Here is a 57321-nt window from a genome sequence, read left to right as displayed (position 1 = left end):
AGGAGACGAATTCTCCGCGCCTGATGTCGAGGGAAGGAATCTCGACCACATTGGTGCGTCCGTCGTAGGACTTCCGGGCATTGGCGATGGCGAGGATATTGTCGTTCATGGGAGATCTCCCTGGAGCAATTCCATCAAGGTGCGCAGCGGTCTCGGGTCAGGAACCGCGTGAAACGAAGGGCACGCTCTAGGCTCCGGCGGGCGCCAGCCTGGCGCGGACGAGCCGCGCGGCCGCGGCCATGCCGACGCCGGCAAGGACAAGAGCGAAGAGGATCGACGAGGCGGCCGCGATCACGGGATCGGCGTCCATGGAGAAGCTGTTGAACATCTGCCGGGGCAGCGTCGCCGTGTCGCGGCCCGAGATGAACAGCGCAATCACCGATTCGTCGAAGGAGTTGATGAAGGTGAAGAAGGCCGCGACGAGGAAGGCCGGCCGCATCACCGGAAGCGTCACCGTCCGGAATGTCGTCAGCGGATCGGACCCGAGCGAGGCGGCGGCGCGCTCCAGATTGGCGTCGAAGCTCTGCAGCGCCGCGGTCAGGATGAGCGTCGCGATCGGGATGGTGATCGAGACATGGGCGAGGACCACGCCGGCATAGGTCTGCACGAGGCCGATCTCGCCGAAGAACATATAGTAGGCGAAGGCCAGCACGATGTGCGGCACCAGCAGGGGCATCAAGAGGAGCAAGCGGAACGCCCGCTTGCCGAAGAACTCCAGCCTGACCAGCGCGAAGGCGGCCGGGGTGGCGATCAGCAGCGTCAGCAGCGTCGTGCAGGACGCCGTGATCAGGCTGTTCATCAGCGGCCCGGTCCAGTTCGGCTCGGAAAAGAATGCTCTGTAGTAGCCGATCCAGTAGCCCGGCGGCGGGAACTGCAGCGAGGGCGCCGAACTGAACGACATCGGCACCACGATCAGTGTCGGCCAGAACAGGAAGTTGGCGGTGAGGAAGGCGAGGGCGCGGGCAAACATGCTATCGCCTCCAGATCTTCTCGATGTCGAAGAAGGCGTTGTAGACGCTGAAGAGCACGAGGGTGAAGACGAGCAGGATCATCGAGGAAGCCGATGCTCCGCCGAAATCGAGGAACTGCTCCATCTGCTCGGCGATCAGCCCTGATATCATCATGTCGCGCGGGCTGCCGATCAGGATCGGCGTGACATAGAAGCCCATGCAGGTGATGAAGACCAGCGTCACGCCGTTGATGATGCCGGGGGCGCTGAGCGGCAGGAAGACGGTGAGGAAGGCGCGCGCGGGCGTGGCGCCCAGGCTCCCGGCGGCCTGGAGATAGGCCCCATCGATGCGGCGCATGACGGCGTAGAGCATGAACACCATAAGCGGCGTCAGCATCTGGGTCATGGCAAGCGTCGATGCGAAGGAGGTGTAGAGCAGGCGCGGCGGCGGGTTCCAGCCGAAGGCCGCGAGTGCCGCCTGGGCCGGACCATTGTTGCTGAAGATCACCATCCAGGCATAGGTGCGCACGAGGAAGTTCGTCCAGAAACTTAGCGCAACGATCAGAAGCAGAATGTTGCCGAAGGCCGAGTTCCGCGTCGCCGCCACATAGGCGACCGGATAGGCGACGAAGAGTGCGCAGATGGTGACGGTGCCCGCGGTCAGGACCGTCTCGGCAAGGATGCCGAGCGCCCTGGGCGAGGAGAAGAACTTCACATAGTTGCCGAACCCCGGTGCCGGCTCGGTGAAGCTCATCCAGGCGATGAGCGTCAGCGGAATGATGAAGAAGAGGCCGAGAAAGATCAACGGCGGTGCATAGAGCAGGGCCGGCGAGAACAGGAGCCTTCCGGAGCCCCGCCCGTGGGGGCGGGCGTCCTGATGAGCCGCCTTGGCGGTCTCCGGAGCTGCTTTGGCGGTCTCCACCACCACGCGCTGGAAATCTCTCTCGGTCATATTCATTGGATCAGGCGCCGATCCACTCGTCGAAGCGGCGCTGTATCTCGTCGATCTGCGGCGAGATCTTCTCGACGTCGAAGAACACGACCTTATCCTTGTACAGCGGGGACGTGACGGCCTTGGCGGCCTCTTCGGCGGTCAGGAACTTGAACGCTTCGGGATTGACCGGTCCCGATCCGCTTTCGATGGCAAAGCGGGCGACGCGTTCGGGCTGCACGGCGAAACGCACGAAATCCCATCCGGCCTGCGATCGCGGGGTGCCTTTCGCCACGACCCAGAACGCGGTGTCGACGAGCGCCTGGTTCCACACGATCTCGGCCGGTGTGCCTTCGTCCATCGCTGTCCGGGCATAGTCCGGCCACATGCCGATCGCGTCGACCTCTCCGTCGCGGATGATCTGGGTCGACTGCGGGCCCTGGGTCCACCAGATCGCGATGTGCTCCTTGAGTTTGTCGAGCGACTTGAAGGCGCGATCGAGGTCGTAGGGGAAAAGGTCCTTTGGCGCGACTCCATCCGCCATCAGCGCGATGCCGAGTGCGCGGGCTGCATAGCGCTGGAGCGACCGGTCGCCCGGGAATTTCTGCAGGTCCCAGAACTCGGCCCAGTTCTGCGGGCCGCCATTGGGGTAGACGTCCTTGCGATAGACGATGGCGTTGCCGAAGGCGTGGGAGGCGATGCCGTTGGCGACAAGACCGCCTTCGAACAGGTCGTTCGCCGACACACGACCCTCTGCCTTCTCGATCAACTCCGCGTTGTTGGCACGTCCCAGATCGGCGACGCCGAGGGTGGTGACGTCGAATTCGTAGACGCCGGTGCGGACCTGGGCGGCAAGCTTCGCGAATGAAACCGGCGATACTGTACGAATTTCGACCCCCGTCTCGGCCGTGAAGGGATCGAACAGGTTCTTGCGGGCGGCCTTTTCCCAACCGCCGCCCCAGGTGTTGACATAAAGCACCTTCTCTTCGGCGTAGGCACGGTGAACGTAAGGCATTGCGACAGAGCCGATCGCCGCGGCCGATGCCGACTTGATGAACTGCCGGCGCGTGAAGCCGCGCCCCTTGTCATGCACGTAACCCATGGAACTCTCCCTGTTTCTATGGTTCCCCGCGCGGCCTATCCAAAATTCGCCGCGTAGACGCGAAGCCAGTTTTCGGCACTGAGCTTCGCGATCTCTTCCCTGCTGAAGCCGACGCGCCCGAGCGCGGCCGGGACTTCGGCGAGGTTGTAGACCTCCGGCAGCCACTCCGGCGGCTTGGAAGGCCCGGAATTCGTCTTGGAGCCCGCCCCATATTGCTCCGTGCGCGTCCAGCGGCCGTAACGCATCCAGTCGAGTTCGGCCTGGCCGACATGGTGGCTGTCGTCGGTGCCGAAGCCGACATGGTCGACGCCGACGATGTCGACGGTGCGGGCGACCATCTCCGCCCATCCGTCGACCGAAGCGCAGGCGCTTTCGGGCGTGATGTTGCGGTAGGTGGCGCAGCCGACCACGCCGCCCTTGGCGGCGAGCGCCTTCAATACCTCGTCGCTCTTGTTGCGCCTGTGCGGGAAGAGCGACGCGGCATTGGCGTGGGTTATGGCAATCGGCTGTTCGGATTCCTCGATCGCGTCGAGCGTGGTCCTGTCGCCGACATGCGAGCAGTCGACCAGGATGCCGTGGCGGTTCATCTCGCGCACGACCTCGCGGCCGAAGCGCGACAGCCCGGTGTCGACCGGCTCATAGCAGGAGCTGCCGACGTCGTTCTGGATATTGTAGGTGAGCTGCGTCACCCGCACACCGAGTGCGGCGAAGAGCTCGACATAGCGGATCCGTCCCTCGAAATGGCCGGAGTTCTGGAAGCCGAGCACGAACGCCACCTTGCCCTCCCGCCGAGCCTGGCGGATGTCGGCGGTGGTCCGGGCGATCTTCATCAGATCCGCATTGGCGCGCTCCAGATCGTACCATTCGGCGACCGAATCGAATCCCTCGACGGCGCCGCCCCAGAAACCGAGCGTCGGGGTCACGCAGCCGAAGCCGCCCGCCACCAGCTTCTCGATGACCTTGCGGTCGAAACGACCGCATTGCAGCGCGTCGATCAGCATCGTCCTGTCATGGGCGGTCATCGTCTGAACTCCAGGGCTTCGGCTGTCAGCATCGAGATGTCCTCATGTGCGAATTCTTCGTCGTGCTCGCCGACCACCGTTCCGTCCGGCTTGATCATGAAGGCGCCGGTGTGAGTGCGCGAAATCACCGTGTCCTCGGCGAGCGCGTTGCTCGACAGGTGGAACAGGTGAAACCAGAGATCCCGGCGGACCGGGATGCCTTGTCGGCGGATGCGGTCGAGTACGGTCTGGCGGGACGGATCGCGTGCACCGACTTCGATCCTCACCGAGCCGTCGTCACCTGCCGTGGCGGTTGCGGAAAGTTCGTGTTTCTCGGCGATCGCAGCGACGATGCGGAGTTCGGCCGGCTCGACCGCGTTGACGACGGTCACGGCGCCGGCGCCCTTGCGCCGGTATTCGTCGATGGCGAGGTCAAGCGCCGGCTCGGCGATGAGCCAGGCGTGGCGGCCTCCGGCGTCGATGCGGATGGCGTCGCCGGCTTCGATGATCGAGATCGGCGCCGATGGCGACGATGCGAGGAGCGCTATCTGGCGCTCGAGATCCTCACAGCCGGACGGGCCGAGCGCGGCGGAATAGACGCCGCAGTCCATGACCGAGAAGATCATGCCGGGCTCCACGCCTTTCCACTGCACGAGGCGTTCGAGCACCATGCGGCTTTCGCGCAGAGTTGCGTTCATCGGGTCGAGGAAGGGAGCGTTCATAGGACAGGCTCGGCCGGATGGAACCAGTGGGGATCGATTGAGCCGGTGGCGACCTCCGCTGGAAGCGGTGCGCCCTGCATGAGCACGCCGCGCAGCACGCGGCCCATCGCATCCTGCGTCTTGTCGAGGCCGTGGATGGCGCCGTTGAGCAGCCGGGTCATGTGGGCGGGAATGAAATCCTCGCTCATGATGTCGGCATGGGGGGAATGATAGGGCAGGCCTCTCAGCGCCTGGACCCGCGCCACGATGCGGCGGTGTTGCGGGCGTGTGAGCAGGAAGCGGGCCACACTGCTTCGCGGCCCGGTCTCGGCGAGGTCGCGGTCGAGGGCAACCACGAGGCGCGGCAGGTCGAGCCCGAGGTTGAAGGCGTCGGGTGCTTCTTCGCGCAAGCCCCGCCTCGGTTCCTCGGCATTGGCGGATTTGTACCAGACATAGCGCCTGGACCGTTCCGACGTCAGGTCCATGCCGAAGGCCCAGCCATAGTCGGCGTGGATGATCTCGCGCAGCCGGGCAACCGACATTTCCGGCTTGCCGATCAGTTCCTCATCGACGGCGAGCGTGTCGACGAGCTGGTCGGCATAGTCCGGCACGAGCTCGATAAGGGCCGAATTGAAGGTTTCGACCGCATCGGCGACATAGCGGCCCTCGAGCGATGCGGCGAAGTCGGCCAGCGGCAGGATCGGCCCGGGCAGGCCGGCGTCGGAACGCTCCTTGAACAGGACGAGCTCCTTGCGGATCCCCCTGAGGTCGTCGGCGATAGTCCGGCTCGGGGTGAAGTCGGTATATTGCGTGCGATCCTGTTCGCGGTAGACGATCGCCTTGTCGATCAGCCGCAGCAGCAGTTCGACCTTGCCGTCGCCCCTGACGACGTCGGACAGCTTCGCCTGGGCGAGCGCCTGCTCATGCGCCCTCAGCCAGCGGTCGACGAGGCGCGGATGGTTGTTCACATAGAACATCAGGCCGAGTGCCGAGCCGTTGCCGACGCCGAGATAGCGCGCCATCTGTTCGTCGAGTTCGACCGCGGTGGACCCGCCCTCGGCGCGCGCCAGGTGATGGGCGAGGTCCAGCGCGAAGACCCGCATCATATAGGCGGTCAGCATCTGGGCGCTCAGCGAAGGCCGCAGCGGATGGCCCGGCGCAAAGGCGAGGAAGCTTTTGGTTCCGAAGGTCCCGTTGCCGTCGAGGCCGGTGTTGCGCATGATGTAGGTGGCTTCGGCGAGCTCGGCCGTATCGGGCTGGCGGCCGGCCGCCAACGCCGCGACCGTGGAATCGAAGACCCGGCCGCTGCGGTTGGAGCGGCACCAGATCAGCGTCTCCGGCGCGGCGCGGCCGTGATAGAGAAGCGGCATCTCCTGCCCGACCAGCTCTATGTCGCGCTCGGTCACTTCCCCTTCGATCAGGGACCCCATCATGTCCCAGGCCGTGCCGATGATGCGACCGGTACGGCCTTTGGCGGTCGGCTCGAAGGAGTGGACCACGAAGGAGAACACGCAGCTTCCCGCCTCGATCCGGTAGAGCGCGATGCCGCGCGCCTTGTGGTCGAGGTCGAAACGCTGCCGGGTGATCGTCCAGCGTCCCCTGGCTGCCCTGGCGATGATCGAGCGGGTCGCGCTGACGCGCGAGGGCTGCAGCGCGGCAAGCCGTTCGGGCCGCATCAGCACCGACGGCTCGCGCATCAGCGATTGCGGCCGGTAGGCGCCGCTCTCGTCGAGTTTGTGATCAATGATGGCGTTCATTCTCGGAGTGCTTTCGCTCGTCTTTTCCAAGGTCTTGTTCTGAAGCGATCGGGCTCAGCGTTCCTTGCCCTGCAGCAGCGCAGTCAGCCGCCTGGCGGTTCTCACCAGCGGTTCGACAAGTGCCGGTGCGTTGATGCGACTCACCGGCCCGACCAGCGACAGAGCAGCGATGCAGGCGTTGCGGTGGTCGAAGACCGGGGCCGCCACGGCGCGCACATCGCCCGTATTGTCGGAGAAGGCGTAGCCGTCGGCCCGCACCTTCTCGCAGGTCGCCTCGTCGGGCACCTTGTCGGCCTGGGCGCGGATCATCCTGGCGCTGTGTTCGTCGGCGAAGGCGAACAGCACCTTGCCCGAGGCGGAGTTGTGCAGTGGAAACCCTGTGCCGACCGGCTGGCGGGCGCGCAGCAGGCCGCCTTCCTCGGCACGCTGGACGATATAGGGCTGACCGCCCTGCAGGACCGCGAGCGACGCGGTTTCCCTGGCCTCGGCGGCGAGTTCCTTGAGCAGCGGTACAGTGCGTTCGCCGAGATTGGCCTGCTCAAGCGCCGCCCCGCCAATGCCGACGGCCTTCAGGCTGAGCCGGTAGCGGCTCTCCTCGATCTGCTCCACCCAGCCGGCTTCGACCAGGGTCAGCAGGCGCTGATAGGCGGTCGGCCGGGAGATGGCGAGGTGATCGGCCAGCTCGAACAGCTTTACCCCCCGCGGGAACGTCGCCAGCGCATCGAGGACCTCCATCGTCTTCAGCACCGTCGACAGCGGCCGAACGCCGTTCGTCTGAGTCTCGGATATTCTATTTGAATATTCAGTATCCATATACAATATCCTGCAAATAATTTGATCCACGTCAACGCGAAAACCGCCGTCTTCTGCCTCGCGACGACGGCCTTCTTGCGTAAGCGTCTGTTTCGTCTGTCTTTCCGGCGTTCTGCCACGTGGCTTACTGGAGGCACATGACCGGCTGGGGTCGACCCGGAGTGCGGTACATTGCAAAATACATATTATATGATAATAAAAGTTGGTTGGCGGAGAACGGTACCTGGCGCCGGAAGGTCTGGGGTCCGGTCATAGGGAGGAGTACGGCTATGGCAATCACGCCCAGGTTCGATCTGGAGGGGAAGACGGTGCTCGTCACCGGCGCGTCGCGCGGCATCGGGCGCGCCTGTGCGCTGGCTTGCGCCGGATCGGGCGCCGACGTCATCGTCGGAGTCCGTGGGCTCGCCGACGGCGCGGCACTCGCCGCCGAGATCGAGGGGTTGGGCCGGCGCGCCGTTGCGGTCGAGTTGGACCTTGCCGATCTCGCGACCGTGCGCGGTGCCGTTGGGGCCGCCGTTGCCGCCTTCGGCCGCATCGACGTGCTCGTCAACAATGTCGGAGTCGGTCCCGAGAACCTGGCCGAGAACGTGACCGAGGAGGATTTCGACTTCACCGTCGGGATCAACCTCAAGGGCACCTTCTTCACGACCCAGGCCGTCGGCCGGCTGATGATTGCCCGGAGATCAGGGCGCATCGTGAATATCAGTTCGCAGGCCGGAACGGTGACGCTGAAGGGCGAGGCGATCTACTGCATGACCAAGGCGGCCATAAACCATCTGACACGCTGCCTCGCCGCCGAATGGGCGCAATACGGCATCGCCGTCAACAGCGTGGCGCCCACCTTTATCTGGACCGATGGAACGCGCCCCAGCCTGTCCGATCCGACGTTCCACGCTGCTGTGCTTGGCCATATACCGCTCGGCCGGATCGGCGACCCCATCGACGTTGCCGGCACGGTCGTCTTCCTGGCTTCGCCGGCCGCGTCGCTGATCACCGGTGCCAACATACTGGTCGACGGCGGCTGGTCGGTGGCATGACGCGAGCCCTGCCTCCCTTCCGTAGACAGGACCGGCATGCTCCGCGCGAGAAGGAGGAGCCCCGAGGTCGCCCCTCTGCAACTCCCGCGATGACGCGAGGATCAGACTCCTCGCGGGAGAGGAGGAACGCCTCAATCGTTGTGGATATGGTCCTTCATATAGGCGACCGTGTCGCCGAGCAGTCGATGCATCGCGGCGCGCGCGCCTTCGGCATCGCCGGCCTTGATCGCCTCCATCACCTTGCGGTGCTGCGGCAGGAAGATGACGAAGGATTCGCGCGAGAAGCGGTGGCTGATGAACAGGCCGACACCGATCAGGTTGCCCATCTGCAGAAGCAGCGGGTTGTGTCCGGCGGCCAGGATGCCGCGGTGGAAGCGCAGATCCGCCTCGATGCCGGGGACGGTCGCCTGGCTCGCTTCGACCATCGCAGCGAACGCCGCCTCTATCTCCTCGAGATCCTCAGGCGTGGCCCTGACGGCCGCCAGGGCAGCCGCTTCGGGTTCGATCATCTTGCGGATCTCGAAAAGCTCGCCGAAGAATTGCACCGGCGGCATTGCGCTATAGCGCCAACTGAGGACCTCGCCGTCCAGCAGGTTCCAATGCACCGGCGGCAGGGCGCGGATGCCGGTCCGCGTCTTGGATTCGAGCAGGCCCTTGGCCGCCAGCGTCTTCACCGCCTCGCGGATGACCGAGCGGCTGACGCCGTATTCGCGTTCGAGATCGGCCTCCTTCGGGAAGGGCTCGTCGGGCCGGAGATCGCCGCGGACGATGCGGATGCCCAGTTCCTCGACCACCTGGGCAAACAGGTTGCGCTTGCGGCCGGAGCCGATCCGAAGCGAGGGGGCGGATTTGTCGTTCATACACTTGATTTCTAGGGCTGCTTGGCCTCGCTTGACAAGCGTCCATGATAATTTATCATATAAAAATATAATAGAATAATTTGGTGGCCGACAGACGATCGAGCGCTTCCATGACCGCAGCGGCATCCAAGCCAGGACCTGACGAACCCATCCTTGCGATGCGCGGCATCCTCAAGAGATTCCCCGGGGTCGTGGCGCTCCAGTACGTCGATCTCGACGTCCGCCGCGGGGAGGTGCTGGGGCTGATTGGCGAGAACGGCGCCGGCAAGTCGACGCTGATGAAGATCCTGTCCGGTGCCTATCAGGCCGATGCCGGCGAAATCGTCATGGGCGGCGAACGGATCGCGCGCCCGACGCCGCAGCGGATGCTGGAGCTCGGCATCTCGGTTATCTATCAGGAGATGATGCTGGCGCCCCATCTGACGGTCGCCGAGAATCTCTGCCTCGGACGTTTGCCGACGAACCGCTACGGCCTGGTCGACTGGACGGCAACCCGCCGCAACAGTCTGGAAACAATGGCCCGCCTCGGCTTCAACGTCGACCCCGACGCTCGCCTCGACAGCCTGAGCGTGGCGCAGCGCCAGATGGTGGAGATCGCCAGCGCGTTGTCGCGCCATGCGCGGCTGGTCATCCTCGACGAACCCTCGGCGGTGCTGGGCGGCGCCGAGCTCGACCGGCTGTTCGAGGTCATAAGGAAGCTCGCAAGGGAGGGTGTCGGCTTCGTCTATATTTCCCACCGGCTGCAGGAGGTGTTTCGCATCTGCGATCGCGTGACCGTGCTACGCGACGGCGCCGTCGTCGGCACGCATGCCGTAGCGGATGTGGACGCTGCGACGCTCATCCGCATGATGGTCGGGCGCCAGCTCGCCGATATCTATCCCTTGCGCGACCGCCGGCCCGGTCGCGAGGTGCTGAGCGTCCGAGGCCTGAACCGGCCGCGGGTCCTCCGTGGAATCGATCTCGATATCAGCTCGGGCGAGATCCTCGGCATTTGCGGCATGGCCGGCTCGGGTCGCACCGAGCTGCTGAGGGCGCTCGTCGGTGCCGATCCGGCGGTCTGCGCGTCCTGGCGCCTTGGCGATGGCGAACGCCGGCCGTCCGGGCCGCGTGAAGCGATCGCCAACGGCATGGTGCTCCTGCCCGAAGACCGCAAGACCGAGGGCTGCTTCCTGCCGCAGAGCGTCGCCTTCAACATCACCATCTCCCGGCTGGGCGCCCTGACGCGGAACGGGCTTCTGAGCGAGGACAGCGAACGCGACGCGGTGGCGGCTCTCATTCGTCGCCTCGGCATCCGCACGCCGGGACCGGCTGCCCGGATCCGCGATCTCAGCGGCGGCAACCAGCAGAAATGCCTGATCGCCCGCAGTCTCAACGCCGACTGCGCCATCCTGCTGATCGACGAGCCGACGCGCGGCGTCGATGTCGGCGCCAAACGCGAAATTTATCAGCTTCTGGCTGATCTGGCCGATGGGCATGGCGCGGCGATCGTCATCGTTTCCTCCGAACTGCCCGAGATTCTCGGCCTTTGCGACCGCATCGTCGTCATGCGCGACGGTCGGATCGCCGGCCGTTTCGATCGCGGCGCGGCGACCGAGGAGAGCCTGTTGGCCGCCGCGCTTGGCGCCGACGCGGCGCAGGCTGCTTGAGGGGCGAGGAATGCATCCGCAGCGAAAGTCACCGCACCATGGCTGAGAGCGAGCGACAGATGGCCGGCAATGCCTCCATGCCTCTCTTCGCCCTCATGCGCCGGCTGCGCGGCAGGACGGCGCTGCGCGCCTCCGGCCTGCTGTGGGTGCTGATCCTGATGTGTGTCGCGGCCGCGCTGATCTCGGACGCCTTCCTCAACCCGTTCAACCTCATCAACGTCGCCCGCCAGGTCGCCCTGTTCGGCATCGTCTCGGTCGGCATGACCTTCGTCATCCTGACGGCGGGCATCGATCTGTCGGTCGGCTCGATCATCGCGGTGAGCGCCGTCGTCTCGGCCCTGCTGCTCAATGTCGGGACGCCTGTGCCTCTCGTCATTCTGGCCGGTCTCGGCGTAGGGATCACGCTCGGGGCGATCAACGGCGCCGGTATCACGCTCGGCCGCCTTCCGCCCTTCATCATGACGCTCGGAATGATGGTCATGGGCCGCGGCCTCGCCATGACGATCTCGGACGGGCACCCCATCCATTTCCCCAACGCGTCCGCCGACTTCGCCTGGCTCGGCCAGGGTTATCTGCTGTGGCTGCCTGTGCCTGTGTGGATATTCGCAGCAGTCGCGACCTTGGCTTATGTCGTGCTGCGCTACACGCCCTTCGGCCGCAACGTCTACGCCGTGGGCAGCAACCCGGAAGCCGCGCGTCTCGCCGGCATCAATGTCCGGCTCGTCGTCTTCTCGGTCTATGTGATCAGCGGCCTGCTCTCGGCGCTCACGGCTCTCATTTTCGTGTCGCGGCTGACGGTCGGCGAGCCGGTCGCCGGCGTCGGCATCGAGCTCGAGGCGATCGCCGTCACCGTCATCGGCGGCACCAGCCTCTTCGGCGGCGAGGGCGGCGTTGTCGGCACCGTCATCGGCGCGGCGATTTTCGCCGTGCTCGCAAACATTCTCAATCTCGCCGGCGTGTCGCCCTTCACCCAGCAGATCGTCAAGGGCGCCATCATCGTGCTTGCGGTTCTGTTCGAGATGCACCGCCGCCGACGCGACAATGCGTGAATGCCGACAACGGCAAAACGGGAAGGAAACCCGGCAAACAGGAGGAAACGATGAAAGGAAAACTGGAGCTTCTGGCGGCATCGACGGTGGTGCTCGCCCTCGCTGGCATCGCCGGCGCCGAGGACAAGATCAAGATCGGCTTCAGCCAGGGCACGATGGAAAGCTCCTGGCGCGTCAACATGGTCGAGGGCAACAAGAACTACGCCGCGGCCAATCTTCCCGACGTCGAGCTGATCGTCACCAATGGCGAGAACCAGGCGTCCAAGCAGGTCTCCGACGTCGAGAGCCTCATCGCCCAGGGGGTGAAGACCCTGATCATCAGCCCGGTTACCGCCGAAGCGCTGACGCCGGTCGTCAAGCAGGCGATGGACGCCGGCATCCCCGTGGTGACGCTCGACCGGAAGGTCAACACCGACGTCACCCTCCACATCGGCGCCGACAATGTGCTGATCGGCAAGACGGCCGGCGAGTTCGTCTGCAAGACGCTCGACGGCAAGGGCAATGTGATCGAGATCCAGGGTACCGCGGGCGCCTCTGCGACCGTCGACCGGCACGATGCATTCCACGAGGTGCTCGCCGAGCAATGCCCTGATGTGAAGGTGGTCGCCGACCAGGTCGCGAACTATGTGCGCGAACCGGCGATCAAGTTCATGGAGGACATGCTGCAGCGCTACAAGCCGGGCGAGATCCAGCTGGTCTATGCTCACAATGACGACATGGCGCTCGGCGCGGTGACCGCGCTCGAAGCGGCGGGCCGGCTGGGCGAGGTCAAGGTCGTCGGCATAGACGGCGAGAATGCCGCCTACGACGCAATCAAGGCCGGCAAGATGGTGGCCACCTTCACCTATCATTTCGTCGCCCCGGAGGGCGTGCAGTACGGATACAAGATCGCCAGGGGCGAAAAGCTCGACAAGGAGATCATCCTGCCGACGCATCAGGTCGACGCGACCAATGTCGACGAATGGATCGGCAAGGGCTTTTAGCTGGCAAAAGAATACCAGCGAAGGAACGTCAACGGCACTTGAAGCGGGGATGGCCATGCACGAGACGACAGACCGGAAACGGATCGCTGCGGCCGATCTCGACACGCCCGTCGTGACGGTCCTGCTCGACCGGCTGGAGCGCAACATAGCGCGCGTCCAGGACATCGTCGCGCGAACCGGCAAGCGCAACCGGCCGCATGTCAAGACCCACAAGATCCCGGCGATCGGCGCCATGCAGGTCGCCGCGGGTGCGGTAGGCCTGACCTGTCAGAAACTCGGAGAGGCCGAGGTCTTCATCGACGCCGGCGTCGCCGACGATCTGCTCGTCACCTTCAACATCGTCGGCTCCGCAAAGGCGGGACGGCTGATGGACCTGTCGGAGCGTATCGGGCGTCTGGCCGTCGTCGCCGACAACGAGACGGTGCTCCACGGCCTTTCGGAGGCGGCGCGCGGCCGTGGCCGCATCGTCCCGGTGCTGGTCGAATGCGATTCCGGATTCGGGCGCAACGGCGTCCAGACGCCGCGCGCCGCGCTCGATCTGGCGCGCCTGGCCGACCGGCTTCCCGGCCTCGCCTTCGAGGGTCTGATGGTTTTCCCGAACACCGCGCCGCGTACGCTCGAATTCTTCTCCGAGGCCGTCTCCCTGTTCCGGGCTTTGGGCGTGCCGCTCCCCACGCTCTCGGGGGGTGGCACGCCGTCCCTCAACGCGCTGTCCGACTATCCGATGATGACGGAGCACCGCGCCGGCACCTATGTCTACAACGACGTGATGATGGTTCATTCCGGCGTCGCCGGCTGGAACGACTGTGCCATGCATGTGCGCACAACCGTGGTCAGTCGGCCGACGGCGGATCGCGCCGTCATCGATGCCGGCTCCAAGGTGCTGACCCGGGAGCAATATTATGTCCGCGACTTCGGGCACGTCGTGGAATATCCCGACGCGACCGTCGTCAATCTCTCCGAGGAACACGGTGTGATCGATCTTTCGGCGTGCCGTGACAGGCCGAGGGTCGGCGATGTCGTCAACATCGTGCCCAACCATTGCTGCGTCGTTTCCAACATGGTCGACGAGGTCGTTGGCCTGCGCGACGGGATGGTCGAGCTGGTCTGGCCTGTGGCGGCGCGAGGCAAGGTGCGCTGAGGCGTCTGGCCATCGGGGCCGATCCGATGTCCGGGTAAACTGACACGGGAGGAAGACATGGACAGGCGAACTGCATTTTTGATCTTCTGCCTCGGCGGCCTCGCCGCCGCGACCCCGGCCGCGGCCGACAAGCTTGCCGACGTGCTGGCGCGCGGCAGGTTGGTCGTCGGAACCGGCAGCACGAACCCGCCCTGGCATTTCCGCGACGATGCCGGCAACCTTGCAGGTTTCGACGTCGACATTGCCAGGATCGTCGCCAAAGGCCTGTTCGACGATCCCGAAAAGATCGAGTTCGTCATCCAGGCCTCGGATGCCCGGGTGCCGAACGTCGTCACCGACAAGGTCGACATCACCTGCCAGTTCATGACCGTGACGGCTGGCCGCGCCCAGCTCGTCAACTTCACCATCCCCTACTACCGCGAAGGCGTCGGCCTGCTGCTCGCCAGGGACGGGAAATTCAAGTCGCATGCCGAGCTGAAGGCGGCCGGCGATGCGGTCACCGTGTCCGTGCTGCAGAATGTCTATGCGGAGGAGATGGTGCATCAGGCGCTGCCCGAAGCGAAGGTCGACCAGTATGACAGCGTCGATCTCATGTATCAGGCGCTCAATTCCGGCCGGGCGGACGCGGCGGCCACCGATGCCTCGTCGCTGAAATGGTTTATGACGCAGAACCCGGAAAAATACCTGGACAGCGGCTATGGCTGGAACCCGCAGACTTACGCCTGCGCGGTGAAGCGGGGCGAGGCCGACTGGCTGAACTTCGTCAACACGGCGCTGCACGAGGCGATGACGGGGGTGGAGTTCGCGACTTACAGCGCGTCCTTCAGGAAGTGGTTCGGCGAGGCTCCTCCCGCGCCGACGATCGGCTTCCCCGCCGAGTTGCGCTGAGGCCGATCAGCGGGCGCCATGACCTACACGCTCAATTTCGGCGTGGTCTGGGCCAATGCCGGGGAACTGCTGGGGGGATTGGCCCTTGGTCTGGCGCTCGCTCTCTCCTCGATCGCCATCGGAGCGGTCATCGGGCTGTTCGGCGCCTTCGCCGCCTTCAGCCGTTCTGCCGCGCTTCGCCATGGCGTCGCGGCCTATGTCGCGCTGATCCGCAACACGCCGTTGCTGGTCATCGTGCTCATCGCCTATTTCGCGCTGCCCGATCTCGGCCTGCGTTTTGGCAAGATCGAGAGCTTCGTCGCCTCGCTTGCGCTCTATGCCGGCGCCTATTTGACGGAAGTGTTTCGGGCGAGCCTCGCCGGCATTCCGTCCGGCCTGATCGATGCCGGCCTTGCGATCGGGCTGACACGGTTCCAGGTGGCGCGGCTGGTACGCTTCCCGATCATGCTGCGCAACGCTTTGCCCGCGCTCGGTTCGACCTTCATCGCGCTGTTCAAGGACACGTCCATCGCGGCGGCGATCGCCGTGCCCGAGCTAACCTTCCAGGCGCGGCGCATCAATGTCGACACGTTTCGGGTCGTCGAGGCCTGGATGGCTGCGAGCGTGCTCTACGTCGCGACCTCGCTTGTCATCGCCGCCGGGCTGCGCCGCCTGGAGCGTCGTTTCCCGAAGTTTTGAGAGGCCTGGCGCACCATGAGCCCCGAGCGAGGCAGCCAGAGGATTTCGGGAGGATATCTTCCATGATCGGATTCCTGTCCGAGCTCTGGAACGTCCGCGCCCAGCTGGGCGAAGGCCTGATGACGACGGTGGAAGTGTCGGCCTCCGCAATCCTTTTCGGGTCGGCAATCGGATTGTTTGCCGGCATCGGACTGGTTTTCGGAAGCCGGGCCTTGCGATGGCCGCTGCGCGCCTATGTCGATCTCGTGCGTGGCACGCCCGTCCTGGTGCTGATCCTCGCGAGTTTCTACATCCTGGCTGCTTTCGGGATCCAGTTCACCGCGACGGGATCCGGCATCTTTTCCCTGTCGATCTTCTGCGGCGCGCATCTCGCGGAGATCTTTCGCGGGGCGCTGCAGGCGATTCCGCCGACCCAGATCGAGGCGGGGAAAAGCATGGGACTGCGCTTCCGGCACGTCCTCCTGCTCATCCTCCTGCCGCAGGCGCTTCGCCAGGTCGCCCCCGTCTGGGTCAACACGTCGGTCGAGATCGTCAAAGCCTCGACACTGCTGTCGATCATCGGGGTCGGCGAGTTGCTGCTCAAGACCCAGGAGGTGATCGGCCGCACCTTCATGACGCTCGACTTCTATCTCTTCGCCGGCCTCGTCTACTTCACTGTCAACTTCGCCATCGAGCGGCTCGGCAGGGCCGCGGAGCGCCGGCTTCGGCCGGGAGCGTGAGCGTCCGGCCCGCCCTCAGGTACGTCAGAAGCCATATCTTGCTGATTTGCGAACCTTGCGTGGCCGGCGCTTGTGCGAGGAGCCCAAGGGCCCCGGCGCCATTATGGAATTCCTATATCTTTCCGCCCGGCGCTCTCTCGATCCCTTATGGCGACCGGGCACATATTCACCTCGACAACCGAAGCAGATCATCGCGGCCGATCAAGGCCGGTGCGGGCGCTCGCGCATGCCGGGATCGAGGTCTCGGTGTCGTGGGGTAAACAGAAGGACATCTCGGCGATGGACATCGTTGTGCTGGCAATCGGCATGATCTTTTTCGGCCTTTGCTTCATCTACCTAAAAGCCTGCGACAGTCTCTGAAAGGACGCGCCTATGCTTCTCGATTATGTGATCGGCGGGGGCGTGACCTTGTTCCTGCTCGCCTATCTCACCTACGCGCTCGTTCGCCCCGAACGTTTCTGATCGCGACGGCACGGTTCGAAAGTCCGACCTCATGACCCTTTTCGGCTGGATCCAGATCCTCGTCTTCTGCGGGATCGTCATTCTGCTCGTGAAGCCGCTCGGCGGCTACATGACGCGCGTCTTCAGCGGCGAGCGCACCTTCCTTTCACCGATCCTCGGTCCGGTGGAACGGGGCCTCTACCGCCTTGCCGGCACCAACGATCGCGAGGAGCAGCATTGGACGACCTATGCGGTCGGCATGCTGCTCTTCAACCTTGCCGGTTTCCTCCTGCTCTATGCCCTGCAACGCCTGCAGGGCGGCTTGCCGTTCAATCCGGCCGGCATGGCAGCCGTGCCGTCCGAGCTTTCGTTCAACACCGCCGCCAGCTTCATGACCAACACCAACTGGCAGAACTACGGCGGCGAAAGCACGATGTCCTATCTCGTGCAGATGGCCGGGCTGACGGTGCAGAACTTCGTCTCGGCGGCGACCGGCATCGCCATCGCCATCGCCCTGATCCGCGGCTTCGCGCGTGCCTCCGGCCGCTCGATCGGCAATTTCTGGGCCGACCTGACGAGGGCAACGCTCTATGTGCTCCTGCCGCTCTGCATCGTGCTGTCGCTTGTTTATGTCGCGCTCGGCGTGCCGCAGACGATCGGCGGCTATGTCCAGGCGACCACGCTGGAGGGCGCCCGGCAGACCATCGCCGTCGGTCCGGTTGCCTCGCAGCTTGCCATCAAGATGCTCGGCACCAATGGCGGCGGCTTCTTCAACGCCAACTCGTCGCATCCCTTCGAGAACCCCGGCGCGATCTCAAACCTGATCCAGATGGTCTCGATCTTCGCCATCGGCGCCGGCCTGACCAATGTCTTCGGCCGCATGGTCGACGACCAGCGCCAGGGCTGGGCGATCTTCGCCGCCATGGGCGTGCTGTTCCTGGCCGGCGTCGCCGTCTGCTACTGGGCCGAAGCCGCCGGCAATCCGCTTGTCCATGCGCTGGGCATCGAGGGCGGCAATATGGAAGGCAAGGAGGTGCGCTTCGGCGTTGCGCTGTCGGCCTTGTTCGCCGTGATAACGACTGCTGCCTCCTGCGGCGCGGTGAATGCCATGCACGGTTCCTTCACCGCGCTCGGCGGCTTGATCCCGCTGATCAATATGGAACTCGGAGAAGTCATCGTCGGCGGCGTCGGGGCAGGCTTCTACGGCATCCTGCTGTTCGTGGTCATCGCGATCTTCGTCGCCGGGCTGATGGTCGGCCGGACGCCCGAATATATCGGCAAGAAGATCGAGGCCAAGGAGGTCAAGATGGCCATGCTCGCCATCCTCTGCCTGCCGGCGGCCATGCTGATCTTCACCGCGATCGCGGTGCTGCTGCCGACCGGCGTCGCCTCGATCGGTACGCCCGGCCCGCACGGCTTCTCCGAGATCCTCTATGCCTATACCTCGGGCGCGGCCAACAACGGCTCGGCCTTCGCCGGCCTCAGCGGCAACACGCCCTGGTACAACGTCACCATCGGGCTCGCGATGCTGACGGGTCGCTTCCTCGTCATCATCCCGGCGCTCGCCATCGCCGGCTCGCTCGTGGCGAAGAAGATCCATCCTGCCTCGGCCGGCACCTTCCCGACCCATGGGCCGCTCTTCGTCGGCCTCTTGGTGGGCGTCATCCTGATCGTCGGCGGCCTGACCTTCTTTCCCGCTCTGGCGGTGGGCCCGATCGTCGAGCATTTCGCCATGCAACTCGGGCAGACCTTCTGATGTCTGCGGTCGATAGATCGACCGCTGGAGCGCGCGACTGCGCGGCCCACGCCCGTTGGCGCGAAAGCCAAGCGGCCCGGATGGGCCGCGCCGGCGACTGAGGTCAAAGCAAGAGGTGCGCCATGTCCGGCCCGATCAACATCCTGCGCAAGCACATCCATCCCCGCGCCGAATGGTCGGCGTGGGAGCCCAGGAAACCCGTCCGCGCCTCCGACGTCATCGTCGGGCTGATGCTCGTGATGGCCTGCGTCGTGCTTGTCGCCTCCGCGCTCACCCGGCTTTTCGCAGCAGTCTGAGCGCCGTCGCGAATTCCGGAGTCTCGTCATGAGCCAACCCAGATCCGCCAGCATCCTCGATGCCGGCATACTCGTCCCCGCGATCGGCGGCGCTTTCCGCAAGCTCGATCCGCGCAGCCTCGCCCGCAACCCTGTCACGTTCGTGGTGGCCGTCGTGTCGCTGCTCACATCAGTGCTCTTCCTGCGCGATGTCGTCACCGGCGCCGGAAGCCTCGGCTTCTCGTTCCAGATCATACTCTGGCTCTGGTTCACTGTGCTGTTCGCCAATTTCGCCGAGGCCGTCGCCGAAGGCCGCGGCAAGGCGCAGGCCGATTCGCTGCGCAAGGCGCGTACCGAGACGCAGGCCAAGCTGCTATCGGGCGACGATCGCACGAAGTTCAAGCTGGTCCCCGGCACCAGCCTCAAGGTCGGCGACCTCGTGATCGTCGAGGCGGGCGACATCATCCCGTCCGACGGCGAGGTGATCGAAGGGGTGGCCTCGGTCAACGAAGCCGCGATCACGGGCGAATCGGCACCCGTCATCCGCGAATCGGGCGGCGACCGTTCGGCCGTGACCGGCGGCACCCAGGTGCTGTCCGACTGGATCCGCGTGCGCATCACCGCAGCCTCCGGCTCGACCTTCCTCGACCGGATGATCTCGCTGGTCGAGGGTGCGGAGCGCCAGAAGACGCCCAACGAAATCGCGCTCAACATCCTGCTCGCCGGTATGACGCTGATCTTCGTGCTGGCGGTGGCGACGATCCCGAGCTTTGCTTCGTACGCAGGCGGCTCGATCCCGCTCATCGTGCTGGTCGCGCTGTTCGTGACGCTGATCCCGACCACGATCGGAGCGCTGCTGTCGGCCATCGGCATCGCCGGCATGGACCGCCTGGTGCGGTTCAACGTGCTGGCCATGTCGGGCCGCGCCGTCGAGGCCGCCGGCGACGTCGACACGCTGCTTCTCGACAAGACAGGCACGATCACGCTCGGCAACCGCCAGGCGACCGCGTTCCGTCCGGTCAAGGGCGTCACCGAGCAGGAGCTGGCGGACGCGGCCCAGCTCGCCTCGCTTGCCGACGAGACCCCGGAGGGCCGCTCCGTTGTCGTGCTCGCCAAGGAGAAATACGGCATCCGGGCCCGCGACATGGGCACGCTTCACGCGACCTTCGTGCCCTTTACCGCGCAGAGCCGCATGAGCGGCGTCGATTTCGACGGATCGTCGATCCGCAAGGGCGCCGTCGATGCGGTGCTGGCCTATGTCGGTGCAGCGACGGCGTCGCCGGCCGCACGCCCGGGCGGCGAGGTGATCCGCGACATCCAGGCGATCGCGGACGAGATCGCCAAGGCCGGCGGCACGCCGCTCGCCGTGGTGCGGGACGGCCGCCTGCTCGGCGTCGTCCATCTCAAGGACATCGTCAAGGGCGGCATCCGGGAGCGTTTCGCCGAGCTCCGGCGCATGGGCATCCGCACCGTCATGATCACCGGCGACAATCCGATGACTGCCGCGGCAATCGCGGCCGAGGCCGGCGTCGACGACTTCCTCGCCCAGGCCACGCCCGAGAACAAGCTGTCGCTGATCCGTGAAGAACAGGGCAAAGGCAAGCTGGTCGCCATGTGCGGCGACGGCACCAATGACGCGCCGGCGCTTGCCCAGGCCGATGTCGGCGTCGCCATGAACACCGGTACGGTCGCCGCACGCGAGGCCGGCAATATGGTCGATCTCGACAGCGACCCGACCAAGCTGATCGAGATCGTCGAGATCGGCAAGCAGCTCCTCATGACGCGCGGGGCCCTCACCACCTTCTCGATCGCCAACGACATCGCCAAATATTTCGCCATCATCCCGGCGATGTTCCTCGCCTTCTATCCGCAGCTCGGCGCGTTGAATATCATGGGGCTCACCACCCCACAGAGCGCCATCCTGTCGGCGATCATCTTCAACGCCCTCATCATCGTGGCGCTCATCCCGCTGTCGCTGAAAGGCGTCAAATACCGGGCGGTCGGCGCCGGCGCGCTGCTATCCCGCAACCTGCTGATCTACGGCCTCGGCGGCATCATCGTGCCCTTCATCGGCATCAAGGCGATCGATATCGCCGTCACGGCCCTCGGCCTCGCATAAGGAACGCCCCCCATGCTGAAACAATTGCGACCCGCGATCGTCATGATCGTCGCGCTCACCGTCATCACCGGGCTCGCCTATCCGCTGGGGATGAGCGGACTCGCCCAGGCGCTGTTTCCGCGCCAGGCCAATGGCAGCCTGGTCGAGAAGGACGGCAAGGTCGTCGGATCCGGGTTGATCGGCCAGGCCTTTACGGGAGAGGGCTATTTCCACGGCCGGCCCTCGGCCGCGGGCGACGGCTACGATGCGGCGGCCTCGAGCGGCTCCAACCTTGGCCCGACCAGCGCGGAACTGATCGAGCGTATCAAGGCGGAAGCCGAGGCCCTGAAGGTGTCCAATCCGAATACGCCGGTGCCGATGGAGCTGGTCACCACCTCGGGCAGCGGCCTCGATCCGCACATCTCGCCGGAAGCAGCCTATTTCCAGGCGCCGCGCGTGGCCAAAGCGCGCAGCATGGACGAGGCTGCCGTGCGGCAGCTCGTCGATGCCGGCATCGAGGGTCGCAAGCTCGGCTTCATGGGCGAGCCTGTGGTCAACGTTCTGGCGCTCAACATGGCGCTCGACGCCGCCCGGCCCTGACAGGTCGATGCCGTGGGTCTAGATTGACTGGAGTCGATTGATACGCCTCCGATTCTGAGCAGTAACTTGAGATAATTCGGATCATGGTGGAAGCGCCCCTCATCCTGCCTCGCTCCAGGACGGATCTGCTCTGATGCCGGACGATAACCGCGATGCCGACAACAGACCGTCGCCGGACGCGCTCCTGGAGAAGGCTGAGCGCGAAAATCGTGGGCGTCTGAAGATCTTCCTCGGCGCCGCGCCCGGCGTCGGCAAGACCTATGAAATGCTGATATCGGGCCGCGCAGCGAAGGCCGATGGTCGCGACGTGGTCATCGGCGTCGTGGAAACCCACGGCCGCAAGGAGACCGAAGTCCTGGTCGAGGGTTTCGAGGTCATCCCCCGCAAGACCGTCGACTACAAGGGTCGTCGGCTCCAGGAGATGGACATCGACGCCATCGTCGAGCGCTGCCCGTCCCTGGTGCTGGTCGATGAACTCGCCCACACCAACGCGCCGGGCAGCCGCCATCCCAAGCGCTATCTCGACGTGCTCGAGATCCTCGGTCAGGGGATCGACGTCTACTCGACGATGAACATCCAGCATGTCGAGAGCCTGAACGACGTCGTCGCCCAGATCACCCGCATCCGCGTCCGCGAGACCGTTCCCGATTCCGTTATCGACCGGGCCGACGACGTCGAGATCATCGATCTGACGCCGGACGATCTGATCAAGCGGCTTCATGAAGGCAAGGTTTACGTCCCCGACACCGCCAGGCGCGCGGTCGAAAGTTACTTCTCGCCGGGCAATCTGACGGCGTTGCGCGAGCTCGCGCTGCGCCGCACCGCCCAGCGCGTCGATGAGCAGCTCCTGAGCCACATGCAGGCCCACGCCATTCCGGGCCCGTGGGCGGCCGGGGACCGGGTGCTCGTCGCCGTCGACGAACATCCGCGCGGCGCATCGCTGGTGCGCTATGCCCGCCGCCAGGCCGATCGGCTGCGCGCGCCCTGGGCCGCTCTTCATGTCGAGACGTCGCGTTCGGCCACAATGTCCGAAGCCGACAAGGACCGCCTCGCCGTGACCTTGCGGCTGGCCGAGCAACTGGGCGGCGAGGCCGTCACCGTGCCCGGCCAGGACGTAGCGAACGAGATCGTGCGGCATGCGACGACGCACAACTTCAGCCATATCGTCATCAGTAAGCCGGCCAAGCGGCGTTGGCGCGAGTTCTTCGGCGGATCCGTCACGCATGATCTGATCCGCCAGGCCGGCAACCTCAGCATCCATGTGACGTCGGGTACCGAGCAGGACAGTGTCCCAGCGGCGCGTGGCGTGAGCTCTGCCGCGCAGCCGCTGCAGTTCGAGCTCTGGCCCTATGTGCTCAGCCTCGCCTTCGTGGTCGCCGCGCTCGGCGTCGGTGTCGGCATGGACCAGTTCCTCGACGTCCGCAACATCGCCCTCGTCTTCCTGATGGCGGTGCTCACCGTAGCGGTGACTCTCGGACTGTGGCCCGCTTTGTTCGCGTCGCTGGTGAGTTCGCTCGCCTTCAACTTCTTCTTCCTCACGCCGCGCTACACCTTCACCATAAGCGACCCGGAGAGCGTCATCGCGCTCGGCTTTTTCCTGGTTGTGGCGGTGATCGCAAGCAACCTCACGGCCCGCGTCCAGCGCCAGGCGGCTGCCGCCCGGCGACGCGCCCGGGCCACCGAGGATCTCTATCTGTTCAGCCGCAAGCTCGCCGGTGCCGGCACGCTCGACGACGTGTTGTGGGCGACGGTGTTCCAGATCGCCTCGATGCTGAAGCTGCGTGTCGTGGTGTTGATGCCTGAGGATGGCACCATCGCGGTACGGGCCGGATATCCGCCCGATGACACGCTGGTCGATGCCGACATCGCTGCGGCGCGCTGGGCCTGGGAGCACAATCGGCCGGCCGGGCGCGGTGCGGACACGCTGCCTGGCGCGAAGCGGCTCTATCTGCCTCTGCGCACCGGCCGCGAGGCTGTCGGCGTCATCGGCCTCGACGACGACCGGCAGGGACCGCTTCTGACGCCCGAGCAGCAGCGCCTGTTCGACGCGCTCGCCGACCAGGCGGCGATCGCCATCGAGCGCATCCAGCTCGTTGCCGACGTCGACCGGGCCAAGCTCGCGGCGGAAGCCGACCGCCTGCGCTCGGCGCTGCTGACCTCCATATCGCACGACCTGAAGACGCCGCTCGCGGCGATCATGGGGGCGGCGGGCACGCTGCGCGATTTCGGCGCGTCGCTGCCCGACGGCGGCCGTTCGGAGCTCCTGACCACGGTGATTGACGAATCCGAACGGCTCAACCGCTTCATCTCCAACCTGCTCGATATGACCAGGATCGAATCCGGCGCGATGGAGCCGAACTTCGCCTGGCACTATGTCGGCGATATCGTCGGCTCCGCGCTGCGCCGCGCCGCCAAGGTGACGGCCGATCATCGGACGGAGGTGGAACTGCCGCCCGACCTGCCGATGCTGAAGGTCGACCCCGTGCTGTTCGAGCAGGCGCTGTTCAACCTGCTCGACAATGCCGCCAAATATTCCCCTCCCGACACCGTCATCCTTATCCGGGGCTGGAGCGACAATGGCTGGGTCGCGGTGCAGGTCATGGACGAGGGGCCTGGCATTCCGGCGGCGGATCTCGAGCGGATCTTCGACACCTTCTACCGGGCGCGCAAGGGCGACCGGGTGCGCGCCGGGACCGGTCTCGGCCTGTCCATCTGCCGGGGCTTCGTCGAAGCGATGGGCGGGACGATCGAGGCCGGCAACCGGACCGACCGCCCCGGCGCCGTATTCACGATTCGCATGACGGCCGCTGCCGAGGCCCCCGAGGTGGAGCAGGCGACATGACCGCATCCGGTGTGAAGATACTCGTCGTCGACGACGAGCCGCCGATCCGCAAGCTCCTGCGCGTCGGGCTCGGCACGCAGGACTACACGGTCGTCGAGGCAAGTAATGCCCGTACCGCGGTAGAGCAGGTCAAGGACGAGCGGCCCGACCTGATCCTGCTCGATCTCGGCCTGCCCGATATGGCCGGCCACGATCTTCTCAGGCAGTGGCGCGACGAGGGGCTGGACCTGCCCGTCGTCATCCTGTCCAGCCGCACCGACGAGGCCGGCATCGTCCAGGCGCTGGAACTCGGCGCCGACGACTACGTCACGAAACCCTTCGGCATGAACGAGCTGGTGGCGCGCATCCGGGTGGCCTTGCGTCATCGCCTGCAGCAGCAGGGGGAAAAGCCGGTGTTCCACAGCGGGGAATTGTCGGTCGACCTGGTGAAGCGCATCGTCAAGGTGGGCGACCGCGAGGTGAAGCTGTCGCCCAAGGAATACGACATCCTGCGCATCCTGGTGCAGCATGCCGGCAAGGTGCTGACGCATCGGTTCCTGCTGGACAGGATCTGGGGCGGGTCGACCGACGTTCAATATCTGAGGGTCTATGTGCGCCAGCTTCGCCACAAGATCGAGCGGACGCCGGATCAGCCGCACTACATCACCACCGAGACCGGCGTCGGCTATCGCCTGCGCGAGGCGGACTGAAGCATGTCTCCCGAAAGTGTGTAACGGTTTCGGGGAAAAGACATGCGCCAAATCAAGAACCTGCAGCGTGTCGCGCGAATCCTTTTTCACGCGACGCTCTGTAAGGCAATTCCGGCAGGGGCGCGCAGCGTCCTGCGTCCGGAATTGCGCATCGGAACATTCGGCGTGGGACCGACGCCGGCCGAAAGATCAGGAGAGCAGGGTCATGCAGCTATCGGAATTCCTCCAGCCGGGAGACGTCGTCGTCGATCTCGCCGCGCCGTCGAAGCTGAAGGTGCTGGAGTTTCTGGCGAAGCGCGCCGGGGAGACGCTCGGCCTGGCCGTGCATGAGATCCTCGACCCTCTTCATGCCCGCGAAAAACTGGGCTCGACGGGCATCGGCGAGGGCGTCGCCATCCCGCACACCGAGGTTGCGGGCCTTGCCCGGCCCTTCGGCATGTTCGTAAGGCTGGCGCGGCCGATCGACTTCGATGCGATCGACGATATCCCGGTCGACCTCGTCTTCCTGCTGCTCGTCCCCGCAGACGGCGGCAAGGATCATCTCAATCTGCTCGCGGCCGTGGCGCGGCAGCTCCGTTCGCCTGAGGTGTTGAAGAAGCTCCGGCAGGCCGGCAGCGCTGAGGCGTGTTGGGCCGTCGTGACCTCCGGCGAGGTGCTCCGGGGCGATGGCTGACTTCGGCCGCCCGCCGCTGGTCTTCCATAGCGCAGCATGAGCTCCCCCCGGGCAGCCCGTCGTGATCGGCCGGCGCGTCAGCTGGTGATCGAAATCTCGAACCGGCCCGGATAAGCTGCGAAAAAACCGAACGGATGGAACCATGAGCCACGCCAGTAGCCTGAGCCGACTGTCGACCCCCTGCCTCGTCCTCGACGAGGCCATCATGATGCGGAACATCGGGCGTCTCGACGACCGCCTGTCGGCGCTTGGCGTGGTCGGCCGGCCGCATCTGAAGACGGTCAAGTCCGTGGACGCGGCGAAGCAGGTGATGGCCAGGGCGAGCGGCGCGACGGTCTCCACCCTGCGGGAGGCCGAGGTCTTCTCCAAGGCCGGCATCACCGACATTCTCTACGCCGTCGGCATCACGCCGCAGAAGCTGCCGCGTGTGCTCGCGCTGCGCGGCACCGGATGCTACCTGATCGTGCTTCTCGATTCGGTCGCCCAGGCCGAGTGCGTCGCGCAGGCCTCGCGCGAGGCGAAGCACGCGATTCCTGCCGTGATCGAGATCGACAGCGACGGCCATCGCGCCGGGCTGCGGCCCGGCGACCCGACGGTCCTGGAGATTGCAACGATCCTGGCGTCGGGCGGCGCGGAGCTCAGAGGCGTCATGACGCATGCGGGCGGCAGCTACGGTGCGCGAGGTGAGGACGAACTCGTCGCCTTCGCGGAGCGCGAGCGCGACGCGGTCGTGGCAGCGGCCGAGGAGCTGCGGACGGGCGGCCATGCCTGCCCCATGGTCAGCGTCGGCTCCACGCCGACCGCGCATTTCGCGCGTGACCTGACCGGAGTGACGGAGGTCCGCGCCGGGGTGCATGTCTTTTTCGATCTCGTCATGGCCGGCATCGGCGTCTGCACGGTCGAAGACATCGCGCTTTCCGTCCTGACCACGGTGATCGGCCACCAGCAGGAGCGCGGCTGGGTGCTGGTCGATGCGGGATGGATGGCGATGTCGCGCGATCGCGGGACGGCGAGCCAGGCGGTGGACCAGGGTTACGGGCTGGTCTGCGGCATCGAGGGCCGGGTGATCGACGGTCTCGTCGTCATCGGCGCCAACCAGGAACACGGCATCGTCGCGGTCCGCTCAGGCAGCCGCGCCGTGCTTCCCGATCTACCCGTCGGCACCATGCTGCGCATCCTGCCCAATCACGCCTGCGCTACGGCCGCGCAGTTCGATGGCTACGAGGTGATCCCGGCCGCCGGCGACGGCGCGCTGCGATACTGGCCGCGCTTCCGGGGCTGGTAGGCCGACGACCCGATCGCAGACAATTTTCCCCGGCTCCGTCGAAACCGCCAGGCCCCGGGCGACCAGTGGTGCAAGCAAAACATGGAGGTCTGTGATGAAATATGTCTGCCTGGTCCATGTCGACGGCGAGGCCATGGCCGCCCTGTCACCCGAAGAGGGCAAGAAGCTCGTCGACGATTCCATCGAATTCGACTGGGACTTGAGGCGGCGCGGCCATCTCGTCCTGGCCCAGCCGTTGCAACCGCCGGGCACGGCGGCGGTGGTGCGTGTGCGCAACGGCAGGATGTCGAGCACCGACGGGCCCTATGTCGAAACCAAGGAGTTCCTCGGCGGCTTCTTCCTGGTCGAGGCGCGTGATCTCAACGAGGCCATAAGCCTCGCCGCGCGGAGCCCTATGGCCGCCATGGGATCGATCGAAGTCAGGCCGGCGCTCGAGCACACCCACAGCGTCACCGGCGAGGCGCGCCCCAAACCCGAAGGCATCGGCGAACCGGAGTGAGGGTCTCACCCCGTCGCTTGCCTTTCTGCCCGCCGGTGTGGAACTGTGCATGCTCACTGAAGCAAGCCTGCAGGAGCGAAAATGGCATTCGACTATGTGAGCGTGGAAGAGGCGATCGGCCGCGGCGGCTTGCGCATGGTGGTGGTCGGCGGCATCCCCAGCCCTTGGGGTGAAGCGGCCAAGGGCATCCTGCACATCAAGGGCATCGACTGGACTGCCGTGCGGCTGGCCTATGACAGCGAGACCCTGAAGCAGTGGGCAGGGCAGCGCAGCGGCCCGGTGGCGATCTATGAGGGCGAACGGCCCCGCGACCGCTGGGACGACATCCTGCTCCTGGCCGAACGTCTCGCGCCCGAGCCGCCATTGCTGCCGCGGGATCCAGCCGATCGTGCCCTGGCCTTCGGCCTCGCCCATGAAATCTGCGGCGAGGGCGGCCTCGGCTGGTCGCGCCGGCTGCAACTGGTGCATATGGGCCTGGCACAGGCCGGCGGCTTTCCGGCGCCCGTTGCAAAATATCTCGGCAGGAAATATGGCCACAGGCCCGAGACCGGCGCGGCCGCGGGCGGCCGTGTCGTCGAGCTGCTCGGCATGCTCGCGTCGCGTCTGAAGGTGCAGCGCGACGCAGGGAGCCCCTTCTACCTGGGCAACGCCTTGACCGCAGTGGATGTGTACGGCGCGGCCTTCATGGGCATGTTCGTGCCGTTGCCCGAAGCGCAATGCGCTATGGATCCCGTGACCCGGAAAGTCTTCGAGACGCGCGACGCCGCGACCGAGGCGGCACTCGATTCCATCCTGCTCGAACACCGCGACAGGATCTATGCCGACTGGCTGGAGCTGCCGCTCTTGTTGTGACGGCGGCCGGCCGTTCGGCGCCTCCCAGGCCATCCGGGGTCCCGTATGATTCTTCTGGACATTCGGCGTCGGCGAAGTGTTGATGGATGAAGCGAAAGCCGGGCGCACTCACCCCCAAGGAAGGGCCGGGATGCCGCGCCGTCGGCCATGAAGGAAGGCCCGTGAACCGCAACGCCGTCCTGATTCTGCTGGCGACCGGCGCGACGGTCGCCTTCGCGTTCATCCTGACGGTCGTATGGCAGGCCATATTCTGGGCCGTCGTGCTCGGCGTGCTGTTCCGCCCGGTGATGAAATGGATGGAGACCCGGCTGTCCGGGCGCCACGGCATCGCCGCGGCCCTGACGGTGCTGTTGATCATCGTCTTCGTCCTGATCCCGATTTTCGTCCTTGGCTCGATGATTCTCGCCGAGGGCGCGTCGTTCTATGCCCGCATCCAGAGCGGCGAAGTCGATCCCAATGCGACATTCCGCCGGCTGCAAGGCCTGCTTCTGCCCGAGATCGACCACTGGCTGACCGGTGTCGGGATCGATCTCGGCAGCATCACGGAGCGGCTTCAGGCCGCGGTTCTGCGCGGCGGCGAATTCGTGCTGTCCCTGCTGCTCGGCGCCGGCCAGAACGCGGCAGCCTTCGTGATCAACTTCTTCCTGACGCTTTATCTGCTGTTCTTCATTTTCCGCGACGGCGACGGCATCTACCGCGCCATATTCCAGGCGGTGCCCCTCCCGGACGATCAGAAACAGCGCCTGTTCGGCAAATTCGCCGAAGTGTCGATCGCCACGCTGAAGGGAACGGCCATCATCGGCCTGGTCCAGGGCGCGCTCGGTGGCACGATCTTCGCGATACTGGGGATCGGCGGATCCGTCTTCTGGGGCGCGGTGATGGCGTTGGTTTCGGTCGTTCCGGCAGTCGGCTCGGCGCTTGTGTGGGTGCCGGCCGCCCTGATCCTGATGGCCGGCGGAGCCTGGATCAAGGGCGTGATCCTGCTGGCATACGGCGTGCTCGTGATCAGCATGGCCGACAACCTGCTGCGGCCGGTGGTGGTCGGCCGGCAGGCGAGCATGCCCGACTATCTCGTGCTCGTCTCCACCATCGGCGGGCTCGGCGTTCTGGGCCTCAGCGGCTTCGTGCTCGGCCCCGCGATCGCGGCGCTCTTCGTCGTCGTCTGGAAGCTCTTCTCGGAAGAGCATGTCCTGCGCTGACGCCATGCAGCCGCGCCGTCATGGCATCGGCAGACTATGTCGACCGTTGTCAGAGCGTCCTTTGCGCGTCCAAATGGACGCCCGGCGCTCTACCTGGCCCGGAGGGGCCGCGCCGGCGATTGAGGCCAGTGATCAAGTGACGGCGGCCCGTATCGCGAAACGCTCGTCTTTCCATGCGCCGCTGCGCAGGATCTCTTCCAGTATCTCGACCGCCCGCCACACATCCTTGAAGCCGATATAAAGGGGCGTGAAGCCGAAGCGCATGGTCGAGGGCGCGCGGAAATCGCCGATCACGCCGCGTTCGATCAGCGCCTGCATCACCTCATAGGCGTGCGGGTGCTCGAAGGACACCTGGCTGCCGCGCCTGGTCCCGTCGCGCGGGCTTTCGAGCCTCAGACCGTGGCTGCCGCATTTCGCCTCGACGAGCCGGATGAACAGGTCGGTAAGCGCGATGCTCTTGGCGCGCAGCGCTGCCATGTCGACCTCGTCCCAGATGTCGAGCGAGCCTTTGAGCGCGCGCAGCGACAGCACCGGCTGCGTGCCGCACTGGAAGCGGCGGATGCCCGCGTCTGCCGCATAGCTCTGCTCGAAGGCGAAGGGCCGCGCATGGCCCCACCAGCCGCTTAGCGGCTGGCGCGCCTCGCCGAGATGGCGCGTAGCGACATAGATGAAGGCCGGCGAGCCGGGCCCGCCGTTCAGATATTTGTAGGTGCAGCCCACCGCGAAATCGGCCTTGGCGCCGTCGAGGTCGACCGGCAGCGCGCCGGCCGTGTGGCACAGGTCCCAGACGACGAGCGCGCCGGCATCGTGCGCCTTGTTCGTCAGCGCGGCCATGTCGCGCAGGGCGCCGGACTTGTAGTTGACATGGTTGACCAGCACGACCGCGACGCTCTCGTCGATCAGTTCCTCGATATCGGGCGCGTCGACGCCTTCGAGGCGCAGCACCGCATCCGGCCGTGTCGAGGCCACGCCTTCCGCGACATACAGATCGGTCGGGAAGCTGCTGCCCTCGGCCACGATGACGGAACGACCGGGGCGCAGCCCCATCGCCGCGTGCAGCGCCTTGTAGATGTTGATCGAGGTGGTGTCGCACACGACCGTCTGGCCGGGCGCGGCGCCGATCAGGCGGCCGATCCGGTCGCCGAGCTGTATGGGCATGTCGAACCAGCCCGCCTTGTTCCAGCTACGGATCAGGTCCTGACCCCATTCCTGGGCTGCGGCCCGCTGCAGCTCGGCGAAGGCGGCCGGCGAGGCCGCGCCCAGCGAGTTGCCGTCGAGATAGATCAGCCCTTCGGGAACGACGAAGCGGTCGCGCATCGGCCGCAGCCGGTCCGCTTCGTCCATCGCCTCGATCGCGGCGAGATCGGGTAGAGCGTTCATGATTCGGGCAGGCCTCTGCTATTCTCTGACGGTTTCGCGTGCGGGGGCCGGTCCGCGGCTGCGTCGCAGGCTGGGCAGCGCCAGCATGGCGAGCACGAACAGGCCGGTGGCGAGCTTCAGGTCCGGGGGCGGCATGCCGGCGGCGAGGCAGAGCGAGACGAGCTGGTAGTAGACGATCGCGCCGACGAAGGGCGCGGCCAGTTGGCGCAGCACCGTCTGCTTGCCGACAATGGCCTCGCCGATCATCAGCGCGGCCAGGCCGTTGATCAGGATGCCAAGGCCCATATTGACGTCGGCGAAGCCCTGCGATTGCACCATCAGCGCGCCTGACGTCGCCGAAAAGGCGCTGGCGAGACCCACGCCGCCGATCGTGGCGACCCAGACATTTATGCCCTGCGCCTCGGCCATGTCGGGGTTGGCGCCGACGGCGCGGATCGCGGTGCCTTTCTCGGTCTTGAAGAACAGGTTGAGCAGAACGAAGACGACGAGGCCGATCAGGCCGGCGACCACGATCTTGCTCGCCGGGAAGCCGGGCTGGGTGAAAGGCGCCCAGTCGAAGACCGTCGGCGCGCCGAACACCGACAGGTTCGACTTGCCCATGATGCGCAGGTTGATGCTGTAGAGCATCGTCATCATCAGGATGCCGGCCAGCAGCGTGTGGATGCGGAAGCGCAGATGGATGAAGGCCGTGCAGCAGCCGGCAAGGAAGCCGGCGATCAGCGCGACCGCGATCGCCGTCAGCGGCGAGGCGCCGGCGGCGAGCAGCACGCCGCACACGCAGCCGCCCAGCGGGAAGGCGCCCTCGCTGGTGAGGTCGGGGAAGTTGAGCGTGCGAAACGGGATCATGATGCCGAGCACGACGAAGGCGAGGATCAGGCTCTGCGCCAGCGTGACGGGGATGAGCGAGACAAAGCTCGACAGAATCGACTGGATGAAATCCATGGTCACTGGCTCGCGAGCAGCATGCGGTCGGTCTTGACCGCGAAATGGCCGATGAGATCGGGCACGGTGATTTGGGACTTTTCCTCGCCGGATATCTCGAGGCGGACCTTGCCGGCGTCGAGCATGATGACGCTGTGCCCGAAATCGACGGCGTGCTGCATATTGTGGGTCACCATCAGCGTTGTGAGCTTCAGCGCTTCCACGGCGCGCACGGTGGCCTGCATGACGATGTCGGCCGTGCGCGGGTCGAGAGCGGCGGTATGCTCGTCAAGCAGCAGCAATTCGGGCGAGCCGCCGACCGCCATGATCAGCGACAGCGACTGGCGCTGGCCGCCCGAAAGCAGTTCGACTCGGGTGTTGAGCCGGTTCTCGAGCCCGAGCCCCAGCAGCGAAAGCCGCTCCTTGTAGTCGGCGAGGCGTCTGGCGTTGAGCCCCTGGCGCAGCGTGCGTTTCTTGCTGCGCAACTCGGCGAGCAGCATGTTCTCGGCCACCGTCATGCTGGCGGCCGTGCCCCGCATGGGGTCCTGGAACACGCGGGCGAGCCGCATGGCGCGCCTGTGCACCGGCATCTCGGTCACGTCGTCGCCATTGATGACGATCTTGCCGGAATCCAGCACCAGCGCTCCGGAGACTGCGTTGAGCATGCTGCTCTTGCCGGCTCCGTTCGAGCCGATGACGACGCCGAACTCGCCGGTGGACAGCGACAGGTCGAGGCCGTCGAGCGCGATCTTTTCGTCCGGTTGGCCCTTGTAGAAGACTTTGCGTGCAGATCGGATTTCGAGCATCCGTCCCTCCCGGAAAGGCGGCGGCGCGGTTACGCGCCGCCGCCCGTTTCGACGAAGCGGAAAATGTCAGTCGACGATGCAGCCGCAATCGGCCAGCGATTCCGGGATCTCGACGCCGAAGGCCGCCATGGTCTTCCTGGAGATCGTTGGCGCATGGTCGGCATAGGCCGGACGCGAGGGCGCGATCGTCTTGGGGTCCTTGCCCTTGAGGATCTCTGCCGCGATCTTGCCGCCATTGATGCCGACCTGCTCGTAATTCACGGCGAAGCTCGCCGGGACGACGCCGTTGCGCACCGCGCCGTCGTCGGAGTTGACGATCGGGATGCCGGCCTGCCGCGCGGCTGCCGAGACGGCGGCGATCGCCGGCTGCAGCAGGTTCGATGCCGGCGTGTAGATCACGTCCGCCTTGCCCGCGAAGGAAGCGATGCGCTGCTGGATGTCGTTGACGTTGTCGACGCCGACGGCCACCACTTCGAAGCCGGCGGCGGGCGCCAATTCCTTGATTTTCTCGACCAGGGCCACGTCATTGGCTTCGCCCGGATTGTAGGGCACACCGAACCGCTTGGCGTCGGGCAGCAGCTTCCTGGTGAACTCCATCACCGCGGCGATGTCCTGCAGGTCGGAGGCGCCGGTCATGCCGTCGTCACCGGAATCCCAGGAAGGCACCAGCTTGGCCGCGACCGGATCGGTGACTGCCGTGAACACGATCGGTATGCCCGAGCCAGCGAGCGCCTTCTTGGCGATCTGCGACACCGGCGTGGTCACCGTATACACCAGTGTCGGCTGCTCGGCCTGGAGCTTGGCGATCATCTGCGGCACCAGCGAGGCGTCGAAATTGGTGTGGCTCTCGCTGTAGACGACGTCCTTGCCCTCGACATAGCCGGCATCGGCCAGCGCCTTCTTGAACCCGGCGATCGAGGCGTTGAGCTGCGGGTGCTCGCCGAAATTGGCAATGCCGATCTTGATCGGATCGGCCATCGCGGCGCCGATGCCCGCGGCCAGCGCGCCGGCGAGCAGCAGGCCCGACAGCAGGCCGGATTTCAGCTTTCTCATCAATTCCTCCCAAAAATTCGAGAACGCGCCGCTCTCCAAGGCGGCCGCTTGGGGGAGATCATGCGCAGCCCGGCAGAGTGATGTCAAGATTATATATAATTCTTGTCATCCGGCCACATGATATATAATCATGGCATCGGCCAGCCTTTGCCGGTGCCAGACCTTGCCAGTGAAGACGACGATGCAGGACGACGAGCACTCCTCGAAGACGGAAGCGGCCTATCGGCTGCTGCGCCGCGACATCCTGACGACGCGGCTCATGCCCGGCGCCCCGCTCAAGCTCAGCGCGCTGCGCAGCGCCTACGGTCTCGGCTGGACGCCGCTGCGCGAGGCGCTTTCCCGGCTGGAGGCCGAGCGTCTGGTCACCGCCATCAGCAACCGCGGCTTCACCGTGGCTCCGGTGTCGCGGGAGGAACTCGAGGACCTGGCACGGGCGCGCATGGTGGTCGAGCTGCCGCTGCTGGCGGAATCGATCGAGAAGGGCGACAGCGACTGGGAGGCCGCCGTCGTCACCGCCCACTATCGGCTGTCGCGCTGCAAGATCGCGGTCGACGACCCTTCGGACGAGGCGGTGGACGAATGGGACGAGAAGCACGAGGCCTTCCATGCGGCTTTGCTGAGTGCGGCGACGTCGAGCTGGCTGCTCCGCTTCCGGTCGACCATCGCCGACCAGTTGCGCCGCCATCACCGCTTCCTGGGCCTGTCGCCGACATTGCGTGCGGCGGCTGGCATGAAGCACGGCTACGAGGCCGCCGTTGCCGCCTTGCGCGAGGCCATGGCCATCGACAGCCATACCGAATTGATGAAGGCCGCGCTCGACCGCGACATCGAACGGGCCAAGACTCTCATGGCCGCTCATATCGGCTACACCATGCATGTCTATGTCCATAGCGCGGACGATGCCGGGCAGGCGCCCGCCGGCGGGCTGAAGTCGCGTCCCGCAGCCGAATAGCAAGCTATCCCTCGGGACGATCATTCCGGGCAGGAATATCTGGCGCCTCTGGCGGCCGTCCTGGTTTCAGCGCTTCTCCGGATCCGGCGGTTTGCCGGAGGCGAACCTGGCCTGCCTGCATATCGTGTGAATCATCTCCACGCGTCGCCGTTCGGCTGGCCGCCATCGATGATGATATGCTGACCAAGGCCATGGCGTTCAAGCGTCTTGCCGAGAAGGCGCCTGGCTGGCTGCTCAATAGGTGACGGTCACGACCACCGTGTCGGTGTAGGTTCCCGGAGATGGAGTCGTCTGGGCCGGCACGCGGCCATAGACGGGAAGGTTCTGCGTGGCGCCAGACCCGGTTCCCGGGACCAGCTCGCCGCCCGAATTGCCCCAGGGCTGGGTGCGGCCGGTGTCCTTGTAAAGGCCGTAGACCACGGCCTCCGCGCCCTTCGTCATACGCCGCGCCATGGGGCCGGTGCCGGTGACGCCGTTGTTGAGGCCGACAGTATAGGCAGTGCCCTGGGTGCAGGTCACGCCGAGCCCGCTGGCGGCGTCGACCTGGCTGCTTAGCACCCCGTGATTGCCGAAATCGATGTTCTGGGCGGTGACGAGGCAGTTCGCCGGCACGTTGGCCCGCACCGTGAAGGTCGGTCGGGTCGGGTTGGCGGTGACCGCGCTGCAGGCGGGCGGAAGCAGCACATAGGTCTGCCAGTTGAAGCTGATCTCGGCCCCCGCGAAGGTCGACGTGTAAAGGCCGGTCGCGGCGCTCTGCTGGCCGCCGGCCACCCGCGCATAGATCGTCCGGCTCGCCGTCCCGTTGGTGAGCGGCAGAACCAGCAAAAGCACCTCCACGGGGTTGCCGAGAGCAGGCTGTTCGCGCGAGCCCCAGGGCGTTGTACGGGACGCATCCTGGTAGAGACCGAAGGCGAGCGGCGCGTTCGCCGGGTTGCGCGCCTGGCGGACGCCTGAGATCGTCCCTCCGGAGCCCGCATTGATGTTGAGGCAGACGATGTATTGGAGGTTGACCAATCCGGTGTTGCCGCAGGAGATGTCGACGCTGCCCGTCATGTCGACCGCCGCGCCCGCCAGCGTGTCGACGGTGCCGAAATTGATGTCGGACACGGTGAAGGAGCAACTCTGGGCTGCCGACGGACGCACGCCAGGGAGCATGAGACCGCAGAGCGCGAGACCGAAGAAAACCGACGGGCGGAGCATCATCGTTGGACCTCATTGGATCGAGCGGCAGACGACATCGGGAATGGAAACCTGCTTGCCGGGTTGTCTGACGAAGCCGAACTCCGCTGCGCAGCGGCCGCGTGTGGGCTGGTCGATCGTGACCCTGTTGCGCGGACCGAGCCCGGCGACGAAGGCCTGGCCGTCATAGCCGACGACGAATTCCTGTCCGGCGCCGTCGATCGTCCCGGCCGCGCCCGCCTCCACGAACTCCCCCGCTTCGTCGCGCAGGGTTATCAGCGCAGCGTCGGAATTCCTGTCGACGCCGAATTTGACGACGGTGCCGCTCCGGTCGGCCGGCATCGTCGTCTCGCGTGTGCCGTCGACGACCGCGTCGACGGGCAGATTGGCGGGATCGATGGAGATCTGGTTCCGCTCGTAGGAGCGCAGGCCCGTGACCAGCAGCTTGCCGTTGCGGTTGGTGCGGCCGGCGGGGCGGTTCTCCAACTCCACGTCGACGCCGGGAGCGCCCGTGTCGACCACGGTGAAGGCGTCATCGATGCGGTTGCTCAGGAAGATGTCGCCGCCGGCCAGCACGACGGCGCCGTCGACCTGGCCGGTCACCCGGTAGTCGCCGTCATACTGTTCGACGCCGGCCGCCAGCCGTGCGACGGGCGCGCGATAGGCCGCGGCGGCGGCGCGGTTGGTGTGGGCGCCTTCACCTTCCCGCAATCGCCAGCTCAGGCTGCCGATGGAGGCATCGCCGGATCTGACGAGGTCCGTGACGACGCTGGTGCCTTCGGAATCGGACGAAACGCCGGCCGAACCGTCGATGCCGTTGCCGAACTGGACCGACAGGCCGGCGAACAGGCCGAAGGAATCGCCGTCGTCGAGGTCGGTGAAGGCCGTGGCGAACAAGCTCGCGCTGCTGCCGATCGGCCGGTTGACGAGAAAGCTCAGGATGCGCGCCCGGTCGTCCTCCATCGTCTCGATCCGGGTGAAGCTGAAGTTGAGCGTCGCCGGGTCGAAGGACAGCGGCACGGAAAGCGAGACCTGGTCGAGCGCGCGCGGCGGTGCGACGGTGGTGAAGTCGAACTCCGGGGTGGCGGGCTCTCCGAGATCGGCCGTGACCGCGGCAATGTCGGTGTAGTCGCCGAATGCCCGTTGGACGCGCGCGTAGAGCCGCATGGTCCACAGCTGCAGCTCGACGCTGCCGCCGAGCTGATAGCCGGTCCCGCCCTCGAAGCTGCTCGCCGTAGCCGAGAACGAGCCGACGCCGAAGCGGCCGAGGCCGAACACCGCGCCGGCGCCGCCGTTCACCAGCCCGCCGCCGCCTTCCGCATGCGCTTCCAGCGTCATCCAGTCGTCAAGCCCGAAGCGCGCCGTGCCCGACGCCATCAGGCTGGAATCGTAGTCGTTGGATTCGACCCCGTAGAGCCGGCGCGCGAAGCCGGCCTCGGCCGAATAATCCCACAATCCCGGGGCCAGCAGTTCGGCCGAGGCGAAGAAGGGCGTTTCCGACACCGTCTCACGCCCGAGTGCGTCGCGGACGACCACGCGGGCCGTGCCGCTGCCGGTCACGATCGGCAAGTCGGTGATCTGGAACGGGCCGGCCGGAACGTCTTGCGATAGCCGGCGCGCATTGTTGACATAGACGTCGACCGTCGAGGGCACGGCTGCCGATCCCGACAGTTCGGGCAGCGGTATGGTGACGAGATCGGGCCGCAGGCCGAAATTGCGGCGGACCTGCAGTCCGCCGAGGCGCACCGGTCGCGTCCAGCTCAGCCCGCCATTGATGACGTCGCCGGCGCTGATGGTGGTGAGCAGGCCGCGGCTCGAATAGGACCATGTCGTGTCGAGCCGCGTCGAGCTGTAGATCTCGTTCGGCGCGCTGGTGGCCACATAGGAGGAGCTGAACACGCCGAACGGGCTGAACAGGCGCCCCTCGAGCCAGCCGGACACGCCGTTGAAAGCCCACAGATCATCGATCTCCTTGCCGCCGGTGCTGGCGTAGAGCGTGTAGTTGGCGAGCGCGCCGTAGCTGCTTTGGGGTTTGGTCTGCGGCGTTTCGGCGTCGGATTCTTGGGCCTCGATGATGCGGGCCGACCGCGCGTCGAACCCGACGATGAAACGGATCGCCTGGCCGGCCTCGTCATATTCGTAGGAGACATCCGGCAATGCGCCGATGTCGATGCGGCCGTCCGGCCGCGTCGCCGCGTCGATCGGCTCGATGCCGACATTGCGCAACTGATAGGGCTCGATCGAAAGCCTTCCGTCGGCGTCGCGCCGGAACGCCGCGATCCACCCGGTCGGCTCGCCGTCGATGAACACTTCGAGCTGAAGCTCGCGCGGGCCATCGGGTGCGGCCGCTTCCGTGCCGCTGGCCGTGGCGGCAAACGCCTCCGCAATGGCATCCATGCCGCGCAGCGCGGGAACCGTCATGGCTGTCGAGAGCAGGATGCTAGCCGCCCCTGAGACGAGCCGTCGCATCGAAACGTCCGGATTCGCTCTCCGCGCTCACTTTCAGTGCGCTGCCGGCCGAACGGCCGCCGCCGGGGACGAACCAGCGTACCGTGGAGTTTCCCAGCACGTAGCCGACCAGCCCGTCGCGGCGCGCCGAAGGGCCGCCGCGATTGCCGAGCATGAGGTTCGAAACCCTGAGCCGCGTTGCGCCGTCGTTGCGCACCGTGACGACATAACCGCCTTTCTTGCGCTCGACCGTCCACGAGGCATCCGCCCCGTCTGCGCCCGCCGGCGTGAAGAAGACCGGGATGGAGTGGCGCACCACGAGCGCCACCGTGCCGTCCTTGCGACGCCTGGCGTCGGGCAGTTCGTCGACGATGAGGCGGTAGCTCTCCTCCGCCTGGACCTGGCGTTTCGAGGTCCGGACCACCCGCACCAGGTTCTCGCCGCCGGGCCGCAGCGTGGTCATGGGCGGGCTGACCGCAACCGTGTCGGCCGCTTCGTAGACGTCCTGTCCGTCCCGCTGAGTCCAGCGGAAGATACGGATCTGGACGTTGAGCGGCCGCTTGGAATCGTTCCAGACGCGAATGCTCGAAGTGGCCGTCGGCGCCTTGATGTCGAGCATCACCGGAGCGACGCGCAGCGAAGCTGCATGCGCGGAAACGGCAAGCAGCGTCACGGCCAGGCCGGCGACGGCCCGGGCGAATGACCGAATCATGCTTTCCTCCGATGTGGCCGTCAGTAGGTGACGGTGACCGTGATCGTGTCGTTGTACGTTCCTGCGCCAGGGGTCGGCTGCACGGGCACCTGACCGTAGACGGTATAGTTCTGCGCGGAACCGTCGCCGGTGCCGGAGACGAGGTCGGCGCCCGTATCGCCCCAGACGTTGGTGTGGCCGGCCTCCTTGTAGAGCGAATAGTCCACCGTCTGCGCGCTCGGCCCGGCCATCTTGCGCACGGCGATCGTGCCGCCTGCGGTCGCCCCGTTGTTCAGTCCGACCGTATAGGGCGTTCCATTGGTGCATTGCACGGCTATGGTGCCGGTGGCCGGTATCGCCGCGCTGATCACACCGGTCGACCCGAAGTCCATGTTGGACGCCGAGTTGATCTGGCAGGATGAGGTTATGGTGATCGTGACGTTGAACTGGGTGGTGGCGGTCTGCCCAAAGGCATTGCTGTCGAACATCGCCGGAAGAGCGAGAAAGCAAACATGTAGGAATGCGCGTCGTATCATGCACGCACCTGCTGTTAGTCTGTCAGCCGAAACAGCTTCCAGCCAAGATCGAGTTCACAAGCCCCGAATCAAAATTACCATCAGGAGATAAGGTTGTAAAATTGTCTTCTGTATACGGGATGCATGCAAACATGATGAGTGATACTTGAGCGCCCAAGTTATATTTGTTTGCGATCCAGATTCCGAATCGTGCCGGGCATTTGCCGAGTTCAGGACAACCTGCGCGCGACCAGCGTCCAGGGGTTCATCCGCCCTTTGCCCTTGATCTCTATGGTTTCGCGCTCCTGGCTTATTGCGGGATCGCGATGATGCAGTTCGCCATGCCGCGCTACGTCATCTCACGGGCTCATCCGCCAACGGCGGCGGCTGCTATCACTATTCCTATGCGGTGGTGCGCGGCTGCGACCGCCTGCTTCCGGTCGATGTCTATGTCCCCGGTTGCCCGCCGACGCGCTGTTTTGTGCAGTGCTACTGCTGCCAGAAGAAGATGCGGCGGTCCGGCACGATCGAGCGCTGATACCAGACGGCAAACCTGGCTAGCCGGCCGCGAACACCCGTGCGTTGCGGATCGCCACATGTCCGCGTTCGCCGGCCCTGACCGACGTTTCGGGCGGCACGTCGAATTCGAGCGTGCGGCCACCTGCCGACACGGCCACCACGCGCCGCGCCTGCATGCGGTCCATGACCCGCAGGATGGTCGCCGGAACGCCCGCGCCGCCGGGCTGCCAGTCGAGGTCGTTCGGCGAGAGGAACAGCTCGGCTTCCCCGTCCGGCACGCCGGGTGCGGCGATCCTGGTCCCGTCGAGATCGGCCGCGCCGCCCGTGACGGTGACCGCGAGCCGGTTGGCGTCGCCGAGGAAGTTCATGACGAAGGCCGAATTGGGCGACCGGCAGATTTCTTCCGTCGTTCCCTCTTGCACCACCTTGCCCTCGTTGAGGATGACAAGGCGGTCGGCGAGATCCATCGCCTCCTCCTTGTCGTGGGTCACGAACAGCGTTGTGATGCCGAGCTCCTCGTGGATGCTGCGCAGCCACCGGCGCAGGTCGCGCCGCACATTGGCGTCGAGCGCGCCGAAGGGTTCGTCGAGCAGCAGCACCTTGGGGTCGACGGCGAGCGCGCGCGCAAGCGCGACGCGCTGTCTCTGGCCGCCGGAGATCTGGCCGGGGAAACGGTTGCCCAGCCCGTCGAGCCGAACCAGTCCGAGCAGCTCGCCGACGCGCCGGTCGATCTCGGCCTGGCTGCGCTTCGTCTTCGAGACCTTCATGCCGAAGGCTATGTTCTCGCCCACGGTCATGTGCGGGAAAAGCGCATAATGCTGGAACACGAAGCCGACGCCGCGGTCGCGCACCGGGATGTCGGTGGCGTCGAGATCGCCGAAATAGATGTGCCCGGCCTCGGCATATTCGAGGCCCGCGACCATGCGCAATATCGTCGTCTTGCCCGAGCCGGAGGGACCCAGCAGCGCGACGAGCTCGCCGCTGCCGATGTCGAGCGAGACGCCGCGCACCGCGCGGAACGTGTCGAAGGTCTTCACGACGTTGTCGAGGCGGATTTTCACGGCGTCTGTTCCTGTACGGGTTGCGGGGCGGCGAGCGCGGGCCGGCGGGCGCGGCCCGCTCCCCGGCGCTCGAGCAGCACCTTGGCGAAGAGCGTCAGCACGGCGAGCAATGCGAGGATCGAGGCCGCGGCGAAGGCCCCTGCCGTCTGATAGTCGTGATAGAGCAGCTCGACATGCAGCGGCAGCGTGTTGGTCTGGCCGCGAATGTTGCCCGACACCACCGAGACGGCGCCGAATTCGCCCATTACGCGGGCATTGCACAGCACCACGCCGTAAAGCAGCGCCCAGCGGATGTTCGGCAAGGTGACGAAGAAGAAGGTCCGCCAGCCGGAGGCGCCGAGCGAGGTCGCCGCCTCCTCGAGATCGCGCCCTTGCGCCTGCATCAGCGGGATCAGCTCGCGCGCCACGAAGGGCGCTGTGACGAACATCGAGGCGAGCACGATGCCCGGCAGCGCGAACAGGATCTTGATGTCGGCCTCCTGCAGCGCCGGCCCGAACAGCCCCTGCAGGCCGTAGACGAAGAGATAGGCGACGCCCGCCACGACCGGCGAGATCGAGAACGGGATTTCGATCACGACCAGCAACAGGCGCCGGCCCGGAAAGTCGAACTTGGTGATCGCCCAGGCCGCCGCCAGTCCGAAGGCGGTGTTGACCGGCACCGCGATCAGCGCCGTGACCACTGTAAGCAGGATGGCGTGCAGCGTGTCGGGGTGCATGATCGCCGCGGCGAAGACGGCCGCGCCTTGCGAGAACGCCTGGGTGACGATGACCAGCAGCGGCGCCACGATGACGATCGCGGTCAGGAAGAGGACGACCCCGATCAGCGTGCGGCGCACACGCGGCGTGTCGCCGACGCGGGGCGGGCGGCCCTTGCGGTGCGGCTTCATGGTCAGCCCTTCCTCGTGTAGCGAAGGGCGCGCGCCTGCATGAGGTTGGTGGCCGCGAGCATGGCGAAGGCGGTGACGAGCAGCACCGAGGCGATCGCCGCCGCGGCCTGGTAGTCGTATTCCTCGAGCCGGATGAAGGCGAGCAGCGCCGTGATCTCGGTCTCGAACGGCTGGTTGCCGGCGATGAAGATGATCGCGCCGAACTCGCCCAGGCTGCGCGCGAAGGAAAGCGAAAGGCCGGCGAGCAACGCCGGGGTGAGCAGGGGCAGGAGGACGCGCAGGAAGATCGCCCGGTCGCCGCCGCCGAGTGTCTGGGCCGCTTCTTCCAGCGCCGGATCGAGGTCCTCGAGCACCGGCTGCACGGTGCGCACGATGAAGGGCAGGCTGGTGAAGCACATGGCGACCATGATGCCGAGCGGCGTGTAGGCGACCTTGATGCCGATCTCGGCCAGCAGCGAGCCGAACCAGCCGTTGCTGGCGAAGAGCGTGGTGAGCGCGATGCCAGCCACCGCCGTCGGCAGCGCAAAGGGCAGGTCCACCAGCGCGTCGACGATGCGGCGTCCGGGGAAACGGTAGCGCACCAGCACCCAGGCCAGCGCCAGGCCGAAGAACAGGTTGAAGACGGTGGCGGCGAGCGCCGACAGCGCAGTCACGCGATAGCTGGCCACGGCGCGGGGGGATGATACGATCCGCCAATAGTCGGCCGGCCCCAGCCCCGCCGCCTTGAGCACCAGCGCGCCCAGCGGCAGCACGACGATGATCGCGACGTAGAAGAGCGTGATCCCGAGCGCCAGGGGAAAACCCGGCAGGACGCGACGTGCCACTTGCGAAAGCCTTCTTGAAACGAAGCGGGGTCGATCCGGACGGCCCACGACCCTAACGTCGGAAAGTTCCCGATATCAACGCGATCCGTAGAGCTGGTCGAGCGTCGCTCCGGCCTTGAAATGCTCTTCCTGGATCTTGTCCCAGCCGCCGAACACGTCCTCGACCTTGACCAGCCGCACTGCGGGGAACTGATCCTTGAACTCTGCCGCGACGGACGCGTCGTTGGGACGGTTGCCGTTTTCGGCGAGGATCTTCTGGCCTTCGGGCGTGTAGAGGAAGTCGAGATAGGTCCTGGCGAGATCGCGCGAGCCGCGCTTGTCGACCACCTTGTCGACGATCGCCACCGGGAACTCGGCGAGCAGGCTGACGGAAGGCACGACGATGTCGAACTTGTCCTCGCCGAACTCCCTGGCGATGCCGCGGGTCTCGGCCTCGAAGGTGATCAGCACGTCGCCGATCTCGCGCTCGACGAAGGTGGTGGTGGCGGCGCGGCCACCTGTGTCGAAGACGGGCACGTTCGCGAACAGCTTCCCGATGAACTCCCGCACCTTGGCGTCGTCGTTGGCGAAGGCTTCCTTGGCGTAGGCCGTGGCGGCCAGATAGGTGTAGCGCGCATTGCCCGAGGTCTTGGGGTTGGGGAAGATCACCTTCACGTCGTCGCGGACAAGGTCGTCCCAGTCCTTGATTCCTTTCGGATTGCCCGCATGCACCAGGAAGGCGGGCAGCGAATAATAGGGCGAGGCGTTGTTGGGGAACTCGCTCTTCCAGTCGTCCGAGACGAAGCCGCCCTTCACCAGCGCATCGATGTCGGTCACCTGGTTGAAGGTCACCACGTCGGCTTCCAGGCCCTCCAATATGGCGCGCGCCTGCTTGGAAGAGCCGCCATGCGACTGGTCGATGCTCACGCCGGGATGCTTGGCGACGAAAGCCTCGTTGACCTGCACGAAAAGCTCGCGTGCGATGTCGTAGGAGGCGTTGAGCAGCTTGTCGGCGGCAAAGGCCGGCAGCGAGGCCGAAAAGAGCGTGGCGGCGGCCACGCCGATCAGAAGCAAGCGTTTCATGGATGTGCCTTCGTGTCTGAGCGTTTCGCGGCGAAGTAACCATGCGCTGCCCGTCCGAACGAGGCATCGGCGTCTGCCGGCTTCGAGCATGTTGGAAAATTTTACCTCAATTGAGCGACATGGAGGTTCCCGATTTCGACATATCCGGGAGCATCCGGCTTCGGGCCCTCCGCGTCCTTCCTGGCCCGACGGAAGCAGGACGGAGGATCTTCGGTATCCTGGCGGCGCAAAAGCCAAGCGCTCCGGATGGCCGCGCTGGCGACTGGGATCCCTCGGATATGAGCCGCCGATCGCAGGTCAGGCGAAGCGCTCGCGCGCCCTGGCGCGGGCCTTGATCGCCTCCGTCTCGCGGTCGCGCGGCGCGCTTGCCGTCTGCAGGGCGTCGAGAAGCCGGTTTGCCGCCGCCGCGACTTCGTCCACCGCACGGTCGAAAGCCTCTTCGTTGACCCGCGAAGGCCTGTTGAAGCCGCTCAGCTTGCGCACGAACTGCAGGGCCGCGGCACGGATCTCCTCGTCCGTGGCCGGCGGCTCGAAGTTGAAAAGCGTGCGTATGTTTCTGCACATGATACCGCTCCCGTAACTGCCGCTTGCCGCGAATTGCGGTCCTCCGTGGCGGCAGACTATAGGGGAAGCTGCATGACGCCGCACCCCTGGGGACCTCATGACGGGTCGGTTGTGGACCACGAAGTGCCTGCCTTCGATCCTGTGTACCGAGATCGGTGTCGAAGATCTCGCAGCAGCCCGGCCTCCACGATCTCGTCGGGCTGCCTTGCCGGACGATCCGCCCGCCGCGCATGGCGACGACGCGGTCCGAACAGTGCGCGGCGAAATCGACGTGGAAGCTGGTCGCCCCGCATCCGCGTCACGTCGCGCGGCGATCGCCCCCGATGGTCACAGCTCCTTCTCCGCCAGTTCGCGGAACGCATCGGGCACCGATCGCGAGATCTCCAGCGCCACCGACCCGTAGCCTACAGCGTCCCAGCCGAAACGGTCGCGTATCCTGTCGATCGCGCGGTCGGCCACCCAGCGGGCAGCGCCCCTGCTGCTGCCGGGGCGGCGTTTCTCGTCGTCGAGCCCGAGCGGCAGGTCGAGCTGCAGGCCGGCTTCCGTCTCCAGATGGGACACCGAGATCGCCAGCAGCGAGATCGTCCTTTCCTGAGGATGGTCGGCAAGCGCGGAGCGCACCAACTCCTCGGCGATCTCGGCCAGGATTCCGGTGGCCGAGATCGGCGCGTCCAGCGTGACCGAGCGCGTCACCGACCGCAGGTCGGCGAAACGCACGCGCACCGTGACCGTGCGGCCGGGCCGGTCCTTCGCCCGCAGCCGGCTGCAGACGCGGTCGGCGAGATGGCGCAGCGCCGGGCGGTAGATCCGTTCCTTCGCCGGCTTCATCCCCAGCGCCGACTGGGCGCCGGCCGATCGCGCCCGCTGATGCGTCCTGATTTCCCGGAGGTCGCGGTTCCAGGCGAGCGCCGAGAGTTTTTCGCCGGCTGCAGGCCCGAGCAGCCTTTCGAGCGAGCGGCCCGGCGTCCGCGCCAGCTCGCCGATGGTCGAGACGCCTGCCTCGGCGAGCCTCGCCTTCGTCACGGGGCCGACGCCCCACATAAGTTCGACGGGCAGGTCGTGCAGGAAGGCGAGCTCGGTTGAGGGATCGACCACCACCAGCCCGTCGGGCTTGGCCACCTGCGAGGCGATCTTGGCGAGATGCTTGGTGCGCGCCACCCCGATCGAGATCGGCAGGCCGAGTTCGTCCCGCACGCGGCGCCGGATCGTGGCGGCGATTTCGGCCGGCGGGCCGAAGAGATGCGTGCAGCCGGCGACGTCGGCGAAAGCCTCGTCGATCGAGATGCGCTCGACCAGCGGCGTGTAATCCCCGAGCACCGCGATCGCGGCGTCGCCGAGCCGCTGATAGTCCTTGAAGTGGCCGCCCACGAAAACCAGCTGCGGGCAGAGCTCGCGCGCCTGCCGCCCCGGCATGCCGCCGCGCACCCCGAACGCCCTGGCCTCATAGGAGGCCGCCAGCACAACGCCGCCGCCGACCGCGATCGGCCTGCCCCGCAGCGAGGGGTCGAGGAGCTGCTCCACCGACGCATAGAAGGCGTCGAGATCGGCATGCAATATCGTGGCTGGCGTTTCCATGCCGACCGTCGACGCGCGGTCAGCCGACAGGCCGCCGCAACTGTTGTGGGATGACTTCGATATGGAACATAAAGAGAACAAACGGGCGCGAGAGTCAAGTCGGCGCGGCGGCTTGATCGGTTCCCCAACCGGGGCCTGCTGCATCGCACCCGGCGCTGACCGCTGTCGCTTGTCCTCAAGGCAGCGGCTTTCCGGCAGCAGCGACTCCAGCTCGGATACGGCCTATTGCACATACCCGATCGGCTGCCCGGTCACGGGGTGCTGGAACACCCCCATCTCGACGCCGAAAATGTCCCGCAGCACCCCGATGCGCATGATCTCGTCGGGCGAGCCGCGCGTCAGAAGCCGGCCCTGCCTGAGCGCAACCAGTTCGTCGCAATAGCGCGCGGCCATGTTCGGATCGTGCAGCACGAGCACCACGCAGAGATCGCGCTTGCGGCTTAATTCCCGTACGAGACCGAGCACCTCGACCTGATGGGCGAGATCGAGTGCCGAGGTCGGCTCGTCGAGCAGCATGACGCCGGCATTCTGCGCCACCAGCATCGCGAGCCAGGCCCGCTGGCGCTCGCCGCCGGACAATTCATCGACCAGCCGGTCCGCGAAGCCGGACATGTCGGTGAGCGCGAGCGCGTCCTCGACATGGCGGCGGTCCTCGGCGCCGAAGCGGCCGAGGGCGCCATGCCAGGGATAGCGCCCGAGGGCCGCCAGTTCCTCCACGGTCAGGCCGGTCGCACCAGGTGTCGTCTGCGGCAGATAGGCGAGGGACCGGGCAAGCTCCCGCGCGCCCCAATGGGCGAGCGGCCGCCCGAAGAAGCTGATCGAACCCGCCGTCGCCTCCTGCTGCCGGGCAAGCAGCTTGACCAGCGTCGACTTGCCGGAACCGTTGTGCCCGATGAGCCCATAGACCCGGGCGCGCTCGAACTCCAGAGAGATGGGGCCGAGCAGGGTGCGCTCGCGCACCGCGAAACGCGCGCCGTCCACCGTGAAAGCATTCGTCACAGGCCAGTTCACCCTGTTGCGAGGCGCGGGGAAAGAGCGCCGTCGGCCGTTGACTATTAAACATGAGATGCATAGTCAACATTATGAATGGAGCAACCCCAGGCAGCGGTGAGAGGGACGAGCCGCAACCCATGTTCCGCCATCTGCTGCAGCGGCGTTCGAAATGGTGCGTTGCGGCTTCGACAAAGGGGATCGGCATGATTGGAAGCAGCACTGCACCGCAGGACGAGCCACGCGGGGAGGAATGGCGCAGTGGGCTTTCGCACCGTCGACACGGCCTCCTTCTGCTCGCATCGACCGTTATCGGCGTCGTCGCCGCGCCCGCGGCATTTGCCCAGGAGGCGCAGAGCGTCCGGACGGCCCAACTGGAAGAAATCACGATCCGGGAGCGCATCGAGAATGCCTGGGGGCCTGTCGACGGCTACGTCGCCCATCAGAGCGCGACCGCCACCAAGACCGACACGCCGCTGATCGAGACGCCGCAATCGATCTCCGTCGTCACCGCCGACCAGATGGACGCGCAGAGTGTCGAGAGCATCGGCAATGCGCTTCGCTATACGGCGGGTGTGACGGGCGAGCAGTTCGGCAACGATCTGCGCGGTTTCGGTCTTCAGATCCGCGGCTTCGGCGTTTCGGACGAGGCTTTCTACAAGGACGGCTTGCGCCTGAAGGGGACCGATTTCGCGAGCTTCCTGGCGTTCGATCCCTACGGTGCGGAGCGGCTCGAGATCCTGCGCGGGCCGAGCTCGGCGCTCTACGGGCAGAACAGTCCCGGCGGCATCATCAACTATGTCAGCAAGCGCCCGGTGGACCAGACCTTGCGCGAGGTCGAGTTCAGCGCCGGCAGCTTCGACCGTTTCCAGGGTCAGTTCGACATGGGCGGCAAGATCGACGATCTCGGCGTCTGGACGTTCCGGCTCACCGGTCTTGCGCGCGACGGCGACACCCATGTCGACTATGTCGAGGACAATCGCCTCTTCATTGCGCCGGCCCTGACATGGCGGCCCGACGCCGACACCAGCCTGACGCTGCTGGCGAGCCTCCAGAAGGACAATGCCGGCTGGGGCATCCAGTTTCTGCCGGCCAGCGGCACGGTCAAGCCCAATCCCTTCGGCAGGCTGCCCGCCAGCCGCTTCGTCGGCGAGCCGGACTTCGACAAATACGATCTGACGCTGGCCACGATCGGCTATGAATTCCAGCACCGTTTCAACGAGACCTGGCAGGTGCGCCAGAACCTGCGATACGCCTATCTCCGCAACGTCCAGGACGGCGTCTTCGGCAGTGGCCTCGAACCCGACGGGCGGACCTATAACCGCTACGCCGACGAAGGCCGCTCGCAGCTCGGCAACTTCGCCGTCGACAACCAGGCGCAGGCCGACTTCGACACCGGCCCCGTCAGGCACAAGCTGCTGATGGGCCTCGACTACCAGTACAACGACTACAGCGACTGGGGCACCTATGCCGATGTCGATCCGATCGACATCTTCGATCCCGTCTATGGTGCGCCGCTCCCGCCGCTCGCCGTCTATCAGGATTCGAAAAACAAGCAGAGCCAGTTCGGCATCTACGCGCAGGACCAGGCGAAGCTCGGCAACTGGGCGCTGACGGCAGGCGGCCGCTACGACTGGACCAACAACGAAACGCTGGACAAGCTCAGCGGCGACACCAGCGAACAGGCGGACGACGCCTTCACCGGGCGTGTCGGCCTCGTCTATCTCTCCGACATCGGGCTTGCGCCCTATGTCAGCTACTCGACGTCCTTCCTGCCGGAACTCGGCACCGACGCCTCCGGCAACCTGTTCGATCCCACGACCGGCGAGCAATACGAGGTCGGCGTCAAGTACCAGCCGCAGGGCTGGAACAGCTTCATCACGCTCGCCGCCTTCGATCTCACCAAGGAGAACGTCGTCCGCTACTTCGGCAACGATCCATTCCAGACCGGCAAGATCCGGTCGCGCGGCATCGAGGTGGAGGGCGTGGCAAGCTTCGATTCCGGTCTCGATGTCAAGCTCGCCTATACCTATCTCGATGTCAGCATCCGCGACGATTCGGAAGGCAATGAGGGCAACACGCCCTATGGCGTGCCGGAACACCAGGCATCGCTGTGGGCCGACTACACCATCCCCACCGGCCAGTTCGAAGGCCTCGGCTTCGGCGCGGGCGTTCGCTACATCGGTTCGACCTATGGCGACGACGCCAATTCCTTCAAGGTGCCGGCCGTGACGCTGGTCGACGCGGCCCTCCACTACGACTGGCGTGATTTCCAGTTCAAGCTCGCGGCGAGCAACCTCTTCGACGAGGAATATGTCGCCTCCTGCTTCTCCGAGGCGTTCGGCTGCTTCTACGGCGAGACCCGCAAGGTCACCGGCTCCGTGAAATATCGGTGGTAGGCCGGAGCGCGGCGTGCGGAACCTTTCGCGTCGTGCGGTGCTGGCCGGCCTTGCGGCCGCGGGGGCGATGCCGGCGCGGGCGGCCGCGCCGTTGCGCATTGCGTGCCTCGAATGGACGTCGGCCGAACTGGTCGTCTCGCTCGGCCTCGAACCGATCGCCGTCTCCGACACGAAGGGCTATCGCGACTGGGTGGCCGCCCCGCTCCTGCCCGCGGGCACCATCGATCTCGGCTCGCGCGGCGAGCCGAACCTCGAGCTGCTTGCCGAATTGAAGCCGGACCTCATCGTGGGCGCCTATGGCTACGGCCTCGATGCCGCAACCTTCGCCCGCTTCGCGCCTGTCTGGAACGTGCCCTTCTACGACGGCACCGGCACACCCTATGCCCAGGCCGAAAGCGAGGCGTTGAGGCTCGCGAGGCATCTGGGCCGGACCGACATCGGGGAACGCTTCGCCATTGCGGCCGCCGCCACGATCGCAGCGGCAAAGGAGAAGCTTGCGGCGCGGGCGGCGGAGCCGCTCGCCGTGGTCAGCATGTTCGACGATCGGCACGTCCGCATCTACGGGCGCGGCGGCCTCTTCCAGGACGTGTTCGATCGGATGGGTGTAACCAACGCCTGGACAAGCGAGACCAACAGTTGGGGTTTTTCGACAACAGGCATCGAGCAGCTGGTGGCTGTCGGCGGGGCGCGGCTGATCTCGCTCGACCCTATCCCGCCGCACGTGGCGATCCGCATCGCCCGGAGTTCCCTCTGGGCCAACCTGCCTTGTGTGCGGGCAGGCAAGGTGACGACCATCCCGCCGGTCTGGCCTTTCGGCGGCCTCGCCGCCGCCGCCCGTTTCGCCGGGCTGCTGGCCGAGGCGGTGTAGTCCGATGCAGCCTTCATCCGCCATCCCCTGCAACGGAGGCGGCAGTGCCCGTCGCCGCCCCAGAAGCGCCGCATGAGGACTCGCGCTCCCGCACTCCATCGCACCGGTCCGTCTGGCTGGGGCCTTGCGCTGCTCATCGCGTTGCCGACCGTCGCCGCCGCCTGGCTGACGCTCTCGGGCATGGCCGAGCTGCTGCCGACGCCACTCTGGTGGCAGGCGCTGCTTGCGACCGACAACGCCGATCCGCGTCAGCTGCTTTTCCGGCACGCCGAACTTCCGCGTCTCGCGATTGCGATCCTGGCCGGTGGAGCGCTCGGGCTCTCCGGCGCGCTCCTTCAGCAGGTGCTGCGCAACCCGCTCGCCGAGCCCACGACGGTCGGCACTTTCGCGGGAGCAAGCCTGGCGCTGACGGTCGCCACGCTCTATGCGCCGTGGCTGCTGGTACACGGCCGCGAGGCCGTGGCACTGGCCGGCGGCGGGCTCACGACCCTTGCTGTCCTGGCGCTGGCGATCGGTCGAGGCTTCTCGCCCGTGACGATCATCATCGGCGGGCTGGTGGTCAGCCTCACCTGCAGCTCGGCGAGCGCCTTGCTGATGGCGATGAACCGGGAATATTCGGAGGAACTGTTCATCTGGCAGACCGGTTCGCTGGTCCAGAACGGCGACCGGGTGGCGCTCGGATTGGTGCCATGGCTCGCAGGGGGCATCGTTGCCGCAGCCGCCCTCATCAGGCCCCTCGGGCTGCTCGACCTGTCCGACGAAGGCGCGGCCAGCCTGGGCACGAGGCCGGCCATGATCCGGCTTGCCGGGCTGGCGGTGGCGGTGGCGCTTGCAGGGGCAGTGGTCGCCGCGGTCGGCGTCATCAGCTTCGTCGGCCTTGCCGCGCCGGCACTGGTGCGGCTCGCGGGAGCGCGCTCGCTGCCGGCCCGCCTGGTCTGGGCGGCCCTGTTCGGCGCCGCCCTCCTGTGGTTCACCGACCGGTTGGTTCGGATCCTGCCGCTGCCCAGCGAGATTCCGGCTGGAACGGCGAGCGTCCTGCTCGGCGCCCCGCTTCTGCTGTTGCTCCTGGGTCGGCTGCGTGCCGGACCAGTTCGAGGCGGAACAATGCCGGTCCCGATGCGGACGGGTCCAAGGCCGCCGCTGATCCTGTTGGCCGTGATCCTCGCGCTCGCTGTTGCGGCAGCGCTGTTCTTCGGGCGCGGCGCCGCGGGTTGGCACTGGGTCCCGCCCGCCGATCTCGCCGAGTTCCTCGCCCTGCGCGCGCCGCGTGTCGCCGTCGCGCTGTCGGCCGGCGTTATGCTCGGGGTCGCGGGCACGCTGATGCAGCGCATGACCGGCAATCCGATGGCCGCGCCGGAAGTGATGGGCGTTTCCGCGGGCGCCTCGCTCGGCGTCCTGGCACTGTTCTTCCTCACCACCGGCATCGATCGCTCGGGCCTGCTCGCGGCCGCGGTCCTGGGGGCGCTCGCCACGCTGGCCGCGATCACCGCTGTGGGCCACCGCCACGATTTCGCGCCGGAAAGGCTGCTGCTTGCCGGCGTTGCGCTCGCCACCACGGGTTCGGCGGTGCAGGCGGTCGCGCTCGCCAGCGGCGATCCGAGGCTTGATTTCCTGCTCGGCTGGCTATCCGGTTCGACCTGGCGGTCGACCGGCGCCGATGCGCTTGCGGCGGGCGCCACCGCCGTTCTCGTGCTCGCGCTGGCGCCGCTCACCGCCCGCTGGCTGGAGATCCTGCCGCTCGGCGACGCTGCTTCCCGTTCGCTCGGTCTGGGGCTCGCCTTTGTCCGCGGCGCCCTGCTCTTGCTGACGGCCCTGCCGACGGCTGTGGCCACGCTCGTCATCGGGCCGTTGAGCTTCGTGGGCCTCGTTGCTCCGCATCTGGCCGCAATGCTGGGTTTCCGGCGGGCGCTGCCGCAGCTTGCCGCCGCGGCCGCTCTGGGGGGACTGACCCTCGTTGCCGCCGACTGGCTCGGCCGCACGCTCATCTTCCCCTGGCAGGTGCCGGCCGGGCTGCTCGCCGCCTTCGTCGGCGGGCCCTATTTCATGGTCCTGATGCTGGGAAAGGGAAGGGCTGCGTAGCGAAGTCGTCGGCGGCCGATACTGCCCAAACCCCGCTTTCTGTTTTGCCGGCTTGACGTTCAAACCGGCAGCCGACATTGTCGGTTGTGCGCCTACGCCGGGGTCGCCGCGGGGATGTTCGATCCTCGGCCGTTTTGCATTGCCGGAGTACCAGACCAGTGGGCACGTCCCAACGAGCCCCCGCCGCGAGGCCGATGGAAGCAAGAGAACCGGCCGGAACGCAGGCGCCGGGCTCCGCCGCCCCCAAACCCCGTCATCGAAAGATCGGCATGCCCGGCCCCCTGCGCAAGCATTGGGTCGGTCCGCTCAACGTCCATCTGAGCCTCCTGATCATCCTGCTGCTCGCCGCAACGGCCGTGCCGCTCGTATGGCTCTCCTACGACCGCGGCCGCCACCTCGCCCTTTCCGCGGCCGCCGAGAGCATGCAACTCCTGACCGAGCGCACCGCCGATCGCTACCGGATCGTGTTCGACAGCGTCGAACCTTTCGTCACCATGACCGCGGTGTCGGACGCCTTCGCCACGCCGCCGCCCGGTGCGCTGGAGCGCAAGCAGCAGACGCTCCTCACTGCCCTGCGCGATTCCGACTATATCGACGGTCTCTTCGCAGGCTATCCGGACGGGAGCTTCCTGCATGCCGTCAGCCTTGCGGACAGCCCTGCCTGGCGGTCCGTGCTCAATGCGCCCGCCGAGGCAACCTTTGCCCTGCGCACCATCTGGCGGGAAGACGCGGGCCGCATGGTTTCGACATGGCGTTTCCTGGCCCGGACGGGCCGCGAGCTTTCCGTGTCGGGCCCGGCGGACGCCCGCTACGATCCGAGGACGAGGCCCTGGTACCAGATGGCGTCGACCGTGCCGGGCACGGTCGGGATCGGCCCTTATGTGACGGCGACGACCAGGTCGCCTGCCCTCACGGTCGCGCGCGGCCATGCCGACGACGGGCGCATCGTAGTCGGCGCCGACATCATGCTGACTGCGATCGCCAGTTTCCTGGCGACTGAGAAGGTCTCGCCCGACAGCCTTGCCTATGTCCTGGACGGCTTCGGGAAACCCATCATCCATTCCGACCCGGCCGTGATGGAACGCCTGCTGGCCGCGCCGCCGGATGCCGCCGGCGCGGCGTTTGCGATCGATGATCCGGTCATTGATGCGGCGCGGGCGGCGATGGCCGCGGGGCCGCGGGAAGATCTGGCTCATTTCCGTTTCGAGGTCGATGGCAAGCCCTATCTCGGCAGCGCCACCATCATGCGGGTCTCGCCGTCCCTGGAAGGCAACACGCTGCTGGTCGCCGCGCCGCTGTCCGACTTCACCGCCGAAAGCTACCGGTTGCTGCGCCAGGGTCTGCTCATCGCGGCCGCGGTGCTGGCGATCGGCATCGCCGCGACGGTTCTCATGGCCAATCTGATCACACGCTCGCTTTCGGTGTTGACCCGCCAGGCCGCGCGCCTGGGCGACCTCGATTTTGCCGCGGCCTCCATGCCTTCCTCGAACATCGCCGAGATCAATTCCCTGGCGAGCGGTCTCGCCGTGGCGCGCGACGCGATCAGCAGCTTCGCGCTCTACGTGCCGCGCGAGCTGGTCCGCAAGATCGTGGCCAACAGCGCGCTCGCATCGGAAACGGCGGTCCGCCAGGAAATCTCCATACTCTTCACCGACATCCGCGACTTCACGACCATCTGCGAGAAGACCAGCCCGGAGGAGGTGGTAGGCCTGCTGTCAGCCTATTTCGATGCGATCAACGCCAGCGTGGAAGCCAATGGCGGCTCGATCGTCCAGTTCCTGGGCGATTCCGTCTGCGCCATGTGGAACGCCCCGATCGGCGACCCCGACCATGCCGGCCATGCCTGTCGCTGCGCCCTCGACATCGCTGCGACCGTGGAGCGCTTCAATGCGCGCCAGGAGGCGCTGGGCCAGCCGGCCTTCGTCACCCGCATCGGGCTCCACAGCGGCGCGGCCGTGGTCGGCAATGTCGGCGCTGCCAGCCGGCTGCAATATACGGCCATGGGCGACACCGTGAATGTCGCCTCCCGCCTGGAGGGGATCAACAAGCGATTCGGCACGACCATTCTGGTGAGCCGTGCCGTCGTTGCCCGCTGCGGCGATGCCTTCGTCTTTCGCCCGCTTGGAAGGACGCAGGCCAAGGGACGTTCCGCCCGCCTTGACATCTTCGAACTGGTCGGCGTCCGAGCCGAAGCCGACGGCGGGACAAATGCCGCGGTCGACAGGGTCGGCGAATGAGGCGGCGGCGATCTTCATCGCACTGCGCGAAGAGGTCGGGGCGCGCCGCGTTTTTTGCATTGCACAATCGGGCGCGTTGTTCACAATAGGCCCATGCCATCGCGCGCCCTGACAATCCTGGTGATCGACGAAAACCGTATCCGCGCCTCGATCATAGAAGCGGGCCTGCGCGATGCCGGTCACGACAAGGTCACCGTCGTGCATGACGTGGCCGGTATCGCGAAACGCGTCTCCGACATCCAGCCCGACGTCATCGTGATCGATCTCGAAAATCCGAACCGCGACATGCTGGAGAACATGTTCCAGCTTTCGCGCGTCGTGCGCCGGCCGATCGCCATGTTCGTCGACCGGTCCGACAGCGCCTCGATCGAGGCGGCGGTGGACGCGGGCGTTTCGGCCTATGTCATCGACGGGCTGCGCAAGGAACGGGTCAAGCCGATCCTCGACATGGCGATCAGCCGCTTCAATGCCTTCTCGCGCATGGAGCGGGAGCTGGAGGAGGCGCGCTCCGAACTCGCGGGCCGCAAGCTGGTCGAGCGCGCCAAGGGCATATTGATGAAGTCGCGCGGACTGAGCGAGGACGAGGCCTACGCGCTGCTGCGCAAGACGGCCATGAACCAGAACCGCAAGATCGGCGACATCGCTCAAAGCCTGGTCATGGCTGCGGGTCTGCTGGAGCCGGGAGAGGATTCGTGAAGCGCTATTCAGTCACCGCCGGATTCCTGCCGCTGCTGGACAGCGCGATCCTGGTCGCGGCCCGGGAGAAAGGTTTCGCGGAGGCCGAAGGGGTCGAGCTCAGCCTCGTTCGCGAAAACTCCTGGGCGAGCATCCGCGACAGGCTTGCGGTCGGCCACTTCAACGTCGCGCATATGCTCGCCCCGATGCCGATCGCCTGCAATCTGGGCCTGACGTCGCTGGCGGCCGAAACGATCGCGCCGTTGGCGCTCGGACTGGGCGGCAACGCGGTGACCGTGTCTCTCGACGTCTGGTCCGCGATGCTCGGCCATGACGCGTCGGGCGACTTTGCCCCGTTTGCGGCCGGCCGCGCCCTGGCTGCGGTCATTTCCGATCGCCGTCGCACCGGCAAGGAAATATTGCGTTTCGCCGTGGTCCACCCGCATTCGGGACATAATTACGAGCTGCGCTACTGGCTTGCCGCCTGCGGCGTCGATCCCGAGACGGAGATAGAGATCGTCATCGTGCCGCCGGTCCTGATGGCGGATGCGCTAGGTGCGGGCCGTATCGACGGTTATTGTGTCGGCGAGCCCTGGAACACCGCCGCCGTCGCCCTGGGCGTCGGGCGCATCGTGACGACCAAGGCGGCGATCTGGAAATCCAGCCCGGAGAAAGTCCTTGGTGTCGCCGCGAGCTGGGCCGCGAAGGACCCCGACATATTGTCCGCCTTGTTGCGCGCGCTCTATCGGGCGTCCGAATGGTGTGGCGCGCCGTCCAATCATGACGAGTTGGCCCGCTTGCTGGCAGCGCCCGCCTATGTCGATTGCCCCGCCGAATGGCTGCGCCCGGCGTTGAGCGGCGCGATCGATGCCGGCGAGCGCGAGGCTGTCGCCGTGACCGATTTCTTCGTCCCGCACGCCAAGGCGGCGACCTTTCCATGGAAGAGCCATGCATTGTGGTTCTACAGTCAGATGGTGCGATGGGGCCAGGTTCCGGCGAACGAAGGCAACGAGACGATCGCGCGCGGCACATATCGGCCGGACCTTTACCGCGCTGCCTTGCGCGAACTGGGCGTGGCCCTGCCCGGCGCCAATTCGAAGGTCGAGGGCGCGCTCAAGGTCGAAACGCCGGTCGGCTCGGCGGGCGCAAGCCTGACGCTGGGCCCGGATGGGTTCTTCGACGGCGCGGTCTTCGATCCCGACCATGTCGCCGCCTATCTTCGCAGCCAGTCCCACCCACCCTCCGAATGATGATGCCGACATAGGCAGAATGATGCGATGCACAAAAGTTGTGCATCGCATTGCGGCATCGTGCCGGATTCTTTGACAGGCACCGTCGCGGCCAAAATCGCTCCCCTTGATCCCATTCCGTTGAATCCAAAGAGGAATTTCTACGGAAGCCAAATTGGCACGGTTCCTGCTTATTGGTTTTCAGGCCCGATCAGGGTCACGAGATTTGCGTCCAATGACGGGCGCGCGAGGGCAAAGCTGCCGATCAGGCCGATGCGCGATCCCACGGATGCGCGAGGTCTGGCCGGCAGCTTTTTCGTTTTCAGCCACAGGGCAGCGGCCTCCCACGCTGCGTATGGAGCGAAGAGTGAGTACAGTTATTCCAGCAGCCGCCAGCCAGGATCATGCGGCGACGCGCGCGCTTTCCATGTCCACCATCGCCTTCACCGTCTGTTTTGCGGTGTGGACGATCTTCTCCATCATCGGGGTCAGGATCAAAGCCGAGCTTGGGCTTACGGACACGCAGTTCGGTCTTCTGATCGGCATGCCGATCCTGACCGGCTCGCTCGTGAGAATGCTGCTCGGCATCTGGACGGATCGCTTCGGCGGACGTCTCGTCTACACGGCGACGATGCTTGCGGCGGCAGCGGCGACCTTCCTGCTCGCCTTCGCCACGACCTACCCCCAGATGCTGATCGCCGCGCTCGGCGTCGGCCTCGCCGGCGGCTCGTTCGTCGTCGGCGTCGCCTATGTCTCCCGCTTCTATCCGGCAGCTCGGCAAGGCACGGCGCTGGGCATCTTCGGCGTCGGCAATGTCGGCGCGGCGGTCACCAAATTCGTCGCGCCTTTCGTGCTGCTCGCCTGGGGCTGGCAGAGCGTCGCGCTGGTCTGGGCGGCGGCGCTGGTGGTGATGGCGCTCGCCTTCTGGCTCGGCACCGAAGAC

At 66.2% G+C, this 57321-nt stretch carries 53 protein-coding genes and 1 pseudogene (2 of these 54 cut by a window edge); 30 read left to right on the top strand and 24 right to left on the bottom strand.

The window, feature by feature from the left end; all coding sequences use genetic code 11:
- The 8 genes from JN280_RS04635 to JN280_RS04600 all read right to left on the bottom strand — a co-directional run.
- Positions 1-109 carry the beginning of an ABC transporter ATP-binding protein gene (locus JN280_RS04635; protein ID WP_202310330.1) on the bottom strand. Its footprint begins 956 nt before the window's first position, so the window shows 109 of its 1065 coding nt (coding positions 1-109); its start codon is at positions 107-109; its stop codon lies beyond the left edge, outside the window.
- A 78-nt stretch (positions 110-187) separates the two neighbouring features.
- Entirely contained in the window at positions 188-970 is a 783-nt protein-coding gene (locus tag JN280_RS04630) for an ABC transporter permease (RefSeq protein WP_202310329.1), read from the bottom strand.
- Position 971: 1 nt separating this feature from the next.
- Positions 972-1901 (bottom strand): ABC transporter permease, encoded by a 930-nt coding sequence (locus tag JN280_RS04625; RefSeq protein ID WP_202310328.1) that lies wholly within the window; start codon positions 1899-1901, stop codon positions 972-974.
- Positions 1902-1911: 10 nt separating this feature from the next.
- Entirely contained in the window at positions 1912-2982 is a 1071-nt protein-coding gene (locus JN280_RS04620) for an extracellular solute-binding protein (RefSeq protein ID WP_202310327.1), read from the bottom strand.
- A 35-nt stretch (positions 2983-3017) separates the two neighbouring features.
- The gene (locus tag JN280_RS04615; RefSeq protein ID WP_202314536.1) at positions 3018-3983 is read right to left on the bottom strand and encodes a membrane dipeptidase; all 966 of its coding nucleotides are present in this window, start codon (positions 3981-3983) and stop codon (positions 3018-3020) included.
- 17 nt (positions 3984-4000) lie between these two features.
- Positions 4001-4705 carry a hypothetical protein gene (locus tag JN280_RS04610; RefSeq protein ID WP_202310326.1) on the bottom strand — a complete coding sequence of 235 codons (705 nt, stop codon included), beginning with the start codon at positions 4703-4705 and terminating at the stop codon, positions 4001-4003.
- Positions 4702-6441, bottom strand: coding sequence for a hypothetical protein (locus JN280_RS04605; RefSeq protein WP_202310325.1), 1740 nt, complete (start codon positions 6439-6441; stop codon positions 4702-4704). Before JN280_RS04605 ends, JN280_RS04610 begins: the two co-directional genes overlap by 4 nt.
- A 54-nt stretch (positions 6442-6495) precedes the next feature.
- On the bottom strand, positions 6496-7254 hold the full coding sequence (locus JN280_RS04600; protein WP_202310324.1) for an IclR family transcriptional regulator: 759 nt from the start codon (positions 7252-7254) through the stop codon (positions 6496-6498).
- Positions 7255-7523: 269 nt separating this feature from the next.
- Between JN280_RS04600 and JN280_RS04595 the strand changes: the two genes are divergently transcribed.
- Positions 7524-8291: an SDR family NAD(P)-dependent oxidoreductase gene (locus JN280_RS04595; protein ID WP_202310323.1), complete on the top strand. Its 768-nt coding sequence runs from the start codon at positions 7524-7526 to the stop codon at positions 8289-8291.
- A 131-nt stretch (positions 8292-8422) separates the two neighbouring features.
- Here JN280_RS04595 and JN280_RS04590 read toward each other — a convergent pair whose 3' ends face one another.
- The gene (locus tag JN280_RS04590; protein ID WP_202310322.1) at positions 8423-9151 is read right to left on the bottom strand and encodes a FadR/GntR family transcriptional regulator; all 729 of its coding nucleotides are present in this window, start codon (positions 9149-9151) and stop codon (positions 8423-8425) included.
- Positions 9152-9261: 110 nt separating this feature from the next.
- On the opposite strand from JN280_RS04590, the gene JN280_RS04585 reads away from it, so the two are divergent.
- From JN280_RS04585 to JN280_RS04490, 20 genes are all read left to right on the top strand, one after another.
- Positions 9262-10797 carry a sugar ABC transporter ATP-binding protein gene (locus tag JN280_RS04585; protein ID WP_202310321.1) on the top strand — a complete coding sequence of 512 codons (1536 nt, stop codon included), beginning with the start codon at positions 9262-9264 and terminating at the stop codon, positions 10795-10797.
- 95 nt (positions 10798-10892) lie between these two features.
- Positions 10893-11846 carry an ABC transporter permease gene (locus JN280_RS04580; RefSeq protein ID WP_202314535.1) on the top strand — a complete coding sequence of 318 codons (954 nt, stop codon included), beginning with the start codon at positions 10893-10895 and terminating at the stop codon, positions 11844-11846.
- 50 nt (positions 11847-11896) lie between these two features.
- Positions 11897-12829 carry a substrate-binding domain-containing protein gene (locus JN280_RS04575; protein WP_202310320.1) on the top strand — a complete coding sequence of 311 codons (933 nt, stop codon included), beginning with the start codon at positions 11897-11899 and terminating at the stop codon, positions 12827-12829.
- Positions 12830-12884: 55 nt separating this feature from the next.
- Positions 12885-13970, top strand: coding sequence for an alanine racemase (locus tag JN280_RS04570; RefSeq protein ID WP_244742965.1), 1086 nt, complete (start codon positions 12885-12887; stop codon positions 13968-13970).
- A gap of 57 nt (positions 13971-14027) precedes the next feature.
- Positions 14028-14858, top strand: coding sequence for a transporter substrate-binding domain-containing protein (locus JN280_RS04565; RefSeq protein ID WP_202310318.1), 831 nt, complete (start codon positions 14028-14030; stop codon positions 14856-14858).
- Positions 14859-14876: 18 nt separating this feature from the next.
- Positions 14877-15536, top strand: a complete 660-nt coding sequence (locus JN280_RS04560; protein ID WP_202310317.1) for an amino acid ABC transporter permease — start codon at positions 14877-14879, stop codon at positions 15534-15536.
- A gap of 62 nt (positions 15537-15598) precedes the next feature.
- Positions 15599-16255 carry an amino acid ABC transporter permease gene (locus tag JN280_RS04555; RefSeq protein ID WP_202310316.1) on the top strand — a complete coding sequence of 219 codons (657 nt, stop codon included), beginning with the start codon at positions 15599-15601 and terminating at the stop codon, positions 16253-16255.
- A gap of 147 nt (positions 16256-16402) precedes the next feature.
- Entirely contained in the window at positions 16403-16615 is a 213-nt protein-coding gene (locus JN280_RS04550) for a hypothetical protein (protein WP_202310315.1), read from the top strand.
- Positions 16616-16627: 12 nt separating this feature from the next.
- The gene (gene kdpF, locus JN280_RS04545; RefSeq protein ID WP_202310314.1) at positions 16628-16717 is read left to right on the top strand and encodes a K(+)-transporting ATPase subunit F; all 90 of its coding nucleotides are present in this window, start codon (positions 16628-16630) and stop codon (positions 16715-16717) included.
- A 31-nt stretch (positions 16718-16748) separates the two neighbouring features.
- Positions 16749-18452 (top strand): potassium-transporting ATPase subunit KdpA, encoded by a 1704-nt coding sequence (gene kdpA / locus JN280_RS04540; RefSeq protein WP_202310313.1) that lies wholly within the window; start codon positions 16749-16751, stop codon positions 18450-18452.
- A gap of 122 nt (positions 18453-18574) precedes the next feature.
- Complete coding sequence (locus JN280_RS04535; protein WP_202310312.1) at positions 18575-18748, top strand: hypothetical protein; 174 nt, start codon at positions 18575-18577, stop codon at positions 18746-18748.
- Between the two features lie 28 nt (positions 18749-18776).
- Positions 18777-20846 carry a potassium-transporting ATPase subunit KdpB gene (gene kdpB, locus JN280_RS04530; protein WP_202310311.1) on the top strand — a complete coding sequence of 690 codons (2070 nt, stop codon included), beginning with the start codon at positions 18777-18779 and terminating at the stop codon, positions 20844-20846.
- A gap of 12 nt (positions 20847-20858) precedes the next feature.
- Positions 20859-21425, top strand: coding sequence for a potassium-transporting ATPase subunit KdpC (gene kdpC, locus JN280_RS04525; protein WP_202310310.1), 567 nt, complete (start codon positions 20859-20861; stop codon positions 21423-21425).
- A 133-nt stretch (positions 21426-21558) separates the two neighbouring features.
- A complete protein-coding gene (locus tag JN280_RS04520; RefSeq protein WP_202310309.1) occupies positions 21559-24267 on the top strand; it encodes a sensor histidine kinase in 2709 nt (902 codons plus the stop codon).
- Complete coding sequence (locus JN280_RS04515) at positions 24264-24956, top strand: response regulator transcription factor (protein ID WP_202310308.1); 693 nt, start codon at positions 24264-24266, stop codon at positions 24954-24956. The genes JN280_RS04520 and JN280_RS04515 overlap by 4 nt, the downstream gene beginning before the upstream one ends.
- Positions 24957-25161: 205 nt before the next feature.
- On the top strand, positions 25162-25629 hold the full coding sequence (locus tag JN280_RS04510) for a PTS sugar transporter subunit IIA (protein ID WP_202310307.1): 468 nt from the start codon (positions 25162-25164) through the stop codon (positions 25627-25629).
- Between the two features lie 142 nt (positions 25630-25771).
- Positions 25772-26914, top strand: a complete 1143-nt coding sequence (locus JN280_RS04505) for a DSD1 family PLP-dependent enzyme (protein ID WP_202310306.1) — start codon at positions 25772-25774, stop codon at positions 26912-26914.
- Positions 26915-27008: 94 nt separating this feature from the next.
- Positions 27009-27413: a YciI family protein gene (locus JN280_RS04500; protein ID WP_202310305.1), complete on the top strand. Its 405-nt coding sequence runs from the start codon at positions 27009-27011 to the stop codon at positions 27411-27413.
- Between the two features lie 81 nt (positions 27414-27494).
- Positions 27495-28265, top strand: a complete 771-nt coding sequence (locus JN280_RS04495; protein WP_202310304.1) for a hypothetical protein — start codon at positions 27495-27497, stop codon at positions 28263-28265.
- Positions 28266-28426: 161 nt separating this feature from the next.
- On the top strand, positions 28427-29464 hold the full coding sequence (locus tag JN280_RS04490) for an AI-2E family transporter (RefSeq protein ID WP_202310303.1): 1038 nt from the start codon (positions 28427-28429) through the stop codon (positions 29462-29464).
- A gap of 132 nt (positions 29465-29596) precedes the next feature.
- Here the strand turns inward: JN280_RS04490 and kynU are convergent, their stop codons facing one another.
- The 4 genes from kynU to JN280_RS04470 all read right to left on the bottom strand — a co-directional run bounded on the left by kynU (position 29597) and on the right by JN280_RS04470 (position 33624).
- Entirely contained in the window at positions 29597-30844 is a 1248-nt protein-coding gene (kynU, locus tag JN280_RS04485) for a kynureninase (protein ID WP_202310302.1), read from the bottom strand.
- An 18-nt stretch (positions 30845-30862) separates the two neighbouring features.
- On the bottom strand, positions 30863-31786 hold the full coding sequence (locus JN280_RS04480; RefSeq protein ID WP_202310301.1) for an ABC transporter permease: 924 nt from the start codon (positions 31784-31786) through the stop codon (positions 30863-30865).
- Positions 31787-31788: 2 nt separating this feature from the next.
- Positions 31789-32571: an ABC transporter ATP-binding protein gene (locus tag JN280_RS04475; protein WP_202310300.1), complete on the bottom strand. Its 783-nt coding sequence runs from the start codon at positions 32569-32571 to the stop codon at positions 31789-31791.
- Between the two features lie 66 nt (positions 32572-32637).
- On the bottom strand, positions 32638-33624 hold the full coding sequence (locus tag JN280_RS04470) for an ABC transporter substrate-binding protein (RefSeq protein WP_202310299.1): 987 nt from the start codon (positions 33622-33624) through the stop codon (positions 32638-32640).
- Positions 33625-33805: 181 nt separating this feature from the next.
- On the opposite strand from JN280_RS04470, the gene JN280_RS04465 reads away from it, so the two are divergent.
- On the top strand, positions 33806-34576 hold the full coding sequence (locus JN280_RS04465; protein WP_202310298.1) for a GntR family transcriptional regulator: 771 nt from the start codon (positions 33806-33808) through the stop codon (positions 34574-34576).
- A gap of 234 nt (positions 34577-34810) precedes the next feature.
- Here the strand turns inward: JN280_RS04465 and JN280_RS04460 are convergent, their stop codons facing one another.
- Genes JN280_RS04460 through JN280_RS04445 form a run of 4 tightly spaced genes read right to left on the bottom strand, consistent with a single transcriptional unit; the run spans position 34811 to position 39382 of the window.
- Positions 34811-35731, bottom strand: coding sequence for a Csu type fimbrial protein (locus tag JN280_RS04460; RefSeq protein WP_202314534.1), 921 nt, complete (start codon positions 35729-35731; stop codon positions 34811-34813).
- A gap of 57 nt (positions 35732-35788) precedes the next feature.
- On the bottom strand, positions 35789-38224 hold the full coding sequence (locus JN280_RS04455; RefSeq protein WP_202310297.1) for a fimbria/pilus outer membrane usher protein: 2436 nt from the start codon (positions 38222-38224) through the stop codon (positions 35789-35791).
- Positions 38196-38915, bottom strand: a complete 720-nt coding sequence (locus tag JN280_RS04450; protein WP_202310296.1) for a fimbrial biogenesis chaperone — start codon at positions 38913-38915, stop codon at positions 38196-38198. Before JN280_RS04450 ends, JN280_RS04455 begins: the two co-directional genes overlap by 29 nt.
- A gap of 20 nt (positions 38916-38935) precedes the next feature.
- Complete coding sequence (locus JN280_RS04445; RefSeq protein ID WP_244742958.1) at positions 38936-39382, bottom strand: Csu type fimbrial protein; 447 nt, start codon at positions 39380-39382, stop codon at positions 38936-38938.
- A gap of 359 nt (positions 39383-39741) precedes the next feature.
- On the opposite strand from JN280_RS04445, the pseudogene JN280_RS04440 reads away from it, so the two are divergent.
- Positions 39742-39947, top strand: a pseudogene (locus JN280_RS04440) (NADH-quinone oxidoreductase subunit B family protein); the annotation flags it as partial.
- Positions 39948-39966: 19 nt separating this feature from the next.
- Here the strand turns inward: JN280_RS04440 and JN280_RS04435 are convergent.
- From JN280_RS04435 to JN280_RS04405, 7 genes are all read right to left on the bottom strand, one after another.
- Positions 39967-40989, bottom strand: coding sequence for a sulfate/molybdate ABC transporter ATP-binding protein (locus JN280_RS04435; RefSeq protein WP_202310294.1), 1023 nt, complete (start codon positions 40987-40989; stop codon positions 39967-39969).
- Positions 40986-41876, bottom strand: a complete 891-nt coding sequence (gene cysW, locus JN280_RS04430) for a sulfate ABC transporter permease subunit CysW (RefSeq protein WP_202310293.1) — start codon at positions 41874-41876, stop codon at positions 40986-40988. Before cysW ends, JN280_RS04435 begins: the two co-directional genes overlap by 4 nt.
- A gap of 2 nt (positions 41877-41878) precedes the next feature.
- Positions 41879-42700, bottom strand: coding sequence for a sulfate ABC transporter permease subunit CysT (gene cysT / locus JN280_RS04425; RefSeq protein WP_202310292.1), 822 nt, complete (start codon positions 42698-42700; stop codon positions 41879-41881).
- A gap of 75 nt (positions 42701-42775) precedes the next feature.
- On the bottom strand, positions 42776-43762 hold the full coding sequence (locus tag JN280_RS04420; RefSeq protein ID WP_202310291.1) for a sulfate ABC transporter substrate-binding protein: 987 nt from the start codon (positions 43760-43762) through the stop codon (positions 42776-42778).
- Positions 43763-44059: 297 nt separating this feature from the next.
- Positions 44060-44326, bottom strand: a complete 267-nt coding sequence (locus JN280_RS04415; protein WP_202310290.1) for a DUF2277 domain-containing protein — start codon at positions 44324-44326, stop codon at positions 44060-44062.
- A gap of 327 nt (positions 44327-44653) precedes the next feature.
- Positions 44654-45901, bottom strand: a complete 1248-nt coding sequence (gene dinB / locus JN280_RS04410; RefSeq protein WP_202310289.1) for a DNA polymerase IV — start codon at positions 45899-45901, stop codon at positions 44654-44656.
- A gap of 222 nt (positions 45902-46123) precedes the next feature.
- The gene (locus JN280_RS04405) at positions 46124-46900 is read right to left on the bottom strand and encodes an ATP-binding cassette domain-containing protein (RefSeq protein WP_202310288.1); all 777 of its coding nucleotides are present in this window, start codon (positions 46898-46900) and stop codon (positions 46124-46126) included.
- Positions 46901-47097: 197 nt separating this feature from the next.
- Between JN280_RS04405 and JN280_RS04400 the strand changes: the two genes are divergently transcribed.
- The 7 genes from JN280_RS04400 to JN280_RS04370 all read left to right on the top strand — a co-directional run.
- Positions 47098-49290, top strand: coding sequence for a TonB-dependent siderophore receptor (locus tag JN280_RS04400; protein WP_202310287.1), 2193 nt, complete (start codon positions 47098-47100; stop codon positions 49288-49290).
- 13 nt (positions 49291-49303) lie between these two features.
- A complete protein-coding gene (locus JN280_RS04395; RefSeq protein WP_244742955.1) occupies positions 49304-50158 on the top strand; it encodes an ABC transporter substrate-binding protein in 855 nt (284 codons plus the stop codon).
- Between the two features lie 72 nt (positions 50159-50230).
- Positions 50231-52237 (top strand): Fe(3+)-hydroxamate ABC transporter permease FhuB, encoded by a 2007-nt coding sequence (gene fhuB, locus JN280_RS04390; RefSeq protein ID WP_202310286.1) that lies wholly within the window; start codon positions 50231-50233, stop codon positions 52235-52237.
- 269 nt (positions 52238-52506) lie between these two features.
- A complete protein-coding gene (locus JN280_RS04385) occupies positions 52507-54474 on the top strand; it encodes an adenylate/guanylate cyclase domain-containing protein (RefSeq protein WP_202310285.1) in 1968 nt (655 codons plus the stop codon).
- 93 nt (positions 54475-54567) lie between these two features.
- A complete protein-coding gene (locus JN280_RS04380; protein ID WP_202310284.1) occupies positions 54568-55170 on the top strand; it encodes an ANTAR domain-containing response regulator in 603 nt (200 codons plus the stop codon).
- On the top strand, positions 55167-56399 hold the full coding sequence (locus JN280_RS04375) for a CmpA/NrtA family ABC transporter substrate-binding protein (RefSeq protein ID WP_202310283.1): 1233 nt from the start codon (positions 55167-55169) through the stop codon (positions 56397-56399). The genes JN280_RS04380 and JN280_RS04375 overlap by 4 nt, the downstream gene beginning before the upstream one ends.
- Positions 56400-56805: 406 nt before the next feature.
- Positions 56806-57321 carry the 5' end (the start) of an MFS transporter gene (locus tag JN280_RS04370; RefSeq protein ID WP_202314531.1) on the top strand. It continues 726 nt past the right edge of the window, so the window shows 516 of its 1242 coding nt (coding positions 1-516); the start codon lies at positions 56806-56808; its stop codon lies beyond the right edge, outside the window.

This window comes from Mesorhizobium sp. L-8-10 (assembly GCF_016756635.1).
In the GTDB taxonomy this organism is placed as follows: Bacteria; Pseudomonadota; Alphaproteobacteria; order Rhizobiales; family Rhizobiaceae.
Note: the sequence above shows the minus strand (reverse complement) of the source record. Positions and strands in the feature narration are given on the sequence as shown.

Coding starts and splice junctions, on each gene's coding strand:
- JN280_RS04445 (WP_244742958.1), bottom strand. CDS start 39,382: ATGTTCGACAGCAATGCCTTTGGGCAGACCGCCACCACCCAGTTCAAC.
- JN280_RS04515 (WP_202310308.1), top strand. CDS start 24,264: ATGACCGCATCCGGTGTGAAGATACTCGTCGTCGACGACGAGCCGCCG.
- JN280_RS04605 (WP_202310325.1), bottom strand. CDS start 6,441: ATGAACGCCATCATTGATCACAAACTCGACGAGAGCGGCGCCTACCGG.
- kdpF (WP_202310314.1), top strand. CDS start 16,628: ATGCTTCTCGATTATGTGATCGGCGGGGGCGTGACCTTGTTCCTGCTC.
- JN280_RS04460 (WP_202314534.1), bottom strand. CDS start 35,731: ATGCTCCCTGGCGTGCGTCCGTCGGCAGCCCAGAGTTGCTCCTTCACC.
- JN280_RS04415 (WP_202310290.1), bottom strand. CDS start 44,326: ATGTGCAGAAACATACGCACGCTTTTCAACTTCGAGCCGCCGGCCACG.
- JN280_RS04400 (WP_202310287.1), top strand. CDS start 47,098: ATGATTGGAAGCAGCACTGCACCGCAGGACGAGCCACGCGGGGAGGAA.
- JN280_RS04555 (WP_202310316.1), top strand. CDS start 15,599: ATGATCGGATTCCTGTCCGAGCTCTGGAACGTCCGCGCCCAGCTGGGC.
- JN280_RS04510 (WP_202310307.1), top strand. CDS start 25,162: ATGCAGCTATCGGAATTCCTCCAGCCGGGAGACGTCGTCGTCGATCTC.
- kdpC (WP_202310310.1), top strand. CDS start 20,859: ATGCTGAAACAATTGCGACCCGCGATCGTCATGATCGTCGCGCTCACC.
- JN280_RS04380 (WP_202310284.1), top strand. CDS start 54,568: ATGCCATCGCGCGCCCTGACAATCCTGGTGATCGACGAAAACCGTATC.
- JN280_RS04420 (WP_202310291.1), bottom strand. CDS start 43,762: ATGAAACGCTTGCTTCTGATCGGCGTGGCCGCCGCCACGCTCTTTTCG.
- JN280_RS04495 (WP_202310304.1), top strand. CDS start 27,495: ATGGCATTCGACTATGTGAGCGTGGAAGAGGCGATCGGCCGCGGCGGC.
- kdpB (WP_202310311.1), top strand. CDS start 18,777: ATGAGCCAACCCAGATCCGCCAGCATCCTCGATGCCGGCATACTCGTC.
- JN280_RS04565 (WP_202310318.1), top strand. CDS start 14,028: ATGGACAGGCGAACTGCATTTTTGATCTTCTGCCTCGGCGGCCTCGCC.
- JN280_RS04630 (WP_202310329.1), bottom strand. CDS start 970: ATGTTTGCCCGCGCCCTCGCCTTCCTCACCGCCAACTTCCTGTTCTGG.
- cysW (WP_202310293.1), bottom strand. CDS start 41,876: ATGAAGCCGCACCGCAAGGGCCGCCCGCCCCGCGTCGGCGACACGCCG.
- JN280_RS04610 (WP_202310326.1), bottom strand. CDS start 4,705: ATGAACGCTCCCTTCCTCGACCCGATGAACGCAACTCTGCGCGAAAGC.
- JN280_RS04620 (WP_202310327.1), bottom strand. CDS start 2,982: ATGGGTTACGTGCATGACAAGGGGCGCGGCTTCACGCGCCGGCAGTTC.
- JN280_RS04505 (WP_202310306.1), top strand. CDS start 25,772: ATGAGCCACGCCAGTAGCCTGAGCCGACTGTCGACCCCCTGCCTCGTC.
- JN280_RS04535 (WP_202310312.1), top strand. CDS start 18,575: ATGTCCGGCCCGATCAACATCCTGCGCAAGCACATCCATCCCCGCGCC.
- JN280_RS04500 (WP_202310305.1), top strand. CDS start 27,009: ATGAAATATGTCTGCCTGGTCCATGTCGACGGCGAGGCCATGGCCGCC.
- JN280_RS04580 (WP_202314535.1), top strand. CDS start 10,893: ATGCGCCGGCTGCGCGGCAGGACGGCGCTGCGCGCCTCCGGCCTGCTG.
- kynU (WP_202310302.1), bottom strand. CDS start 30,844: ATGAACGCTCTACCCGATCTCGCCGCGATCGAGGCGATGGACGAAGCG.
- JN280_RS04520 (WP_202310309.1), top strand. CDS start 21,559: ATGCCGGACGATAACCGCGATGCCGACAACAGACCGTCGCCGGACGCG.
- JN280_RS04480 (WP_202310301.1), bottom strand. CDS start 31,786: ATGGATTTCATCCAGTCGATTCTGTCGAGCTTTGTCTCGCTCATCCCC.
- JN280_RS04465 (WP_202310298.1), top strand. CDS start 33,806: ATGCAGGACGACGAGCACTCCTCGAAGACGGAAGCGGCCTATCGGCTG.
- JN280_RS04475 (WP_202310300.1), bottom strand. CDS start 32,571: ATGCTCGAAATCCGATCTGCACGCAAAGTCTTCTACAAGGGCCAACCG.
- JN280_RS04600 (WP_202310324.1), bottom strand. CDS start 7,254: ATGGATACTGAATATTCAAATAGAATATCCGAGACTCAGACGAACGGC.
- JN280_RS04585 (WP_202310321.1), top strand. CDS start 9,262: ATGACCGCAGCGGCATCCAAGCCAGGACCTGACGAACCCATCCTTGCG.
- JN280_RS04575 (WP_202310320.1), top strand. CDS start 11,897: ATGAAAGGAAAACTGGAGCTTCTGGCGGCATCGACGGTGGTGCTCGCC.
- JN280_RS04470 (WP_202310299.1), bottom strand. CDS start 33,624: ATGAGAAAGCTGAAATCCGGCCTGCTGTCGGGCCTGCTGCTCGCCGGC.
- dinB (WP_202310289.1), bottom strand. CDS start 45,901: ATGGAAACGCCAGCCACGATATTGCATGCCGATCTCGACGCCTTCTAT.
- JN280_RS04595 (WP_202310323.1), top strand. CDS start 7,524: ATGGCAATCACGCCCAGGTTCGATCTGGAGGGGAAGACGGTGCTCGTC.
- JN280_RS04455 (WP_202310297.1), bottom strand. CDS start 38,224: ATGCGACGGCTCGTCTCAGGGGCGGCTAGCATCCTGCTCTCGACAGCC.
- JN280_RS04625 (WP_202310328.1), bottom strand. CDS start 1,901: ATGACCGAGAGAGATTTCCAGCGCGTGGTGGTGGAGACCGCCAAAGCA.
- JN280_RS04550 (WP_202310315.1), top strand. CDS start 16,403: ATGGCGACCGGGCACATATTCACCTCGACAACCGAAGCAGATCATCGC.
- JN280_RS04450 (WP_202310296.1), bottom strand. CDS start 38,915: ATGATTCGGTCATTCGCCCGGGCCGTCGCCGGCCTGGCCGTGACGCTG.
- JN280_RS04560 (WP_202310317.1), top strand. CDS start 14,877: ATGACCTACACGCTCAATTTCGGCGTGGTCTGGGCCAATGCCGGGGAA.
- JN280_RS04385 (WP_202310285.1), top strand. CDS start 52,507: ATGCCCGGCCCCCTGCGCAAGCATTGGGTCGGTCCGCTCAACGTCCAT.
- kdpA (WP_202310313.1), top strand. CDS start 16,749: ATGACCCTTTTCGGCTGGATCCAGATCCTCGTCTTCTGCGGGATCGTC.
- JN280_RS04570 (WP_244742965.1), top strand. CDS start 12,885: ATGCACGAGACGACAGACCGGAAACGGATCGCTGCGGCCGATCTCGAC.
- fhuB (WP_202310286.1), top strand. CDS start 50,231: ATGAGGACTCGCGCTCCCGCACTCCATCGCACCGGTCCGTCTGGCTGG.
- JN280_RS04615 (WP_202314536.1), bottom strand. CDS start 3,983: ATGCTGATCGACGCGCTGCAATGCGGTCGTTTCGACCGCAAGGTCATC.
- JN280_RS04590 (WP_202310322.1), bottom strand. CDS start 9,151: ATGAACGACAAATCCGCCCCCTCGCTTCGGATCGGCTCCGGCCGCAAG.